General features: G+C 66.4%; 47 protein-coding genes (1 of these 47 running past the window's edge). 41 read left to right on the top strand and 6 right to left on the bottom strand.

The window, feature by feature from the left end:
* The 21 genes from DPQ65_RS00235 to DPQ65_RS00130 form a co-directional block, all read left to right on the top strand.
* Window positions 1-304 carry the end of an SAF domain-containing protein gene (locus tag DPQ65_RS00235; protein ID WP_238146585.1) on the top strand. The gene continues 410 nt to the left of window position 1, outside the view, so the window shows 304 of its 714 coding nt (coding positions 411-714); the start codon falls outside the window, past its left edge; its stop codon occupies window positions 302-304.
* A gap of 3 nt (window positions 305-307) precedes the next feature.
* Window positions 308-1,093 (top strand): CpaE/TadZ family protein, encoded by a 786-nt coding sequence (locus DPQ65_RS00230; RefSeq protein WP_114905379.1) that lies wholly within the window; start codon window positions 308-310, stop codon window positions 1,091-1,093.
* A gap of 239 nt (window positions 1,094-1,332) precedes the next feature.
* Window positions 1,333-2,661, top strand: coding sequence for a TadA family conjugal transfer-associated ATPase (locus DPQ65_RS00225; protein WP_238146584.1), 1,329 nt, complete (start codon window positions 1,333-1,335; stop codon window positions 2,659-2,661).
* Window positions 2,658-3,512 carry a type II secretion system F family protein gene (locus DPQ65_RS00220; protein WP_114905377.1) on the top strand — a complete coding sequence of 285 codons (855 nt, stop codon included), beginning with the start codon at window positions 2,658-2,660 and terminating at the stop codon, window positions 3,510-3,512. The genes DPQ65_RS00225 and DPQ65_RS00220 overlap by 4 nt, the downstream gene beginning before the upstream one ends.
* Window positions 3,509-4,417 (top strand): type II secretion system F family protein, encoded by a 909-nt coding sequence (locus tag DPQ65_RS00215; RefSeq protein ID WP_114905376.1) that lies wholly within the window; start codon window positions 3,509-3,511, stop codon window positions 4,415-4,417. Before DPQ65_RS00220 ends, DPQ65_RS00215 begins: the two co-directional genes overlap by 4 nt.
* Before the next feature lie 79 nt (window positions 4,418-4,496).
* On the top strand, window positions 4,497-4,700 hold the full coding sequence (locus DPQ65_RS00210) for a hypothetical protein (RefSeq protein WP_114905375.1): 204 nt from the start codon (window positions 4,497-4,499) through the stop codon (window positions 4,698-4,700).
* A complete protein-coding gene (locus DPQ65_RS00205) occupies window positions 4,700-5,122 on the top strand; it encodes a TadE family protein (RefSeq protein WP_114905374.1) in 423 nt (140 codons plus the stop codon). Before DPQ65_RS00210 ends, DPQ65_RS00205 begins: the two co-directional genes overlap by 1 nt.
* On the top strand, window positions 5,119-5,568 hold the full coding sequence (locus tag DPQ65_RS00200) for a TadE family protein (protein WP_238146583.1): 450 nt from the start codon (window positions 5,119-5,121) through the stop codon (window positions 5,566-5,568). Before DPQ65_RS00205 ends, DPQ65_RS00200 begins: the two co-directional genes overlap by 4 nt.
* A gap of 3 nt (window positions 5,569-5,571) precedes the next feature.
* Window positions 5,572-6,012: a TadE/TadG family type IV pilus assembly protein gene (locus DPQ65_RS00195; protein ID WP_238146582.1), complete on the top strand. Its 441-nt coding sequence runs from the start codon at window positions 5,572-5,574 to the stop codon at window positions 6,010-6,012.
* On the top strand, window positions 6,009-9,272 hold the full coding sequence (locus DPQ65_RS00190; protein ID WP_162801924.1) for a LysM peptidoglycan-binding domain-containing protein: 3,264 nt from the start codon (window positions 6,009-6,011) through the stop codon (window positions 9,270-9,272). Before DPQ65_RS00195 ends, DPQ65_RS00190 begins: the two co-directional genes overlap by 4 nt.
* 280 nt (window positions 9,273-9,552) lie before the next feature.
* On the top strand, window positions 9,553-10,362 hold the full coding sequence (locus DPQ65_RS00185) for a hypothetical protein (RefSeq protein ID WP_114905372.1): 810 nt from the start codon (window positions 9,553-9,555) through the stop codon (window positions 10,360-10,362).
* Window positions 10,359-10,601 (top strand): hypothetical protein, encoded by a 243-nt coding sequence (locus tag DPQ65_RS00180; protein ID WP_162801923.1) that lies wholly within the window; start codon window positions 10,359-10,361, stop codon window positions 10,599-10,601. The genes DPQ65_RS00185 and DPQ65_RS00180 overlap by 4 nt, the downstream gene beginning before the upstream one ends.
* Before the next feature lie 6 nt (window positions 10,602-10,607).
* Window positions 10,608-11,420 (top strand): hypothetical protein, encoded by an 813-nt coding sequence (locus DPQ65_RS00175; RefSeq protein WP_114905370.1) that lies wholly within the window; start codon window positions 10,608-10,610, stop codon window positions 11,418-11,420.
* Window positions 11,417-11,737, top strand: coding sequence for a hypothetical protein (locus tag DPQ65_RS00170; protein ID WP_114905369.1), 321 nt, complete (start codon window positions 11,417-11,419; stop codon window positions 11,735-11,737). Before DPQ65_RS00175 ends, DPQ65_RS00170 begins: the two co-directional genes overlap by 4 nt.
* Entirely contained in the window at window positions 11,737-12,561 is an 825-nt protein-coding gene (locus tag DPQ65_RS00165) for a hypothetical protein (protein WP_162801922.1), read from the top strand. Before DPQ65_RS00170 ends, DPQ65_RS00165 begins: the two co-directional genes overlap by 1 nt.
* 19 nt (window positions 12,562-12,580) lie before the next feature.
* Window positions 12,581-14,143 (top strand): hypothetical protein, encoded by a 1,563-nt coding sequence (locus tag DPQ65_RS00160; protein WP_114905367.1) that lies wholly within the window; start codon window positions 12,581-12,583, stop codon window positions 14,141-14,143.
* Between the two features lie 34 nt (window positions 14,144-14,177).
* Entirely contained in the window at window positions 14,178-15,680 is a 1,503-nt protein-coding gene (locus tag DPQ65_RS00155) for an SCO6880 family protein (protein WP_114905366.1), read from the top strand.
* A gap of 50 nt (window positions 15,681-15,730) precedes the next feature.
* Complete coding sequence (locus DPQ65_RS00150; RefSeq protein ID WP_238146581.1) at window positions 15,731-17,224, top strand: ATP-binding protein; 1,494 nt, start codon at window positions 15,731-15,733, stop codon at window positions 17,222-17,224.
* 2 nt (window positions 17,225-17,226) lie between these two features.
* On the top strand, window positions 17,227-20,835 hold the full coding sequence (locus DPQ65_RS00145) for a peptidoglycan DD-metalloendopeptidase family protein (protein ID WP_114905364.1): 3,609 nt from the start codon (window positions 17,227-17,229) through the stop codon (window positions 20,833-20,835).
* Window positions 20,832-21,503 carry a hypothetical protein gene (locus DPQ65_RS00140; RefSeq protein WP_114905363.1) on the top strand — a complete coding sequence of 224 codons (672 nt, stop codon included), beginning with the start codon at window positions 20,832-20,834 and terminating at the stop codon, window positions 21,501-21,503. The genes DPQ65_RS00145 and DPQ65_RS00140 overlap by 4 nt, the downstream gene beginning before the upstream one ends.
* Before the next feature lie 810 nt (window positions 21,504-22,313).
* The gene (locus tag DPQ65_RS00130; protein ID WP_162801921.1) at window positions 22,314-22,592 is read left to right on the top strand and encodes a hypothetical protein; all 279 of its coding nucleotides are present in this window, start codon (window positions 22,314-22,316) and stop codon (window positions 22,590-22,592) included.
* Here the strand turns inward: DPQ65_RS00130 and DPQ65_RS00125 are convergent.
* Entirely contained in the window at window positions 22,555-23,358 is an 804-nt protein-coding gene (locus tag DPQ65_RS00125) for a tyrosine-protein phosphatase (protein ID WP_114905360.1), read from the bottom strand. The genes DPQ65_RS00130 and DPQ65_RS00125 overlap by 38 nt on opposite strands.
* A gap of 369 nt (window positions 23,359-23,727) precedes the next feature.
* Here DPQ65_RS00125 and DPQ65_RS00120 point away from each other — a divergent pair, with 369 nt between their 5' ends.
* The 15 genes from DPQ65_RS00120 to DPQ65_RS00050 all read left to right on the top strand — a co-directional run bounded on the left by DPQ65_RS00120 (window position 23,728) and on the right by DPQ65_RS00050 (window position 39,891).
* On the top strand, window positions 23,728-24,369 hold the full coding sequence (locus tag DPQ65_RS00120) for a TetR/AcrR family transcriptional regulator (protein ID WP_114905359.1): 642 nt from the start codon (window positions 23,728-23,730) through the stop codon (window positions 24,367-24,369).
* A 476-nt stretch (window positions 24,370-24,845) separates the two neighbouring features.
* Window positions 24,846-25,826, top strand: a complete 981-nt coding sequence (locus DPQ65_RS00115) for an IS5 family transposase (protein ID WP_114905358.1) — start codon at window positions 24,846-24,848, stop codon at window positions 25,824-25,826.
* Between the two features lie 354 nt (window positions 25,827-26,180).
* The gene (gene dctP, locus DPQ65_RS00110; protein WP_114905357.1) at window positions 26,181-27,311 is read left to right on the top strand and encodes a TRAP transporter substrate-binding protein DctP; all 1,131 of its coding nucleotides are present in this window, start codon (window positions 26,181-26,183) and stop codon (window positions 27,309-27,311) included.
* 26 nt (window positions 27,312-27,337) lie between these two features.
* Window positions 27,338-28,927, top strand: coding sequence for an AMP-binding protein (locus DPQ65_RS00105; protein WP_162801920.1), 1,590 nt, complete (start codon window positions 27,338-27,340; stop codon window positions 28,925-28,927).
* A gap of 4 nt (window positions 28,928-28,931) precedes the next feature.
* A complete protein-coding gene (locus DPQ65_RS00100) occupies window positions 28,932-29,762 on the top strand; it encodes an enoyl-CoA hydratase-related protein (RefSeq protein ID WP_114905355.1) in 831 nt (276 codons plus the stop codon).
* Window positions 29,759-31,315 carry a class I adenylate-forming enzyme family protein gene (locus DPQ65_RS00095; protein ID WP_114905354.1) on the top strand — a complete coding sequence of 519 codons (1,557 nt, stop codon included), beginning with the start codon at window positions 29,759-29,761 and terminating at the stop codon, window positions 31,313-31,315. The genes DPQ65_RS00100 and DPQ65_RS00095 overlap by 4 nt, the downstream gene beginning before the upstream one ends.
* Before the next feature lie 32 nt (window positions 31,316-31,347).
* Complete coding sequence (locus tag DPQ65_RS00090; RefSeq protein WP_114905353.1) at window positions 31,348-32,271, top strand: LLM class flavin-dependent oxidoreductase; 924 nt, start codon at window positions 31,348-31,350, stop codon at window positions 32,269-32,271.
* Window positions 32,264-32,830, top strand: coding sequence for a TRAP transporter small permease subunit (locus DPQ65_RS00085; protein ID WP_114905352.1), 567 nt, complete (start codon window positions 32,264-32,266; stop codon window positions 32,828-32,830). The genes DPQ65_RS00090 and DPQ65_RS00085 overlap by 8 nt, the downstream gene beginning before the upstream one ends.
* Entirely contained in the window at window positions 32,827-34,209 is a 1,383-nt protein-coding gene (locus DPQ65_RS00080; protein WP_114905351.1) for a TRAP transporter large permease, read from the top strand. The genes DPQ65_RS00085 and DPQ65_RS00080 overlap by 4 nt, the downstream gene beginning before the upstream one ends.
* Before the next feature lie 22 nt (window positions 34,210-34,231).
* Entirely contained in the window at window positions 34,232-35,011 is a 780-nt protein-coding gene (locus DPQ65_RS00075; RefSeq protein WP_114905350.1) for an enoyl-CoA hydratase/isomerase family protein, read from the top strand.
* Window positions 35,012-35,028: 17 nt separating this feature from the next.
* Window positions 35,029-36,324, top strand: coding sequence for an FAD-dependent oxidoreductase (locus DPQ65_RS00070; protein ID WP_162801918.1), 1,296 nt, complete (start codon window positions 35,029-35,031; stop codon window positions 36,322-36,324).
* A 97-nt stretch (window positions 36,325-36,421) separates the two neighbouring features.
* Window positions 36,422-37,174, top strand: coding sequence for an SDR family oxidoreductase (locus DPQ65_RS00065; RefSeq protein ID WP_238146580.1), 753 nt, complete (start codon window positions 36,422-36,424; stop codon window positions 37,172-37,174).
* 1 nt (window position 37,175) lies between these two features.
* On the top strand, window positions 37,176-37,586 hold the full coding sequence (locus DPQ65_RS15415) for a hypothetical protein (RefSeq protein ID WP_162801917.1): 411 nt from the start codon (window positions 37,176-37,178) through the stop codon (window positions 37,584-37,586).
* Window positions 37,583-38,623, top strand: coding sequence for a phosphotransferase family protein (locus DPQ65_RS00055; protein WP_114905347.1), 1,041 nt, complete (start codon window positions 37,583-37,585; stop codon window positions 38,621-38,623). Before DPQ65_RS15415 ends, DPQ65_RS00055 begins: the two co-directional genes overlap by 4 nt.
* A 29-nt stretch (window positions 38,624-38,652) precedes the next feature.
* Window positions 38,653-39,891 carry an acyl-CoA dehydrogenase family protein gene (locus DPQ65_RS00050; RefSeq protein ID WP_114905490.1) on the top strand — a complete coding sequence of 413 codons (1,239 nt, stop codon included), beginning with the start codon at window positions 38,653-38,655 and terminating at the stop codon, window positions 39,889-39,891.
* 319 nt (window positions 39,892-40,210) lie between these two features.
* Here DPQ65_RS00050 and DPQ65_RS16415 read toward each other — a convergent pair whose 3' ends face one another.
* Window positions 40,211-40,459, bottom strand: a complete 249-nt coding sequence (locus DPQ65_RS16415; protein WP_114905346.1) for a helix-turn-helix domain-containing protein — start codon at window positions 40,457-40,459, stop codon at window positions 40,211-40,213.
* 168 nt (window positions 40,460-40,627) lie between these two features.
* Complete coding sequence (gene mobF, locus DPQ65_RS00040) at window positions 40,628-46,450, bottom strand: MobF family relaxase (RefSeq protein WP_114905345.1); 5,823 nt, start codon at window positions 46,448-46,450, stop codon at window positions 40,628-40,630.
* A 329-nt stretch (window positions 46,451-46,779) separates the two neighbouring features.
* Here mobF and DPQ65_RS00035 point away from each other — a divergent pair, with 329 nt between their 5' ends.
* Window positions 46,780-47,151, top strand: coding sequence for a hypothetical protein (locus tag DPQ65_RS00035; protein ID WP_162801916.1), 372 nt, complete (start codon window positions 46,780-46,782; stop codon window positions 47,149-47,151).
* A 451-nt stretch (window positions 47,152-47,602) separates the two neighbouring features.
* Here DPQ65_RS00035 and DPQ65_RS15410 read toward each other — a convergent pair whose 3' ends face one another.
* The 3 genes from DPQ65_RS15410 to DPQ65_RS15405 form a co-directional block, all read right to left on the bottom strand.
* The gene (locus DPQ65_RS15410; RefSeq protein WP_162801915.1) at window positions 47,603-47,935 is read right to left on the bottom strand and encodes a hypothetical protein; all 333 of its coding nucleotides are present in this window, start codon (window positions 47,933-47,935) and stop codon (window positions 47,603-47,605) included.
* Window positions 47,936-48,016: 81 nt separating this feature from the next.
* On the bottom strand, window positions 48,017-49,027 hold the full coding sequence (locus DPQ65_RS00025) for a DUF932 domain-containing protein (RefSeq protein WP_114905342.1): 1,011 nt from the start codon (window positions 49,025-49,027) through the stop codon (window positions 48,017-48,019).
* A 555-nt stretch (window positions 49,028-49,582) separates the two neighbouring features.
* Window positions 49,583-49,738: a hypothetical protein gene (locus DPQ65_RS15405; RefSeq protein ID WP_162801914.1), complete on the bottom strand. Its 156-nt coding sequence runs from the start codon at window positions 49,736-49,738 to the stop codon at window positions 49,583-49,585.
* Window positions 49,739-50,114: 376 nt separating this feature from the next.
* Between DPQ65_RS15405 and DPQ65_RS16410 the strand changes: the two genes are divergently transcribed.
* From DPQ65_RS16410 to DPQ65_RS00005, 4 genes are all read left to right on the top strand, one after another.
* Window positions 50,115-50,360 (top strand): helix-turn-helix domain-containing protein, encoded by a 246-nt coding sequence (locus tag DPQ65_RS16410; protein WP_114905341.1) that lies wholly within the window; start codon window positions 50,115-50,117, stop codon window positions 50,358-50,360.
* 773 nt (window positions 50,361-51,133) lie between these two features.
* On the top strand, window positions 51,134-52,684 hold the full coding sequence (locus DPQ65_RS00015) for a class I SAM-dependent DNA methyltransferase (protein WP_114905340.1): 1,551 nt from the start codon (window positions 51,134-51,136) through the stop codon (window positions 52,682-52,684).
* Window positions 52,681-53,931, top strand: a complete 1,251-nt coding sequence (locus DPQ65_RS00010; protein ID WP_114905339.1) for a restriction endonuclease subunit S — start codon at window positions 52,681-52,683, stop codon at window positions 53,929-53,931. The genes DPQ65_RS00015 and DPQ65_RS00010 overlap by 4 nt, the downstream gene beginning before the upstream one ends.
* The gene (locus DPQ65_RS00005) at window positions 53,931-57,254 is read left to right on the top strand and encodes a type I restriction endonuclease subunit R (RefSeq protein ID WP_114905338.1); all 3,324 of its coding nucleotides are present in this window, start codon (window positions 53,931-53,933) and stop codon (window positions 57,252-57,254) included. The genes DPQ65_RS00010 and DPQ65_RS00005 overlap by 1 nt, the downstream gene beginning before the upstream one ends.
* The last annotated feature ends 417 nt before the right edge of the window (window positions 57,255-57,671 follow it).

Below are 57,671 nucleotides of genomic sequence, written 5' to 3'. Positions count from 1 at the left end.
TGTGCCCGCGGCGGGGCAGTCTGTTGTCGGGTTGGCGCTGGGGCCGGCCACGATGCCGGGGGAGCCGTTGCAGGTGGGGGATGCCGTACGGGTTGTTGGGACCTCCGGGGGGCAGAACAGCCCCGATGAGGCCGCTGAAGCAGTCATGTTCGAGGCGGACATTGTCGGCGTGGTCTTGCCCGGTGACGCGGTGGCGGGTCAGACCGTGGTGTCGGTCCTGGTCGAGGAGGACGATGCCCCGACTATCGCACGGTGGGCGGCTGCTGGGCGGGTGGCCCTCATCCTGGACAGCCGGGAGGGCTGAGCGGTGGCTCTGATCACGCTGACGTCGGCCTCTGGGTCGCCGGGGGTCACCACCACCGCGGTGGGTCTGGCGTTGACCCGGGGGCGGCCCACCATCGTGCTGGATGCTGACCCGACAGGGGGGTCGGCGATCCTCGCTGGTTATCTGCGGGGCCAGATCGTCCCTCCGGACGCTCTGGTGGAGTTGGTCATGGCCCAGCAGCACGGCAGGTTGCGCAGCACGATCCCCACCGTGACGATGCCTGTCCCGGACTCCAAGGTGTCGCTGATTCCCGGGCCTCGCTCCCATACCCAGACCGGGGCGTTGACCGGCCTGTGGGAGCCGCTGCTGGCCGCGCTCAAAGGTCTGACTGAGACTGGTCAGGACACCATCGTGGACTTGGGCCGGCTAGGTCTGGCGGGCTCTGCCACGCCCTTGCTGTACGGCGCGGATCTGGCGCTGGTGGTGTGCCGCTCTGACCTGGTCTCCCTCTCGGGCGCGAGGTCGTGGGTGGGCAGCCTGCGTACCGAGTTTGAGCAGATGGGTGCTGGGACAGAGCTGGGGGTGCTGCTGGTCGGTCCCGGGCATCCCTACGGTGCCAGGGAGGTCAGGGACGCCCTCGGTGCTCCCGTCCTGGCGTCGGTGGACTGGGACCCCAAGGCGGCCGCGGCCTTCTCTGCGGGGGCGACTGTCCGAAAGTTGCCGAGTACGGCCCTGGTGCGGTCGCTGCGGGCGGTCGACGCTGCGCTGACCCGAACCTTGGCGGCGGCACGCTCAGAGTTGCTGGACGTCGAGGAGGAAGCCGTATGAGCTTCGAGGCTGAGAATCTGGACACCCCGGGGGCCAGTTCGGACCCGACCGCGCTGCCTCTTTTCGCGGCAGCGCCGACGAATGGTGTCCCAGCTGTCAGCAGGTCCCGCAGGGGCAGGCGGCGCGGGTCGTTCGTCCTGGGTGGTGATGCAGCACCCGACGCTGAACCGTTGACGGTGACGCCGAGACCGCCGGCGCCCCTGGGGGGAGATCCCGGTCACCGTGATCACGGTGATGGATTGGATTGGGCAGTTGTCGCCGTGTTGCGGCAGCAGACCGCGGACCGGCTCAGTCAGGAGACGACCGGCAGCGGTGAGAGCACCGAGGCGCAGCAGGAGCGCGGCCGCGCCATCATCTACGAACTGTTGGCTCAGGAGTCGGCTGAGCGGGCCCGGGCCGGGACCGACCCATGGAATGAGCTGGAGCAGCACCGGCTGGCCAAGGCGGTCTTCGACGCGGTCTTCGGGCTGGGTCGGCTGCAGCCGCTGGTGGATGACCCCGAGGTCGAGAACATCATGATCTTCGGCCACGACCGGGTCGTCCTCGAGTTGACCGGCGGCCGCCAGGTGCAGGCTGCCCCGGTCGCGGACTCCGACGAGGAGCTGCTGGAGTTCCTCGCGTTTGTTGCCACCCGCTCCGAGGTCAACGCCCGGTCGTTTTCGCCGTCCCAGCCCAGGCTGCACCTGCGACTGGATGGCGGGGCGCGACTGGCAGCTCAGGCATGGGTTGCGCCGCGGCCGCAGGCCGTGATCCGCCGGCACCGCATGAGGGACACCAGCCTGGAGGGCATGGTCGCGTTGGGTGCCTTGAGCCCGCTAGCGGCCTCCTTTCTTGGTGCTGTCGTGCGCAGCGGCCGGTCCGTGGTGGTATCCGGCGCCCAGGGGGCGGGCAAGACCACGATGGTGCGGGCCCTGTGCCACGAGATCCCGACCTATGAGGTCATCGGCACCTTCGAGACCGAGTACGAGCTGCACCTGCACGAGATGACGCAGCGGCACCCGTACTGCTTTGCCTACGAGGCCCGTCCTGGCTCCGGTGAGGTCGGCCCCGACGGTCAACGGGCCGGTGAGGTGACCCTCGAGCAACTGTTGTTCGACTCCTTCCGGATGAACCTGAACCGGCAGATCGTCGGTGAGGTCCGCGGCCCCGAGGCGATGGCGATGCTGAAGGCGATGCAGTCTGGGGCCGGGTCCATCTCGACCACGCACGCCGCCCACGCGAGCGGCGCGGTCGAGAAGCTGGTGACGTGCGTGATGGAGGCTGGCCAGCACGCCACTCACGCCTTCGCTGTTCGTGCGGTCTCCGCCGGCATCGACGTCGTCGTGCACGTCAACAAACAGACTGACCTGGATGCCGACGGCAATGCCCGGGTGCGCAGGTACGTCTCCGAGATCATGGTGGTCCATCCCGGTGAGGAGCAGCGTGGCTACGCCACGACCCACGTGTTCCGGGCCGGGCCGGGGGAGTCCGTGGCGGTCCCTGCCGTGCTACCGGAGGACTATCGCGAACTGGTCGCTCTGGGCTTTGACCTGGGCAGTTACGTCCAGCAGGGGAGTGAGCTGGGATGATCCCTCTCATCGCGCTGGCCGGTGCGCTGATCGCCGGTGGTCTCCTGCTGGCCAGCCTCGGGCTGGTCAAACGGCCCGTCACCCCTCGTCCACGCAGACGCCCCCAACGTAGGGGCATCCCGTTCGGTACCCGCACCCGCGCCCTGGTGCTGGTGGGTCTGGCGGTCGGGGTCCTAGTCGCCATCCTGACCGGTTGGGTCATTGCGGTGCTGGTTGCGCCGGTGGCCATCGCCGGGCTGCCTGCGTTGCTGTCTGCGCCACCGGCCCAGAAGGAACTCAAGCGCCTCGACGCGATGCAGGAATGGGTGCGGTCCGTGGCTGGGGTGCTGACCGCCGGGGTCGGTCTGGAGCAGGCGCTGACTACCTCCCTGCGGTCCACACCAGAACCGATCCGGCCGGAGGTTTCCCGGCTGGTTGGGCGTCTGCGGGCCAGGTGGGACACACAGAGTGCGCTGCGCCGGTTCGCCGATGACCTGGATGACCCGACCGGGGACCTGATCGCCAGCAACTTGCTGCTCGGCGCCAAACACCGCGGCGCGGGCCTGGCGAACGTCCTGGGCGCCTTGGCCGAGTCGGTCGCCGAGGACGTCAAGGCACGGCAGGAGATCGAGGCAGACCGGGCCAAGCCCCGCGGTAACGCCCGACTCATCACGCTCATCTCGGTGGTGGTGATGGGGATGCTCGCGCTGTCCGGCAACTACATCCAGCCCTATGGCACCCCGCTAGGGCAGATGCTGCTGGTGGTACTCCTGTCGGCCTATGCGGGCACCCTGCTCTGGTTGAAGGCCATGTCCCGTTCCAAGCCGCTGCCCCGGTTCATCGGGGCCGAGCTGGCGGAGGCGAACCGATGACCGGCCTGCAGCTGATACTGGCTGCCGGTGCGATGGTCGGCCTGGGACTGGCCATGATCATGTGGCGCCTGGTGCCTGGGGATCCGGACCTGGGGGAGACTCTGACCCGACTTTCACCGGCCGGTGCCCGGGCCGCGCAGGCCAAGCGGCAACAGATCAGCCGCACCGACGACGTGCGCGACGTCCTCGGCGCGTTCGGGGAGAGGTACCTCCCCGCGCGGGTGTGGGGGAGCGTCTCATCCCAGGATCTGGCGATCCTGCGGATGACGCCCGCCCGGTTCTACGGGGAGAAACTCCTGTTCGAGCTGGTCGGTCTCCTAGCCGGACCGCTCATGACCTGGGTGGTGATGTTCGCCGGTGTCAGCCTGCCGTTCTACGTCCCCGTTGGCGCGAGCCTGACTCTGGCCCTGGGGTTCTCGTTCATCCCGAACTGGAACGTCCGGGATGACGCCAGGAAGGCGAGGGGAGAGTTCACGCGCGCACTGGGGGCCTACATCGACCTGGTCGCCCTCGAGCGGGCGGCCGGCGCCGGGCCACGGCAGGCCATGGAAGCGGCCGCGGCCGCCGGGGACAGCTGGGTGTTCGCCCGGATCAGGGAGGAACTGGCGCGCACCCGATGGTCCGGGACAACCCCCTGGGAAGCCATGAGACTCCTCGGGGAGGAGTTCGGTGTCACCGACCTGCACGAACTGGCCGACATCATGCGACTCTCCGGCGACGAGGGCACCCAAGTGTACGCCCAGCTCAGGGCCCGAGCCGCCAGCATGCGCGCAGCCATGCTCGCGGCCCAGAAGGCCGAGGCAAACCAGACCAGCGAACGGATGGTTCTGCCCGTCTCACTGCTGTGCATGGTCTTCCTGACCATCCTGTTGGCTCCCCAAATGCTCAGGCTCATCGGGGGGTGAGCCACAACGGAACTGTTCAGACACCCCAATCGCCACCACTCAACCGGACCAGAAACCACGGCACACGAAAGGCACTCCCATGAAGCAGTCCACCCTCATCAACCTGCACACCCGGATCACTCACCACGCGACCACCCTGCGCACGGAACTCGCAGCCCAGCGGGAGCGTGGCGGGATCTCCGTGGAATACGTCGTGATCGCCGTGGGCGTTTTCGTCCTGGCAGGCATTGTCATCGCCACGATGACCGGCTGGGCACAGGATCGGCTCGCCGAGCTGACCTGATGCCTAACCCGCGGGAAGGAACCTCTGAGGGCCGCCGAAGGATCTGGTTCGGGCGGCGGGATGCAGGCGCGGCCAGCGTCGAGATGGTGGTCCTCGCCTCGTTCCTGTTCATGTTCACCTTCGCGGTCGTCCAAGGAGGCCTGTGGTTTCATGCCCGCAGCGTCGCCCTGGGCGCCGCCCAGGAAGGCGCACGGGTCGCCGCCGCCGAGAGTTCCTCGGGCGGTGCCGGTGCGGCCGCCGCCGCAGATTTTGTAGCCGATGCCGGCGGTGGCGGCGTGCTGCTGGGCGCCGCGACCTCAGGGACCCGCACGGCTACGACCGCCACCGTTGTGGTGACCGGCCAGTCCCAGAGCATCGTGTTCTTCTGGGATCCCACGATCGTGCAGACGGCCTCGGTCCCGGTGGAGAGGATCACCGGGTGATCACCGTCGCGCGATCACGTCAGGGCCACGCAGACAGGGGCGCGGTCTCGGTCGAGCTCGTGATCCTGGCCCCGGTGCTCCTGGTGTTCGTGCTGATGGTCATTTTCGCCGGACGCTGGGCCATCGCCCAACAGGCGGTCGCCTCGGCCGCCGCCGACGCGGCGAGGTCGGCCTCGCTCGCGCGATCTGCCGGCGATGCCGCAGGATCGGCGTCCTCGGCGGGGTACGCCTCACTGGATAACCAGGACCTTCGGTGCCAGAACCAGGAGGTCGCGGTGGACACCAGCCAGTTCAACCTGCCACCGGGCATCCCCGCCCAGGTGAGCGTCACCGTGACGTGTGTGGTCGATATGAGTGACTTGGTGATACCCGGAACCCCGGGGTCACGGACCCTCACCGCGACGATGACCTCGCCCCTGGACACCTACCGCAGCAGGCAGGGGTAGGCCATGCCAGGGGTGCACCAGTTGACCCACCCAGAGCCGGAGCGCGGCGCGGTGAGCGTCTTCGTCATCATGATGGCCACCATCGTCCTGATCGTGATGGGTGTCGCCGTCGATACCGCGGGGCACATCCACGCCATGCAGGAAGCCCGCAGTGTGGCCCGTGAGGCCGCTCGGGCCGGCGGTCAGCACCTGCAGATCCCCACCGCAGTGCGAGGCGAGGGTGCGGTCGTCGACCCGTCCGTGGCGTCAGCTGCTGCCAATGCCTACCTGGAGTCGGCAGGCATCGGCGGGTCCGCGTCGGTGACCGGACCCGAAAGTATCCACGTCACGGTCACCTCGACCTACGACACCACGTTCCTGAGCATCATCGGCATTGGCGGCCTGAGTGCCACCGGAGAGGCCGACGCGCGGGTAGCCCGATCCCACGGAGGTGTGGAGCAATGATGAAACAGCGACTGATGGGGGTCCTGGCCTGGCTGGTCCTGGCCGGCATCGTGGTCGGGCTTCCAGCCCTGTTGATCGCCCTCGGCGGCAGCCCGATCCCCACGAACCTGCCGACCGTAGATGGCCTACGACAGGCGCTGACCACACCCGATGACGGCACGCTCGTCCTGGCCGCCGTCAAGGTCCTCGGGTGGCTCGTGTGGGCCGCCCTGGCCGCCACCATCCTGGTCGAGCTCATTGCCCAGGTCCGGGGCCTGCCAGCCCCGTCCGTGCCTGCCCTCGGGGTGCCGCAAGCCACCGCCCGCGGCCTGGTCACGGCGGCTCTTGCGTTGTTCATCGCGACCCCCACCCTGGCCGCACCGGCCTTCGCCGGCGGCCCCGCCCAGGCGCTGCCCGCGGTGACCGCCCCCGCGGCCGTGGCCCAGAACGGGGATGAACCGCAGCAGACCGCCGACCAGGTGGCCGCCGACCAGACCCCGACCGAGCAGCAGGTCGTGCCCTACACCGTGCAAACCGGTGACACCCTCTGGTCGATCGCTGATAAGCATCTCGGAAGCGGGCAGGACTTCAACCGCATCGTCGAGCTGAACCGCACTGTGCTGACCGACGGGGCCGACTGGCTGGCACCAGGTATGCGGCTGCACCTGCCGGAAGGCTCGACCGCGGCCGCCGGCGAGGTCGACGAGCAGGGCCAGTACGTGGTGGCCGAGGGAGACACCCTCAGCGAGATCGCCGCCGAGCACCTCGGCGACGCCAACCGCTGGCCCGACATCTTCGAGGCATCCGCGGGGATCGAGCAGCCCGACGGGCAGCACCTCACCGACCCCGACCTGATCCTGCCCGGGTGGCGCTTGACCATTCCGGGAATGCCCGCAGCAACGCCTCCCGCGCCTGATCCGATCCGGGAGGACCCCGCCCCGGCCCCGGTGGAGGATCCACCGGAGGATTCTGTCGAGGAGCTCTCCCAGATCGCGCAGGACGCCGGGCAGCAGGGAGCCGGCGTCGGGGTGATGAGCGCGGCAATGGCCGGTGAGCAGACACCCGCACCGGCCGAGGATGGTGGTGAGGGCCAGATGGTTTCGGACACCGTCACAGAGGAGCAGGAAGACGCCGAACTGGGCTGGATGCTGCCCGGCCTGATCGGCAGCGGTGCCCTCCTCAGTGGCGGCATGCTCGTCGTCCTGTCCGCCCGTCGCCGCGGCCAGTTCCGCAACCGTCGACCCGGCCGCACGATCACTACCCCCGAGCCGGCCGTGGCGCCGGTCGAGATGACTGTGCAGACCATCGGCAGGGAGGCCGCGGTCACCCTGCAGGACCTCGACGACATCCTGCGGCGCCTGGGCGGTCTGTGCGCCCGCGAGGGCACACCCGTGCCGGTACTGGCCGCGGTCCAACTGACGCAGGCGGACCTGAGGCTGCACCTGGCTGAACCCGCTGACCTCGCCGCCCCCTGGGTCGGCACCGAGGACCACCTGCAGTGGACGTTGACCGTCGACACTCCGCGTGAAGAAGTCGGCCCGCTCGTGCCCGGTCACCGGGCGCCATACCCACTGCTGGCCTCCATCGGGTCCGACGACGCCGGGGGACGGTGGCTGCTGAATCTGGAGGACCTGCAGACCGCCATCAGTGGGGCCGATGAGTACGTGCTGGACCTGGCCCGCTACCTGGCCGCGGACATCGCGGTCAACCCCTGGGCGACCGGTGTGCGCCTCGATTGCATCGGGGTCGCTGAAGAGGTCGCGGCGATGAACCCGGCGCGGGTCCGCGCCGCCACCACCGAGGTCCTGGCGGACACCGTCGCCGGTGTCGTCGGGGTCATCGACCGGCTCGAGGAGGGAACCGACGTGCCCACGGCACGGGCCGCGCAGGCAGCCGACGACACATGGCCAGCTCGAATGGTCATGGTCACCGCCGAGGCAGCGGCCGCCAGCGCACACTATGACCAACTGACTGAACTGCTCGAGTCCCACGAGGGCCGTACCGCGGCCGCGGTCGTCGTCATCGGCGACCACCAGAGCACTCACGCAGCGCGGCTCATCGCCAACGAGCAGGGGAGGGTGCTGCTGCCCGACTTCGGGCTCGACCTGGTCGGAGTGGGACTCACCGGCGAAGAAGCCAAAGGATGCGCCGCCTTGCTGGCCCAGGGCGAGGACGTGCTGGACGCGCCGATGCCCGTGCGCGAGGTCGTCGACCACGCCAGCCAGGGATGGCGGTCCTGGAGTGATGAGGCTGGGGCCCTGCGCCCAGAGCACACCGTGCCCCGCGCCCCGCGCACGGAGACGACCGACACCGAGGAGCCGGCACCGGCCCACACCCTGCTGCCCGAGCCGGACGAGGACTACCTGGACGCGGCCGCCACCACAGCCGCTGATATCGACACCCTCGCGCCACACGTGCCCCCCACAGTGTCCCAGCAAGTGGTCGACACCGACCCCCGGCTTGACGCGGACCTGGAAGCCTGGTGGGCCAAGGACAGTGCGCTGCCCAGGCTGACGCTGATGGGTCCGGTCGGGGCGCGAACCCGCGGCAAGCCCCTGGTGGACCGTAGGCCCTACTTCACCGAGCTGCTGGCCTACCTGGCGCTGCGCCCCAACGGCGCCACGGTGGAAGAGACCGCCGACGCCTTTGGTCTCAACGCCGGCAAGATCCGCGAGTACGCCCGACGCTGCCGGGAATGGTTGGGCACCAACCCACGCACCGACGAGCCGCACCTACCTCACGCCTCCAGGGCCCCGGCAGCCAAGAACCGCGGCGTCAACGTCTACCAGGTCATCGACGTCCTGGTAGACCTCGACCTGTTCCGCCGACTCCGGGTCCGCGGGGAGGCCCGCGGCGGGCCCGAGGGCATCGCAGACCTTCGCCAGGCACTGCGGCTGGTGCAGGGCCGACCGTTCAGCCAGTTGCGCACGGGCGGGTGGGGATGGCTGTTCGAAGGGGACCGGCTGGACCACCACATCGTCTGCGCGATCGTGGACGTGGCGCACTTGGTGGCCGTTCACGATCTGCAGGCCGGCGAGACGACCAGTGCCCGCCAGGCCGCCGAGGTGGCCGCCCTGGCGGCACCAGACGAGGAGATCCCGACCCTCGATCTGGCGGCCGTCGCTCACGCTGAGGGGCACTTCGCCGAGGCAGTGAAACTGCTCCGCGGCGAGGTCTGCAACCGGGTTGAGGACGAGGACTCAGTACCTGGTGAACTCCCCGAACGGACTCAGGAGATCCTGGACCGGCGCGGCTGGCTGAACCAGCGCGAGGCCGGCTAGACCCGCCCTGGTCCGGGGTCCTCGCAGCCCCGACCCCCAGAACGAGTAGCCCTCACGCTCTTTCCCCCGAACGGCGTGGGGGCTACTCCATGCCACCGGTGCCCACCGGCGCAAGGTGCTTCCCGAAAGTTTCTCAGGGACGTTCGGGGACGTGCCCTGACCTGCGTAAATGCGAACGTCCCCCTTCGCGTGGGTCCGGTGATGAGCCGGGGTAGGGACGTTCTCGGGGATGCCTGATCGAGACCTTCTTGTCGTGTCCGCACGACGAAGGGAGCTCGAGATGAGCGTCGCCACGCAACTAGGTCTGCACGACCCCGACAGCGACCTGCTGCACCTGGCACGGTGCAGCTGGCCCCACTGGCAACAGGCGCACCCGTCCCTGCGAGTGGTTGAGGACCTGCTCGACCTTCCCGTCTGGGTGGTGGCCCACAAGGGCACCGCGAACGAGGTCCTCTTGAGTCTGGCCGAGCTGTCTGCGGTAGATGGCTCGGACGACCCGGCAGCGTCAGCGGCCCTGGTGTGGCTCCTGCTGCCCGGAGCGTGCCTGGCCGCGCACCGGTTGCGGCGGTGGAGCGACCGGATTGACGAGGTGGTCGCCGCACAACTGTGGATCGAGGCTCGCACTACCAACTGGCGCAGCGGCTACAACGTGGCCGCCAACGTCCTGATGAACACCCGCAAAGGGGTGCTGCGCGACCTGGGGGTGCCCTCACCAGACCGAGACCGACACGACCGCTCCTGGTCCATGACCGACCTCACCGAGGACCCTGATGGTGCCGCGGCCCACCGGGGCGAAGGGGAGCCCAGCATCACCTCGGACTTCTGTTATGACCTGCTGGCCGAGGCGGTCGAGACCGGTGTGCTGAGCGGAGACGACTGCCGGTGCCTGCTGGAACTGGCGGACGCGGTCGAGGTCATCGGGGAGACCCGGGTCAACCGTGGCTCGGCGGGGCTGCTGGGAAAACGACCCACGACGGCCGTGGCAACCCAATGGGGCGTCTCCCGCGAGACCATCGCCCGCCGAGCCCGACGTGCGGTGCGCGCCCTGCGGGACGAATACGCCGGGGCCGAGAAAGTCCTGAGCGCATGAGTCTCTGGGCGCCGCGGGCCCGGCTTGAGGACCTCATGATGGCCACACCAACAGACCCCGACGAGGTCGACCACGTCCTTGCGCTAAGCCGTGCCGAGCCCGAGGTGCTCGCACAACTGGAGGCAGCCGTCGGCCGACTTCGTGCGTCCCGGGAGGCCAAGGCCGCCCTTGCCGGGCTGGACCCCGCCACCCTGCCGGGGGGTGCTGGCCCGGCGCCGGCCCCGTCACCCCGGGAGTGAACCGTCATGACGGTCGTGAGTGTGCAGGAACTGCGACGAGCGTGGCAGGCGGTGGAGGCCGGAGAGTTCCGCGCTCACCCCCGCCCCTCGCCGCAGAGCGTCAGCTCGGTGCAGCCCTGGGTCCCGTCCCACCAGGTGCTGCCAGTCCTGGGATGCCACGGCCACGCGGGCGCCACCACGGCCGCGACCGCCCTGGCCACGGCCAGCGACCAGCGGGCGCGGGTCCTGGAAACGAGCAACCGCTCGGCGACCGGCCTGGCGGCCGCGGCGAATGCCGAACTGGGACTGAGCGAGAGCGGCTGGGTCCGGAGCACGCGAGGCACCGTGGTCCTGGAACGGACCAACACCGTGGTCGCAACACCGAACGCCACACCCCACCCCGATGACAGCGGCGGCCCGTTCGAGCTGACCGTTCTCGATACCGGGTGGGAGGCCGGTGCGTTACTGGCCGCCGATTCCTGGGTGTCCGCAACGGTCCTGGAGGCGCCCGCCCTGGTGCTGGTCACCACCGCCACCGTCCCGGGGATGCGCCGACTGGAGGCGGTACTACACATGGTGGGCGACACCTCGGCCCGGGTGGTGTTGGTCACCGGACCGCGGCGTCGCCGGTGGCCGCGGGAAGTCACCCACTCAAGGGGGCCGCTGTCGCAGGCCGTCGATACCGCCGGAGCACTTCTGGAACTTCCGCACGACCCCGCCCTGGCCACCAACGGCCTCGATGACTGCCCGCTTCCCGCCGGGGTGCTGGCAACGGCCAGTCAGGTTCTCCAGCTGCTCGGGCTGGACGCAGGTTCACACCCAACGAAAGGAACAACATGAACACCCTCACCCTGATTTCCTCACAGGTTGTCTCCATGGTGCCTGCCGCAGCTGTGTGCCCTGCGGCACCCCCCGGTGCACAGACGCACGTCGACTCAATCCTCGGCTACGTCCTCTGGGGCGTCGCGATTCTCATGTTCCTCGGCGTCGTTGTCGGCATCGGTGGGCTGGTCGCCGGACGCGTGATCGGTATGCCCCACGCATCCAAGGCCGCGATCGGCGGTCTGGTCATGGTGTTCATCGCCGTCATCGCCTACTTCGTCCTGCCCAGCATCCTCGACACCATGATGGGCTCGGGATGCGTGGTGACCCCGTGATGACCAACGCGACCACCCAGGAGGGTTGGAGCCGGCGCCGCCTGCTCGCGATCCTGGCCGTGGTTGCCCTCGTGGCTGTCATGTTGCTGGTCGGGCTGGGTCTGGCGGTATGGCAAGCCTTCACGGGGGGCACCGCGGTCGCCGGACGGCCGGCCGATGATGCTGTGGCCACCCTGGGCGAGGACATATCTGATGAGGGGCAGTCGCGGGCCGCGCTTGCTGCTGCCCCGATGAGGGAGGTACCGCAGGAGGCCGCCATTAAGCCGGGTACTCCGGCTACCATCCCGGCTCAGACCATCCAGATTCCAGCGGCAACAACTGCCGGCGAAGCCGGGGTGCCGACCGGCTTTCCACACACCCCGGAGGGTGCGGTCGCTCAGCTGGCCGCGATCGACACCACGGTGCTGCCGGCCATGTCGGTCCCGTTCGCTCACGACGTGTACGAGGCGTGGTCACAGGACGGTGCCCGCCCGGCGCAGGAGTGGGCGATGACGCAGAACATCGCGGTCTTCCTGGGGTCGGCCAGGCAGATGGGCCAGGAGGCAGGAGAGGGAGTACGGGTCAGCGCCGTCCCGGTTGGGGCCCAGGTGAAAGGCACTGACGGGCAGGACTGGGTCGTGGCGTGCGTCCTGCTCGATGTGCAGGCCGTCATTGAGGACCGTGCGCAGATCGCCTACGGCCACTGCGAGGCCATGACCTGGCAGGAAGAGCGGTGGGTCATCGCCGCCGGCCCGGCCGCGGCACCAGCGCCCTCGACCTGGCCAGGAACAGAGACCGCGGTCAAGGCCGGGTGGAAGACCTGGGCCTCCGGCGAGAACCGCTAAACCACCCGAGGAGCCGACCATGATGCCGACATTCTGGATTCCCCCGTTCAACCCGTTCTCCTTCCTCGGCTCGGGCGCGGCGAAGATCGTCGCCGAGGGGTGGACCTCTCTCATGGTTGCCCTCTGGAACGCTGGCTTGTGGGTCCTGAAACTGACCCTGACCCTGAGTGACTACTTCACCCTCCCGGACTTGGCTGCAGAGGGACCGGCCGCCCAGGCCTACGCGGTCATGACGTGGATTGGGCTCAGCCTGCTGCTTATCCTGGCCATGGTCCAGTTGGGGATTTCGGTGTTGCGTCGGGACGGCAAATCACTGGCCCAGGTCCTGATCGGGGTGGGCCAGTACGTCGTGGTCTGGTCCTGCTACATCAGCCTGGCCGTGGCGATCCTGGTGGCGGTGAAAGGGATCACCAAAGCGCTGATGAACTCGATGCTCCACATCGACGCGTGGGCCCACTGGGACCCGGTCGGGGTGGTCATCCCCGAGGACCTCAGCGACGGGACGTTGGCTACCGTGCTCGGCGTCATGGGCCTGTTTCTGTGGGTCGCGGGGGTCGGCCACTTCCTGATCATGCTGGCCCGCGGTGTGGCGTTGATCGTCCTGGCCGTGACAGCACCGGTCTCGGCGGCGGGACTGTCCACCGGGTTCGGCCGCAGCTGGTTCTGGAAGGGCGTGCGCTGGTTCCTGGCCGCGGCGTTCACCCCGATCGTGGTCGTGATGGTCCTGGGCACCGGGGTGATGCTCACCGGAGGGATCCTCTGGGAGGACATGACCGATTTCCAGGCCGTCCTGGGAACGGCCTTCCCCTCGGTCATCCTCATCTGTGTTTCCTGCTTCTCGCCGCTGGTCCTGTTCAAGCTGCTGGCGTTCGTCGACCCGGGGACGAGTTCGGGTGCGGCGATGCGGGTGGGTCTGGCTGCCTCCGGTGGTGTGCAGGGTGTGCTGGGCGGAAAGGCTGAGGGCGGCACCTCAAGCGCCGCCTCGACCACCGATGCCGCGGGCCGGTCCCAGGCCGAGAAGTCGGCCGCCAGCGACACCAGCGAGCGGGCCTCCCAGGGCTTGGGCAGCCTCGTCGGCGCTGCCGGTGCCGCCCTCGGCCCGGTGGGTGCCGCTGTCGGGACAGGCCTCGGCCTGGGCCTGAGCGCCATGACGAAGGCGGGCACGGCCGGAGCTGTTGTTGGGGCCGACCTGACCAACCAGATGGGCGTCGGCCACGGCACCTACATCCCCGAGGTCGGTCACGCGCGCCGCGGGTTTGTCGACGACCCCGACGGCGGTGCTCCCGCCGGCGGCGAGGCGAACAACGCGGGCGCTCCGCCAGAAGGCGACGACGATGACGGGCGCCCGGTAGGCCCCCGTCGCGACAACACAATCCCGCGGCCCCCACCCATCTCCCCTCCGGCCCAGGCCACCCCAACCGGGCCCGTGCCACCGGCCGGCGCGGCAGGAACCGGGGGTCCCGGTGGGGGCAGTCCAACACCCCCCGCGCCCGGGGGAAGCGGCGCGGCAGCGACCGGTGCAGGAGCGGGAACGGCCGGTGCCGGGGCGGGAACGGCCGCGGCCGTCCCGCCTGTGGTGTGACGACGAACCCAACGAGACGAAAAGGAACCGGAAAATGACGATCTATTCTGACTACTCTCGCGCACGGATCGGGTGGTTCTTCGGGCTGTCCGGCTGGCAACTCGGTGCAGTGGCGCTGACCATCCTGCCGGTTTTCCTGGCGGTATCCCGGCAGTGGTGGGCCTCGGCAGGGATGCTCCTGGTGGTGTGGGCTGTGGTGACCGTCGTGACCGTCGTTCCTGTTGGTGGGCGGTCGGCCACCGGGTGGCTGATCGCGGCCGTCAAGTTCGCATTCGGCGGCCTGGCCGGCTGGACCCGGTTCCGGTCCAAGGCCGCCACCGGTCGTGCCATCGACCTCGGCGCGCCCGACCTGCCCGGTGCCCTGGAGAGCATCGAGGTCATCGAGGGACAACCGGCCGGGGCAACCTACAAACGGATTGCCCTGATCCAGAACCACGGCGCCCGGACCTGGGCAATGACCGCGAGCATCGTGCATCCTGGGCTGGGATTGACAGAAGCCGACGAACGCCAGCGTCTCGGCACCGGCCTGTCTGAGTTGCTCGACGTCGCGGTGCGCACCGAACTGGTCTCCGAGGTGATCCTGCTGGTTCGTACCGTCCCGGAGGACGGCGCCGAACGGGCCGAATGGGTGCGCCGCCACCGCACGACTGAGGGTCCCCAGGTGGCCCGTCAGATCAACGACGACCTGCAGCGTTCCCTGACCTCCGCCGCGGTCCGCACCGAGGCCTTCTTCACCTTCGTCGTCCCCGAGGGGAGGCTGGCCAAGGTCGCCAAGGAAGCCGGCGGCGGCCGCAACGGGCGAGCCCGTGCCCTGTACGGGATCAGCACCGAACTGGAGGGCCACCTGCGCGGCGGCATGGGCGTCGACACCGTCGACTGGCTCACCAGTCCGGAACTAGCCGCGGCCTGCCGCACCGGGTTCGCCCCGGCGGATCGGGCCTCGATCATCGAGGCGCTGGGCGCGCGCGACTCCGATCCGGCCGTCAACGCTGAGATCCCCTGGGCGATGGCCGGGCCATCCGGTGCCGACGTCGCACCCCGCCACTACTCCCACGACGCCTGGAACTCGGTGAGCGCCACCCTGAAACTGCCGGTCAAAGGGGCGGCGATGGGTGCCCTGGCGCCCGTGCTCTCCACCCGTGAGGAGGGCGAACGGCGCAGCTTCGCCGTCGTCTACCCAGTCGTCCCGGCCGCCCGGGCCGGGCGGCAGTCTGGCACCGCCGAGTGGTCAGCCGATATCGGGGAGGAGCTGCGGGCCAAGGCCAAGATGAAGCAGCGCACCAGGTCTCGAGACGAGGCGGAGATGGTGCGCCGCCTTGAGGAGAAGATGGCGCGAGGAAACTCGCTGGCCCAGCCCTACGCGGTGGCCACCGTCACGGTTCCGAAGACGGTTCGCGCTGCCGAGGCGGGGAGACGACTGGATGCCGCGATCCGGCGGGCCGGTTTCGCACCGCTGCGGCTGGACCTGTCCCATGACGTCGCTTTCGCTGCCTCGACCATCCCGATGGGGATCAGCCTGACCGGGGGGAAACGCTGATGGGCAGGGCAGCCACCACGCGTCCCAGCCGGCGAGGTGGGGGCCGGGATGTGTCCACGCTGCTGGCCGATTTCGGCCATGACCTGCCCTCTGTTCCCGTTTCCGCGCCCCGGGCCCGGGAGGGACGGCTGTTCCGAAACGCCTCCCCGGCCGGGGCACGGCGCCGCGGCGGCGGGTGGGCCCCGGCCCGGGCTGCCGTCGCGGCTTGGCGGATGACCAGCGACCAGGCTCCGGCTCTGTGGCCGTTGATCGCGGCTCCTGCCCTACCGTCCACGGGCGCGCAGATCGGCATCGACATGCTGGCCGGGTCGGCGTTCCACTGTGACCCGCTCGGATGGGTACTGCGCGATGAGATCCCGGTGACCAACGCGAACGTCATGTGCTTCGGCAAACCCGGCACGGGCAAGTCCGGAACCACCAAGGCGTTCTGTCTACGGATGATGGATTTCGGGTACCGGACCCTGATTCTGGGAGACACCAAGGACGAGTACGAGGCCCTGGCCCGTTACCTCGGAGTCGAGCCCATCGCCCTGGGCCCGGGGCTGGTCGCCCGAGTCAACCCGTTGGCGATCGGCCCGTTGGCGATCGGCTGGGAGAACCTGAGCCGCACTGAGGCCCAGGCCCGCGCAGCAGTCGTGTTCGGTCGTTGGCTCACCCTAGTGCGTGGCCTCGTCGGGTCCCAGCGCATCGGGGAGGCGCGGGTGCCGTTCGGCCCGAGTGATGAGGTCGTGGTCAAGACGGCCCTAGCCGCTCTCACCGGTTACGCCAGCGGTGCGACCACCCTGGTCGAGACCACCATCCCCGCCCTGTGGCACGCACTGGACAACCCCACCGACCAGCTGGTCGCTGACTGCCGCTTTGCCACGGCACGGCACTTCCTGGACCACACCCGGCTGCTGCGCGACGCCCTGGGGCAGCTGGTCGATGGTGCGTTGGCCGGGCTGTTCGATGACCACACCAACATTGACATCGACTGGACCGCGCCGATGCAGTCCCTGTCCCTGTCGAGGTTGCGGCCGTTGGGTGATGAGGCGGTGGGGATCGCCCTGACGTGCCTGAATTCTTGGGGCCGAGGCATTCGGGAGATGGCCAAACCCGGGGATCTACGCATCGTCGTGCGTGACGAGTCCTGGCTCCAGCTGCGACTAGGACCGGAAGCAGTCAAGTCCTTTGACGCTGACCTGCGACTGTCCCGTGGCGTGGCCGGGCGCGGCGGTGATATCCAGTACGCGGTTGCGCACAAACCCTCTGATTTGCTCTCGGCTGGTGACCAGGGTTCTCAGGCGCAGACCATCGCCAAGGACCTGCTGCATCTGGCGGATATCAAGATCCTGCACGGGCAGAAGGCCGGGGTGGCCGCCGAGTTGGACGCCATGCTCGGGTTGGGACCGCTGGCCCGTGAGGTCATCACCGGGTGGGCCATGCAGGGCAAGGGGCGGGCTCTGTGGCAGGTGGGGGAACGGTCCTACCAGGTGCAGACCGTCCTACATCCGGTGGAGCAGCGACTGACGTTCACCAACGAAGCCATTGAAGGCGCCCGGTAGACGTGAGCAAGACAGCCGGTCTGGCAACCGTCGTGGTCGCGGTGTTGTTCGGCGTGCCGCTGGGGTTGATCCTGGTGCTTTCAACCGTGGTGGCCCCGGCATCCGGTGAGGAATGGCGTACCCAGTATTGCGAGGGTGTGGTGCCGCCCACCGGTGGTTGGCGCCCACCCTTCCAACAGGCGTACACCGTCACCTCCGGCTTCGGGAAGCGTTACCACCCGGTCTATGAGGAATGGCGCCTGCACGCCGGGATCGACCTGGTCTCCCAGCCAGGCCCTGGGCCGGTCGTGGCGGCAGCGGCCGGACGGGTCAGCGACGTGAGCTGGTCCGACTCCGGGGGGAACCGGGTTGCCATCGAGCACGCCGGTGGCATCACCACCCGGTACCTGCACCTGGCCCAGCCCAGCGAGCTGGCCGTGGGGGCGCAGGTCCATTCCGGTCAACTGGTCGGCACCGAGGGCTCAACCGGTGCCAGCACGGGCAACCACCTGCACTTCGAGGTCAGGATCGACGGGGAGGCGGTTGACCCGGCACCGTTCATGCTCTCGCGGGGGGCACCACTGAACGGCGCCGAGGTACCACCCACCCCACCGCCTGGTGAACTCCCGGCCCCCCAGCTACCGGCGGACGGGGAAGGGGGCGTCGGGTTCGAACTGCCGCCACCGGGGGAGCCGCGCCAGGACTCCCTGGTCAACCCCCCGACCCCCATGCCGTTGGAGATTGAGGAGCTGTACCGGGCCGCGGCCGCCGAGTACAACCTGCCGTGGGCGCTGCTGGCGGGGGTCGGGATGGAAGAGACCAACCACGGTCGCAACACGGCTGAGTCCGAGGCTGGGGCCCAGGGGCTGATGCAGTTCATGCCGGCCACCTTCGCGGACTACGGCGTTGATGGCGATGGTGATGGCAAGGCCGATATCGGTAACGACGCCGACAGCATCTACTCGGCCGCGAACTATCTGGTGGCGTCCGGGGTAACGAACGGTCCCGAAGGCGTGCGGGAGGCACTGTTCGCCTACAACCACGCTCACTGGTATGTCAACGATGTCCTCTACTACGCCGCGGCGTACGGCGGCGGCATGGTCATTGCCGAGCCCATCGACTGTGGGCCGGGTGGCATCGGCAACCCCGGGATGCCGCCGATCGACGACGAACGGGTCCAGGCCATGCTCGAGTTCGCCGCGGCCCAGGTCGGCGACGACTACATTCTCGGAGCCACCGGGCCGCACGCCTGGGACTGCTCCTCCCTGGTGATGACCTCTCTGGCACAGATCGGCATCACTTCACCACGGACCGCTCAAGCCCAACGGGACTGGCTGGCCCTGGGCAATGGTTTCCAGGTGACGGCCAAGGAGGCCCAACCCGGCGACCTGATCTTCTACGACTCCTATCTGGGGCCGAACACCGTCGGTCACGTCGCTTTCGTCTGGGACCCCGAGACGATGACGACCCTGGAAGCTGCCAACCCGGCCCTGGGCGTCGGGCACTTCTCCTACGCCGAGTACCTCGACAACAACATCTTCGAGATCTGGCGCATCGGGTCGATCAAAGACGTCCCCGGAGAACCCGCACCCGGAGAACTTCTCGGCGTGAGTCTGTCCGCGGACGCCGCGGGGGCTTTAGGCCACCAACAGGACAAGCCGCCCAAGGAGAGACACCGTGCAGAGAGAGCGCAGACGCAACCCCTACCCCCTCACCTGGGAGATCCCCCTCGGCGTCCTGTGCGCCGTCGCACTGGCCTTGGTCCTCGGCGCCCACGGCGGCCGCGCGATCGCCAACCTGTTCGCCGGTGCCGGACCGACCCTGCCGCCCAGCGAAGCGCTATTCGGCAGTCTCGGCGGGCTGCTCACCGGGGACGCCGGCGCCGGACTGAACCCGCGACCGACTACCCTCGCCAGCCCCCGCGCCCTCCTCACGTGGGTGGTCCTTGCCGAGGTCTTCATGCTGACCCTATCGAGCGTGATCATCGGTCTTGCGCTGCAACGGTGGGGACCGTGGCGACTGCGGGGAATGGCGTCCAAGGCCGAAGCGATCGAGCTGCTTGGGGAGCGACGCTTGCGCAAGGGCAGAGCCATCGTCCGGCCCGACCTGTACGGCCGAGACCGACACACCACCGAGGCAACCTCATGAGGAAACCCAGTCTGGACAGCGTCACCCGTCGCGCACGGCCCTTCGATCCCCGCGACGTCGGGTGGCACCTGGGGCGCGCCCGCGAGCCACGCGGCACACAGCTGTGGGTGCCGTGGGACCGGACTGCCGGCGTCATCGGACCCCAAGGATCCGGTAAGACCCTTGACCTGCTCACCCCCGCCCTGCTCGACGCCCCAGGCGCAGCGCTGGTCACCCTCACCAAACCCGACGACCTGCTGCTGACGTTCACCGCCCGCTCACAGCAGGACCGGCCATGTGCGGTGCTGGACCCGTTCGGGCTTGTCCCCGGCCTGCCCGAACTGCTGTGGGACCCCATCGACGGGTGCGTTGATCCGATGGTCGCCGAACGCCGAGCCAAAGCCTTCACCGCCGGCACCATCAAAGGAGCGGTAGACGTCGGCACCGGGGACCAGGCCGCCCGGTTCTACGCGGCCGAGGCCGCGAAAGTCATTCAGGCCTACTTCCACGCGGCCGCCCTCACCGGTCGCGACCTCGACGACCTCCTGGCCTGGGTCGCCAACCCGTTGAACACGGCCGAGCCGGAGGAGATTCTGCGCGAGCATCCACACGCCGCGCAGTTCTGGCACGGGCTGCTCCACGGCGCCCTGCACGGCGACCACCGCACAGCCGGGAACACCATCACGACCGTGCAACAGGCCATGTCCCTGTTCTTCCAGGAGCACATCCGTCGCCGCTGCGTCCCCGGCCCCGACCGGCAACCCACCGACATCGCGCAGGTCATTGCCCAGGGCGGGACCATCTACCTCCTCGGCCGCGAAGACCCCTACGCCTCCGCCTCCCCGTTGATGACGGCGCTGGCCGAGCATGTCCTGGACACCGCCCTGGCCTCAGCCCAACACTCTCGGTGGGGTCGGCTCTGCCCACCCATGCTGGCCTGCCTCGATGAGCTGCCCTCCACCGCGCCGCTACCGACCCTGCGTACCCGCATGGCCAACGAGCGAGCCCTCGGGCTCTCCTTCATCTGGGCCGCGCAGACCCGAGCACAACTCGACGCCATCTTTGGCCAGCAGGAAGCCCGCGCAGTTCTCGGCCTGACCAACAACCTCGTCCTGTTCGGCGGTTCCAAAGACGTCCAGTTCAACCAGGAAATGAGCGATCTGGTCGGCAAGGTCCGGATCAGCCGCACCCAGTGGCACACCGGGGCACGCGGCGGCCGCAACGTCTCCGCAGAAGACATACCGATCCTCACCGGCCCAGAGATCCGACAACTCACCGAACGGCACGCCCTCGTGGTCGCCGAGAACGGTAAGCCCATCATCGCCCGACTGAACCGGTGCATCGACGGAAAAGAGGGCAAACGGCTCCTCGCCGACCAGGCCCGACTGCGCGACCAGCTGACACACCACCAGGGCATGACCATCACCGCCGAAGCCCGTACCACCGCGGCCCTGGCCGAGGCACGGCGACACAACCTGGCCCGCGACACTCTGGAGCAACGATGACAACCCATGACACCCAACCGTTAGACGTCAAGGCCGCGAAGCGGCTGCCCCTGCCCCTGGCCCTGCCCTTCCCGAGCCCCGGCAGGGGCCTGCTCACGGTCTACCGCGAACTCGACAAAGCGATAAACGGCGACGACTCCGACCGCAAAGCGTTGGGCAACCTCGACGAACTCCCGCGGCCCTGGATACCCGCCACAGTGACCACCCCGAGGCTGCGAACAGAACTATGGAAGTGGCTCGAGCAGGTCGTGGACTGGATCAACACCGAGCACGTCTGGGAGACCAGCACCACCATCCCGCCGTGCTGGGTACTGCACCCCCACCTCGTACACGAGATTCCGGTCCTGGCCGACCTGAGATACCGGGCCGGCACCGCGCTGACCAGCGATCCCCTCGAGGAGTGGCAACACTTCACCCTTCCGGCCTTCACCGACCGGTTCAAGGCACGGGTACGCACCATGTGCGAGGAGGACCACAAGGTATGGCCCGCCCGCAGCCGCTACAATCGGTACGCCAAAGACCACGCCAAACGTGTGGACGCTTTCGAGCGTGACGCCGCCCTCCTGCGCACACAGCCCACCGAGCCCGACGGAGAGACCCAGCCGCAACTGCGCCTCATCGACGGACACACCGTGGACACCACCACAGGCGAAATCCACGAGCCATAGCAGGAAGTGAGAGTCTGGTCTTCGTGCCACACGGCGTTTCAACCTGGCCAATCCATGGGCACTGGTGATCCGGCTGAAATTTTCCGCGACCCAGTTGCAAGATGCCCATGACCTGTGTGGTAATGCTGCACCGTGAAACGACTCATTGTCACCGCATTGACCGCCCCCTTTTTTCTCGCCAACTGCGGTGCAGGCGGCCTTCTGAACTTGATTCACACGGCAGCGCCCGCAAAATATTGGCCAACTGGCCGGTGTGGTGTACCCAGAGGGCGAAATTGGTAGAAGGGTTTTCGCCTGGTGGAACTTGATCCCGATTCAAGCACCGGCGCCACCTTGGCCGAACTCATGGCCCGGATCGGCCACTCCACCCCCCAGGCTGCTCTGCGTTACCAGCACGCAGCCCAAGGCCGCGACGCGCACATAGCCACTCAACTCTCTCAACTGGCGCAGAGCGAGTCGCAACCCGGGTCCGCGGCCAAACCGTGAAGCGTCGACCCGGCGCGGCGTCGCACGAGATTCCCTGGGCGGCCCGCCTGGGGCCCAGACGTACCTCATACGTCACGGTCGACGCAGGTGGACCTGAAGGTCATGAGTGGCATGGGATGGAGTTCAATCAAGGTATAGGTACGCACTTCAACAGCCAACAGGTGCCCGGAGTCGGCCGCACCCTTGATCTGGTTTGAACTATCACCAGGGCCTACTCCCACGATCTGGGCCTTCAGGACCTAGATTGAGGTGCTGAGAACCGTTGCGGCGAGAGCGGACTGCCGAAGTGACGAGGACTTCCTCGGGCTGAGGGCGCATCTCATAATGAGTTCGGGACCTTCGCGATTCTCACCCAGCGGCGCGTCGTGCGAGCGGACCGAGATCGACGGGCGAGGTCGGCACTTTGGCGTCTTTATCGCCATCATGGAGGACGCAAGGACGCTGCATGGTGGCTGCTCAGACCTGACGCGGCTCAGGGCGTCAGGCATGGTCGGCGACAACTTCTTCGCTGTGCTCGTGGACGCAGCAGTGGTCTTTTTACTCGGTCAGATCACCGAGGCCTTCTTCAAGATCGGCTGGCGGCAACACCGGCGCAACGTCTGAGGGCCGAGGATTCGCGAGTCCCGATGGTGGTCAGAGCTACGCGGAGGGTCTCGAGTTCGTCCTGGCGCATGCCGTGGGCCAGGAAGTAGGTGCGCGCACCGCCATACTGCTCGTCGAGGTGGCCGAGCAGCCCGGCCATGACCGGCGCTGGGCTTGTGGTGACGATGGCTCGGATGTCCTCCTCGCCGATGGTCCAGTCGCTGACTCCTGCCAACATGCGCGTGCTCCACTCACCGGCCAGGTTATGCTCGGTCGCGGCGTAGTCCTCGACAACCGCATCCCGTTCCACGCCGACCGCCTCCAGGGCGAGGGCTACCAAGACGCCCGTGCGGTCCTTCCCCGCCGTGCAATGCACTAAGACTGGGCCCTCAGCGCCGGCCATGGCGCGCAGCGCGGCGGTCAGGTGCTTGCCTCGCCGCTCGATCATCAGGCGGTAGAGCGTTTCCAGCGAATGGCTCCGGTGGGTCTCCGTCTGGGGAGCGGCTGCCTTGAGGATCGGGTGGTGCTGTACGTCCATCCCCAGGCCATCTACCGCACTCGCGTTCACCGCGCGTTCAGGGCTGCTGCGGAGGTCCAGGATCCGACGCAGGCCCAGGGCAGCGAGGGCCTTCCGTCCGGCCTCAGTCAGTCCGGCAAGTGCGTCTGAGCGATAGAGCGCGCCAGCCCGGGTCATTCCACCTCCGGTCACGGGGTAGCCACCGACCTCGCGGAAGTTGTAGGTGCCCTCGATCGGCAGCGGCGCGGAGGGGATTGGGTGGGCGATCATAGTCCGTGCGACTCCTTCGCGATGAGGACATTGGCGGCAGGGTCGTTGGTGGCGACACCCATCATGGTGAGGGCCAACTCGGCATAGCGGCGGGCAACTGAGCGACCGTTCCCGCGGTCAGAACCAGCTCGGCGTCGGGGTGCGCATGGTCGGAGATCGCCCGTCCGACCGTGTGCGGGTCCGAGCAACTGAGCCCGGCGCCCAGACACCAGTCTGCCTGCTTGACCACTATCTTAGGCCAGGGCAAGCACCACTGCGATCGAGGACGGGTGCGCGTCGTCCCCGACAGCCGATGGCGCTGACCGCATTTGACTCGGCTATCGGTCACCGCCATACTTACGGACGATCGTTCGTCGGAAAGGGGGATCAGTGACCACCACGAACAACGCCCGCGGCCGCCGCGAGAGCGGCACCCAGAACATGATCGTGGAAACCGCCTGCCGTCTGTTTGGTGAAGTCGGCTATGAGGGCACCTCCATGCGCGACTTGGCACGCGCGGTCGGGATCCAGCCTGCGAGTATCTACAGTCATTATAAGTCGAAGGAAGAACTCCTATGGGAGATCTACCAGGAGGCGATGGGCACGCTAGACCGTATGCAGACCGATGGTAACGACGATAACCAGGCACTTGAAGAACGAATCCTCAAGTATGTGCAAATTCACGCCGAATTCCATGCCGAGCATCATCGGCATGCCCACATCTCGAACACGCAGATGGCGAGTCTTTCTCCCATTCACTACAACGTAGCTAACGAGTGGCGGAACGATTATGAGTTGCGGTTCCGTCGACTCCTCGAGCAGGCCCTTGACGAGGGTCTCACTGACATCGATAACCCCCGGTTGTATTCGTACGCCATTCTCCAAATGGGAATGTCGATCGCTTCCTGGTTTAGGCCGGAAGGGCCCATTAGCGTCGCTGAGATCGGTGCCGCCTACGCCAGCATGGCTGCACGTCTGCTGGGCTTGAAACCTCTGGAGGCAGCTCCTCGTGAGCAATTGAGGAATCTTTGAGTGGCGGTCGACCGCCCCTCGATCTGAGGTTCACCCCGGCCAGCTGCGCGGCCGAGTGCAGACTCTCGGTGGCGGCAACGACTCAAGGATTTCGATGATCTTCCATGTTCGACTTCTTCATACGTCCTCCGGTGGAACCTGCTCGGCGGTGGTCGAAGACCTCGAGCGCATCCCCGGGGGCGGCTCAGGTTGGGACCGACACACCGGTCCCATGGCCACGGACAGGGAGGTCACCTGCACCTCAGCAGGTAGGACGTGTTCGCCTACCGGAGGTTGGGCTGGGCGCTAGCATTCACGGCCTACGGCCGCCGGTCTACAGCGCCGCGACCAATTTCTAGGGGCGCCAGGCGGGATCCATCGAGGGACGCTCAGGTTCGTTCCGCTCGTGGAATGCGCTAGGGAATCATTGATTTTCTAGCTCGGTCGGGGACCATGTGGCGTCGTGAGGGAGGGTGACTGGTTGGAGAGGATGGGGCATGCGTAGCGAGCAGCCTTCGTTCACTGACATTGAGTACGGCAACCGTCGGCGGGTCTTGCGCCGGGAGAAGTTCTTGGAGTCGATGGACGCGGTCATCCCGTGGGCACGGTGGGTGGCGTTGATCGAGCCGCACTATTACGCCGACCGGCCGGGGAAGAAGGGGCGCAAGGCCAAGCCGGTGGAGACGATGCTGCGGATGTACCTGCTGCAGGCGTGGTTCTCGCTGTCGGATGAGGGCGTGGAGGAGGCGATCTACGACTCGTACGCGATGCGGAAGTTCATGGCTTTGGACTTCGCCTTCGAGCAGGTCCCGGACGCGACCACGTTGCTGCACTTCCGGCACCTGCTGGAGGAGCACGACCTGGGCGCGAAGCTGTTTGCCGATCAGAACGAGATCTTCGACGCTCAGGGGTGGGTCATGCGGGGCGGGTCGATCGTGGATGCCACGATCATCGCCGCACCGTCTTCGACGAAGAACGCGACCGGTACGCGGGACCCGCAGATGCACCAGACGAAGAAAGGCAACCAGTGGTACTTCGGCATGAAGGCCCACATCGGTGTCGACGCCGGCACCGGGTACGTCCACTCGGTCACTGCGACGGCCGCGAACGTGCATGACCTGGACGAGACGGTGCGCCTGCTACGGCCCGATGACCAGGTGGTGTACACCGATGCTGGCTACCAGGGCATCGCGAACCGTCCGGAGATCACCGAGGACGAGCGCTTGTCGAAGGTCGAGTTCCGGGTCGCGGCACGCAAAGGGGTGCTCAAGGCGATGCCCGAACCGGACCGGGCGCCCCAGTCAGTTCAGGCCGGGGTGCGGGCCAAGGTCGAGCACCCGTTCCTGGTCATCAAACGAGACTTCGGGTTCACCAAGACCCGATACCGCGGCATCGCCAAGAACCTCAACCACCTGAACGTGCTGTTCGCCTCAGCGAATTGGCTGATGCGCGCCCGTGCTGTCGCCCTGACCGGGTGAAGGCCCAGGCGCCAGCCTGCCGGGAATCCGCCCACCAGCCCCGAAACCGGGGCCAGAGGGCAGGAAAACAGGCCCCTCCCCAGCCCGCTGAGCAACTCCCAGACCACGACAGGCCCTTCACGGCCAGAATCGCGACTTGATCAGCGCTTCCCTAGGACCTTCCTTCCTTCGCCGCACTGCGCAGTCCGCAACACCCACTGCCGACATGTCGGGCCCCACTGTTCGTGGCACACCAAGCTGGTCATCGCTCGCGGCCCTGAGCTCGCGGTTTCACTTTCAGCAGTGGTTTGACTTGACACAGCCGGTGCGAGGTGGTGTCCTCTACATACGAACGCCCGTTAGGAGATTGGTGAGATGAGTAGACAACACCATGGCAAGTGGGCCCTGGCCACGACGTGCGCCGCATCCGTCCTGCTGACAGCATGCGGCTCGGGAGGCGAGACGAGCAGTGGCAACGGAGATAGTGAGGAGGCCTCCGAGCCAGTTTCGCTGCAGTACGCCAGCGGCATCGCCGCGCAGTCCTCGATTGGGCAAGGACTCCAGTTCTGGGTGGATGAGGCGGTGAGCGACAGTGACGGGTCTGTGGAGATCGAAATGTTTGAAGGGGGATCCTTGCTGTCCATACAAGACACCCTTGATGGGGTCAAGGACGGCCGCGCAGACCTGGGGTACATCACCGACGGTTACGTGGCAGACCAACTACCACTTTGGACAGTGGCTGACATCCCGTTCGTGAGTGACGATCCAGGCGCGGCCATCCGTGCCTTCGACGACCTTTACGAGTCGAACGAGGACTTCCGCGCCGAGTTTGAGGCCCAAGGCGTGCACGTCCTCCACTTCATCCCTGTCGGTCCCGCCTCAACCGGTACGGCGGACCCGCTAGATGAGCCTCAGGACTACGAGGGCCTCACGATCCGCGGTGTCGGACGCGTGGCTGAGGCCGAGCAGTTGCTTGGTGCCGAACTTGTTTTCCTGCCATTGGACCAAGTCCACGACGCGCTGCAGCGGAACCTAGTCGACGGCTGGTCGGGAATTCTCTTCGACCTCACCATCGACCTCGGTTTTCATGAACTACGCAACAACATCACAGATACGGGTGTGGGACTTTATGCATCCTCAGCCACGGTGATTAACCTCGACCGCTGGAATTCGTTGTCTGCGGTGCAGCAAACCGCTCTGGAGGAGCAGGCGGACGCCTATTACGAAGAGGCCATGTCATTACTAACAATGAATGAAGCGTCCGCTTGTGAACGCGCACAAGAATCGGGAGTCAATGTCACGGCCTTCTCGGACGACGAAGTGAGCGAATGGAAGGACATCGCTCAGCAGAAGGTGATCGATGGCTGGAAGGCCGACGTGGAGGCTGCCGGGACAACCGCTGAAACTGCCCAAGCGTTCTACGACGAGTACGTTGCGGCAGTTGAGCAGTACGCAGCAGACAGCGATTACGTCAGCGGCATGCAGCAGTGTGCGTCAGGGTCATGACTCAAAACAGTGACACCCACGACGGCGTGACGCCGAACTCAGGAACAGTGCTGTCCGGCTTACTGCGTGAGCAGGCCAGGAAGCGCACAAACGCCGAGTACGTACGGTTCCTGGGCGGGCGTGCCGCCACCTTCGGTGAAACCGACTCCGAGGTGGACGCCCTGGCTGCCTGGTTGACAAAACGAGAAGTTCGTAGCGGTGATCGAGTGGCTATTCTGTTGCCCAATCGCTTTGAATTCCTTGTCACGTGGTTCGCTACCAATAGGCTAGGCGCAATCGAGGTGCCCCTCAACGTCTACCTGCGCGGAGCTGCCCTAGCCCATCAACTGACTCTCACCACGCCCCGGGTGCTAGTAACTGACTTGGCGGGCTGGCAAGCTGTCCTCGCGGCTGGTACAGAATTTCCGCCGACAGACGTCTTGCTAGTGGACGAGGGCGGCCCAAGTAACACGATGGCATACGCTGAGGCGGTGGCCTGGGGTCGTAACCAGGGCCAGCGTCAAGAACAGTCTTCATTTAGCGAAACAGCCGCGATCCTTTTCACTTCGGGCACCACCGGGCGGCCCAAGGGTGTGATGGCCAGCCACCAGTACATCCGTACCACTGCCGAGAACTGGGTCCGCCATACCGAGTGCACGTCAACGGACACCCTGTTCAACCCTCTGCCACTGTTCCATGTGAACGCACAGTTTCTGACCGCGATACCACCCTTGATCACGGGATGTCGAGCCGTCCTTGCATCCACGTTCAGCGCCAGCGCGTTCTGGTCGCAAGTAAGCGACAACGACGTCACCATTTTCAATTATCACTCCTCCGTGCTGGCGATTCTGCTGCGGACCTGGCCAAGTACGGTGCCGCAACACTCTTTACGGCTGGGCATGGGCGCCGGCGCTGCCGAACGCGACTGGTTGGAGTTTGAAGAAAGGACCGGGGTCCCGCTGGTTGAGGCCTACGGACTCACGGAATGCGCCACGGTTACCGCGATGGATCTTCGGACCCGACGGCCTGGTTCGTGTGGACTCCCAGTTAACGGTTACGACGTCCGTGTCGTCGACGAGAACGACGCCGAACTTCCGGCGGGCGAAGTGGGACAGATCGTTGTCAGGCCCAGATCCGCGTTCCTCGGATTCTCCGGCTACTGGGGGGACCCTTCCGCGACCGTCAAAGCCTGCCGCAACTTCTGGTTCCACACCGGTGATCTGGGTTCGATGGACGGAGACGATTACCTCAGATTCGTGGACCGACGCTCTGACGCCATCCGTCGGCGTGGAGAGAATATCTCCAGCACCGAAGTCGAGGCCGCGGTCCGCGAGTACCCAGGAGTCGTGGACTGTGCAGTCGTCGCGGTGCCTTCGGAGTTGGGTGAGGACGAGGTAATGGTAGTCGTCGAGCACCATAGGGGTGGTGCGCCTCGGCCAGCCGAACTCCTGAGGTATCTGTATCCGCGGCTCCCCTACTTCGCAGTGCCGCGGTATATCTTGACCACCGAGGATTTGCCCCGCAACGCCTCACGACGCGTGCTCAAAGCGGGCCTCCGTAGCGCGAAGGTCCGAGCCGCCGCGTGGGACGGCGGCGCAGTCCTTGCCGAGATGGAGCAAACAGTCGGTCGTCGGTGACCCGATGCCAGAGAAAGAGAGAGTCTTGGTGCTTAAGCCGTCTGAGTTCAGTTTCCTTGATATCGAGATCCAGGGTTCGGTCGCTGTTGCCTCCTTTAATCGACCAGACAAGCTCAATGCTTGCGCCGAGGCTGACCACGAGGAGCTTGCGCGCTTTCTGCGTAACCTACAACTCGACCCGAATTTGAATGTCGCTGTTGTCACGGGCAAGGGACGAGCGTTCTCCGTGGGGGGTGACATCGACCTTATCGAGCGGATGAACACTGGACCCGAGGAGGACCTCACGCAACTACTCGACGAGGCGAGCGACATGATCCACGCCCATATCCAACTGACCAAGCCAGTGGTAGCGGCGGTAAACGGTGTCGCGATGGGCGCTGGGGCGGCATTCGGTTTGATGTGTGACTTCATTATCATGGAGGAGCACGCCCGCATCGCGGACGGCCACATTCGCGCAGCGCTAGCTGCCGGTGACGGTGGAGTGATCGCATGGCCGCTATCAGTCGGCCTGATCCGCGCGAAGAGGTTCCTGTTGACCGGCGACTGGATTGCAGCTGAGGATGCGTTGGCCGCGGGCTTGGTCACTGAGGTAGTGCCGACCGGGAGATCTCTGGAGTGCGCGCTGGAGATCGCGCACAGGCTGGCGGACGGCCCCCAACTCGCGATTCGCACGACCAAGAAGGCGCTCAACCAGTGGATGCATGTCGGTGTGACCGCATTCGAACAGTCTGTGATGGCCGAGGGCCTCACGATGCGGTCGGAGGCCACGCTAGCTGCCGTACATCGGTTGCGGGCTGAGGGACGCGGTGCTATCGCTCCCGAGGAACAGCGATGACACGCAGTTCCGGGGCGCCGAAGCCCTCGCCCTCCGAGAGCGAAATTGTGCAGCTTTTGCTCCGACGCGCCACAGAAAACCCGCTCGGCTCGGCTGTGCTGTCCCAAGCCGGAAGGCTCACTTGGGGTGAACTGCACCAACGCGCCGAGCAGGTATCCAAGGCCATCGACGTGGCCGCAGCACGTTCAGGCCCAGTTCTGTTGGTGGGTTCCAATAGTGTCGGCTATCTAGTCGCCTTCTATGGAATCCGAATGTCCGGCCGGCTCGTGGTGCCAGCCGCAGCAGCCACGCCCACGGCCCAGCTCAACCGCATGGCTGACTTTGTCGGCGTTGACCTCGCCGTCGTCGTGCTGGATGAGGACGGGGCAATGCAACGGGCCAGCGAATGCGAGACCGTTGTCGCTGCAGTGCTGCACCTGACGCGCGAAGGTCAGGTCGCTCATGTCTGCCGGGCCGGTTCCCAGACGCGGACGCAGGTCCCAGTCCCCGCTCAGGCCGCATTGGTCGGCTTCACTTCGGGCAGCACGGGGCAACCCAAGGCCGTGGTACACGCAGAAGCCTCACTGATGCACGGCGCCAGGTGCTATTACCGTGACGTGATGCACGGTCGGCCCGACCCGATCATGGCAACCCTCCCGTTGAGTCACGCAGGCGCGGTCACGGTCACCATGCTGACGGCCTTGGTAGCGGGTTCCCCCCTGGTCGCACTGGACCGCTTCTCCGCCGAGTCCTTCGAGGCCTCGGCAGCACTCGCGCCGGCGCAGGTCGTTATGCTCGTGCCAACCATGGTCGAGTTGATCGATCGTGCCAACCTCCGACTTCAGTCGGAAAGTCGGCCACGCGTCGTAGTGATATCAGGGGCGCCGATACACGCCGGAGTCGTCGAGCGCGCTCACGAAGTTACTGGCGCCGAGGTCCGTGCCGGCCTGGGAATGTCGGAATGCCCAGGCACGGTTCTGCTTTCGCCTGAAGGAATGGATCTTCCGAGTCTCACTCAAATTTTGGGTGCCGCCTCGAAGGGCTACGCGGCGACTACACGCCCATTAAGTTCGAAAGATAGGGACTCGCCGTTAGAACTGCTAGTCCAGGCTGATGTCCCTGCGCTTGGCTACCTCCTAGAGAACGGAGAAATGTCGTCCATCGGCGACAATGAGGGCTGGATTTCGAGTGGCGACCTAGTGTATCCGACAAGAGACGGCGTCTACAGGTTGCGCGGACGCATCAAAGACGTCTACATCCGGGGTGGATTCAACGTGTTTCCTGCTGAGGTCGAGGCTGTCTTGCTGCGCTATCCAGGGGTAACGCAGGGAGTCGTGGTCGGGGTTCCAGATCCGGTGCTTGGCGAGCGTGGTCATGCCTGGCTGCGTGCCGATGACCCCGCGACCTTCGATGTCGAGTCGTTGCGCCGCTTCTTAACCGAACAGTTGCCGATGTACAAGAACCCCGACGAAATCTCAGTGGTCAAAGAACTCCCGACGAACTCAACAGGGAAGATCGACAGGCGGGTCCTCGCGGAAGCGGCGGTCTCGAGGGCCTTAGGGGTGACGTTGTGACTGCTCGGCGCGCCCGGCGAGTCTCATGGACGATGGCTTTACCGACAATCGACCCACTTGAATCGGGGATTCCTCCAGTCCGACGGAGTGCCCAGGAGGCGGAAGCATTGGGCTTCGATGGACTGTGGGTCGGCGACCACTTGTTCTTCCACGTTCCACTCCTGGAGTGTCTGACCACCGTCGGCTATGCCCTCGGTGCGACCGAAACTCTAAGTGTTGGCACGGGGGTCCTGCTGCCAGCGCTCCGAGAGCCGGTCTCGCTGGCACGGCAGCTCGCCACCCTCGATGTGCTCAGCTCCGGCAGATTGGTGATAGGTGTAGGGGTGGGCGGCGAGTTCCAGCCTGAGTGGGAAGCCGTGAACGTCGACATGCGCGAGCGGGGTGGGCGAACTGATGAGTTCCTATCCTTGTGGAAGCGGTGGTGCACGGGCGAGCCACTCACCCATGACGGCCGCTATTGGCGGCTTGACACACCTCCGATGCGACCTTTGGCCCCGCGAGAGAATCAAGCGCCCGTCTGGATCGGAGGTCGCAGCGACGCGTCGCTCGCGAGAACAGTGCGGATGCGAGCGGGCTGGCTGGGGATGTTAGCCAGTCCGCGTAGGGTCACCGAGGTGGGGGAGCAGTTGCATGCGCTTTGTGCCGCCGAGCAGGTTGAGCCCTCGCCCTTGGGTCTCATCGTCTTTGTCAACGTTGGCGAGCCGAAGAAAGCCCGAGCTGAGTTGGCGGCCTACGTCTCAGCGAATTTTCGGACGCCGTTCGAGAAGTTGGAGCGTTGGATGGTTTATGGGACTTCGCAACAGGTCGCCGAGCAATTGACCGCTTATGTCAAAGCGGGACTAGACACAGTCGTTATCCACGCTGCCGCCGCTGAGCCCCGGAGTCAGATGGGCGCGATTCGAGAGGCCGTCGAACTTGCGGAGCGCGCAGTCGCACAGGGTGCTGAGCATGCGTAGTCCAACCGTCGATGCGCCCTCCCATCGTCCAGCCGCCTGGGCCAGCCGCGCATTCGACCTGATCACCGAGATCGCCGGATCCGTAGCGGGACTCTGCTTGGTCGTGATCATGCTGCTGACCACTGCAGACGTTGTCCTGCGTCGAATCTTCGACACCCGTTTGCCGGGCACCATTGAGTACTCAGAACTTTTCCTCGGTCTCGGGGTCTTCTTGGGTCTCGGACTCGCACACCGGATGGGAAGCCACGTGTCCACCTCCGCGGTCACCGATCGGCTGGGCAACAGGCCCGCTCAGGTCGCGATCGTACTTGGACTGTTGTGCGGTGCCGCGTTGCTAGTGCTTGCTGTCGGCGCCACAGCGGACAAAGCGATGACGGCGATGGAGTTCGGTGAAACGCGCATCGGCCTTGTCCGAGTTCCCATCTGGCCGGCCCGGATAGCGCTGGCGATCGGCCTAGCAGTCTTTCTCCTAGAGGTTGTCCGAGAGCTCGTGCGCACTTTGAGGAGGTCATCCGGTGATTCCGGTTTCCCCTCTCAGGGCCGAAAGGCGCAATCATGACCGACACGACCATTGTCGCCGTGGGTCTCCTGGTGCTGTTTGCCCTGCTGGCGCTGCGCGTCCCCGTAGCACTGTGCCTGGCAGCGGCCGGCACGCTCGGCATTATCTTGGTCTCCGGCCTGGACGTGGCTATCAGCACCCTCGCGTCGATCCCTTTTAGCTCCACTGTTGTGTACTCGCTCACGGTCGTACCGATGTTCGTGTTAATGGGACTGCTCGTGAGCAACTCCGGAATGCTGGACGGGCTATTCGACGTGGCGGAACGGGCCACCCGACGACTACCCGGAGGCCTGGGTGTCGGGACCGTCGGCGCGGCCGCCTTCCTCGGCGGCATCAGCGGTTCCAGCGCGGCGGATGCTGCTGCCATCGGCCGAGTAGCGATCGGCGAGATGAGCAAGCGTGGCTATGACCGTGCTAGCGCGGCTGCGATCGTGGCCGCCGCCAACACTGTGGCCGTACTCATCCCACCAAGCGTTGTTATCGTGATCTTCGGGATCACCACGGCTCAACCAATCGGTCCCCTGTTACTTGCCGGGATCGTGCCCGGCATCCTCACCGCCGTCGCCTACGCCTTGCTGATTATGTACATGGCTCGGCGCAAGAGCCGGAGGGCTCGGGTTGAACCGCCAGAGCCCATGTCGATTGAGCTGCGAAGCCAGCAACCAGTCTTGGCCGGTCAAAGCACGCCCTTGCAGCGAATCTATGCCGTGCTTGGGGGGGGGCTGCTCTTCACGGTCGTCGTCGGGGGTCTCTACATCGGACTATTCACCGCTACTGAGGCTGCTGCGGTAGGGGCGTTCGCCGGCTTGCTGATCGGCTCGATTTACATGGGTATCACCACCGCTAGCGAGGGCCGGTTGTCCTCCATGCTGAGGGCTGGACGGTTATCGGTGCGCGAGGGCGTTGCCCTTACCAGTATGGTCTTCGCCCTGATAATCGGTGCTTCAATCTTCACCCAGTTTCTGGTCCTCACTGGCGTACCTCGTGCCGTCGGTGCTTGGGTGCTGAGCTGGGACGTCGCACCGGCAGTGGTCGTGGCCGCGTTCTTGCTCCTCCTGATCCCGATGGGCATGTTCATCGACGGTCTCTCGATGATGTTGGTGGTAGCGCCCATCGCCTACCCGATCGTGACGGAGTTGGGCTTCAGCGGCATCTGGTTCGCCATCCTATTCGTCAAGATGATCGAGATAGGCCTGCTGACGCCTCCAGTCGGACTCAACATCTACGTCGTCGCCAGCCTATTCCCTGATCTTAAGGCGGAGGCGATATTTGCGCGCATCTTGCCCTTTATTCTCATCGAGCTGATAGTAACCGCCCTGCTCTTCACTTTTCCCGAGATTGTGACTTTTCTTCCTGATATTTCGAAGGCCACTGGCTAATCCCGAACCGAACGGAGTACGTATGTCCATACAACTCGAGCTCGACGGCCCTATCGCGCGTATCACACTGGCGCGCCCGGAGGCTTTGAACGCATTTACATATCAAGCTTACGGGGAATTGGCCGACGCGGTCATCCAGGCCAACGCGGCACCCAGGGTGAGCGTGATTGTGATCAAGGGTACCGGACGCGCATTTAGTACGGGAGGGGACCTCAAGCAAATCAACGATGCGTTCTTGGCCAACGACCGTCAGCGGATAGCTGAGGTCACCCAACTCTTCGCCACGAACTCACTCCGAGCCTTCACGAGCCTCGAGAGTTCGCCGAAGACTATCGTTGGCGCGATCAACGGCACTTGCGAGGCAGGGGGTGTGGGGCTCCTTCTGTGTACGGACCTATCTGTGGCCGTCAGGTCGGCCGTCTTTCGTGTGCCCGAGGGCCTAGTGGGACTTGCCGACCCGTTCATACCCGCCCGTTTGCCGGCGCGTGTCGGGATAGCAGCGGCGAAGCGCTTGCTACTGACAGCCGAGCGCATCGACGCCGATTCGGCGCTTGAGATGGGCCTAGTCAACGAGGTGTGCGAGGCAGAGGATTTTGATAGGCGGGTCGAGGAGCTGGTCGCTGACCTTCTCGAAATCTCCCCGGCCACGAGGCACCTCTACAAGCGCGTGGTGAATGTCGCGCAGCTCCCCTTCGACGCCGACATCATGCTGCGTGGAAACATGGGAGCCGACGCGCAGGAGGGCGTGGCGGCCTTCGCCGCCCGGAAGAAGCCCGACTGGCCCTCGGCCAGGTCCTCGTGAAGTTTCCCACTAGCGTGATGACGTCCAGTGATACGGCGACGTACGCCGCCGACGTGCTCGTCATCGGCGGCGGAATGGCCGGGATGACTGCAGCCTTGGCCGCTACACGTGCGGGAAAGCGCGTGGTAGTCGTTGACAAAGCCTCTGCGTTCGGTGGGTCAGCCGCGATCTCGGGAGGATTTGTATGGACGGTCAGGTCCGTGGAGGAGTTCGCGTCCCAGTGTCCGCTCGGTGATCTCGAGCTGGGGCACGTTCTCGTAGAGGGCTATCCCGCACTCATAGCGCGCCTCGCAGACACCGGGGTGGAACTCGGTGACGAGCAGCCGGTGCTCTACGGCCGAGGGCGGCGACTCGACGTGCTCGGCTACATTCGGCGGGTGTGTCGAAAGGTCGCGGCTCACGACGGGATACTGGCGCCGATAACGCAGGTTTGCAGCCTAGTGCAGGAGGGAAGGAAGGTGACCGGCGCGCAGGTCCGGGACGCCGGTGGCCTCACCACCATCCTTGCAGAGCGGACAGTCCTGGCGACTGGCGGCTTTCAAGGAAACCGAGCTCTACTGCACCGGCATCTTAAGGGTAGTGCGGCGCGTCTGCTTCACCGAGCCGGACCACAGAGCACGGGCGACGGGCTCACTCTTGGAATTTCTGCGGGCGCCGGGACCAGCCGTGGCATGGACGCTTTCTACGGACACTTGGTCGCGTCAGGCATTCCCGAGTTTACCGAACGCCAGTTTGTTAGGTTCGCACAGTTCTGCAGCGATCAAGGGTTGCTCCTCAATACAGACGGCCGCCGTTTCACTGATGAGTCGCTGGGGGATCACATGAACGCTCAGCAAGTCGCACGCCAGACCGAGGGTCGAGCTTTGCTGGTGTTCGACCATGCGACCCGACGTCGGGCTGCCGCGTCGTTTGTCCCCGGACTCGAGTCCTATGATCCTGTGGTCGAGTGCAGCACGGCCGGAGCGCGGCTCACGTCCGGAGAAGACCTGTCCGCCGTTGCTGCCGGAGCTGCAGTCTGGGGCTACCCGGCGGAGAGCGTGGCGGGTCTCCCGGCGGGTGCCGATTCCTCCGCAGTTGCGAAGAGCCGGCTGGGCGCGCCACCCTATTACGCGGTGGAGGTGCGCCCTGCCATCACGTTCACCGAAGGAGGGCTTCGGATCGACCCGGGGGGGCGTGTGCTTGACCCAGCTGGAACCGTGATTCCAGGTCTGTACTCGGCAGGTGCGGACGCCGGGGGGTTGTTTGCCGGCGGATACGCTGGCGGGCTTGCCAGCGCTGGGGTCTTCGGGATGGTGGCAGTCGAAGATGGGTGATGTTCAGGCTGATATGTCGTCGTCGACCCGTCCGCAGCCACCTTCACCTGACACCAGACAACCAGCTTCACCTCACACCAGACAATTAGGAGTAGCCGTGCGTCGATTTGAGAACGCCGTCGCCGTCATAACCGGCGCTAGCCGAGGCATCGGCATGGGGATCGCTGAGCGTCTAGTGGCCGAGGGCGCACGCGTCGTGATCACCGCTCGCGGCGAGGGGACCCTGGCTGAGTCCATCGCCCACCTTGGAGGTCCTTCGGTCGCGATCGGTGTGTCTGGCAAAAGCGATGACCCCGAGCACAGACGACAGGTCATCCAGACAGCTGTTGAGCAGTTCGGCTCGGTGGACCTGCTGGTCAACAACGTGGGGATCAACCCTGTCTACGGACCCCTGATGGAGTTGGATCTGGACGCAGCCCGCAAAACCGTTGAGGTGAATTGCCTCTCCGCGATTTCGTGGGTCAAGCTGGCCGTCGAGCACGGCCTCAGCGCCCCGCACGCAGCCGTCCTGAACGTCGCCTCCGTCGCTGGCGTCCGGGCTGCTCCAGGCATCGCCTTTTACGGTGCCACCAAAGCCATGCTTATCCACCTGACTACAGAGCTCGCTGTGGAACTGGCACCGAGGATCCGGGTCAACGCTCTGGCTCCGGCCCTGGTCAAGACCCGCTTCGCCAGCGCGCTCCTCGAAGGTAGAGAGGAGCACGTGGTCCGCGACTACCCGATGGGCCGTATCGCCGAGCCCTCGGACATCGCTGGTCCTGCCGCTTTTCTACTCTCGTCGGATGCTGCCTGGGTCACCGGCCAAACCCTCGTCGTCGACGGGGGCCTGATGCTCAGTAGTGGGATTTGACATGGCAGTCGGGATAGCGGCCACTGGTGCCGTTTACGGCATCGGGAGGGCGCTGGCCCGTCGCCTGGCGAGCAAGGGCGACCTATTGTGCCTGCATGCCCCGGACGAACCGGCCATGGTGAGCCTTCGCGACGATCTTGGGCAAGCCGTGTGCCCACAAGGAGTGCGGAGCCGGAGCCAGATGCTGCAGCAGTCCGGCACGAGTGCCTCCCTGCTGGAGGAGGAACAACCACTGGAGCCGGAGCAGGTCGCACAGGTCGTCTTGGAGGCCCTGCAGGACGACCGTCTCCTGATCCTCTCCCACCCTGAGGTCCTCGACTACTACCGCCGCGCGGAGACCACGGATCGCTGGCTGAGCGCGATGAACCGCCTCCGTCAGCGGCTGGTGCCGAGCACGGAAGGACGGTCATGAACACCGCTGCCGCCCCGGCCGGAGACCTGCCCGGCCTGGATCTGGACCGGCTGCGTGAGCACCTCGACCGACAGGCGCCGCACCTGCTGACAGGTGAGCTCACCGCCACCGCACTACCGGGGGGCAAGTCCAACCTGACCTTCAGACTGGACACCCCCACTGCCTCGGCGGTGTTGCGGCGACCTCCGCTGGGGCATGTACTGGCCACCGCCCACGACATGGGCCGCGAGGCCCGGGTGCTGCGGGCCGTGGCTGACAGTCCCGTCCCCGCCCCCAGCGTTCTGCACGAGTGCCACGATCCGGGCGTCATCGGCGCTCCGTTCTACCTCATGGGCTACGTCCCTGGTCAGGTGTACCGCACTCGCGAGCAGTTGCTGGTCATCGGCCCGGAGCGGACGTCGACGATCAGTCATGCGTGCCTGGATACGCTGCTGGACCTGCACCGGATCGATATCACCGGATCCGCGGTTGCCGGTCTCGGTCACCCGGACGGCTTCGTGGAGCGCCAGGTGCGCCGCTGGTCCCGACAGCTGGAAAGCTCACGCTCGCGCGAGCTGCCCGGGGTCGAGAGGCTCATCGAGTGGCTGAGCACCCACCTACCCAGGCCTCAGGAACCGACGATCGTGCACGGTGACTACCGCCTGGACAACCTCATCGTCGACGATGAGGACCAGGTCGCCGCGGTGCTCGACTGGGAGATGACGACGCTAGGCGATCCGCTCATGGACGTGGGCCTATTTCAGGTCTACGAGCAGCTCTCCGAGATCAGCCCTGGCATCATCGACATCGGCACGGCGCCGGGATCCCTGACCCCTGAGCAGTGGCTGCAGCACTATGCGGAGTCCAGCGGCCGGGACCTGTCCGATATCGACTTCTATGTCGCCTTCAGCGCCTTCAAGCTAGCGGTCATCCTGGAGGGAATCCACTACCGCCATCAACGCGGCATGACGTCAGGGCCGGGCTTCGCGCACATCGCCGAGGCCGTCCAACCATTGATCACCTGGTCAATCGACCTCTGTGACAGGAGCATACGATGAACAGCGCCTCCCACCCGGCCACCTCGGGCATGCACTTCGCCTACGACGACCTGACGCACGACCTGATCGCCCGGACCCGCCAGTTCCTGGACGACGAAGTTGCGCCGCGCGTTCCGGACTTCGCCTCCGGCGTGGCGCAGCTCGATAACCACTGGGCATGGAGCCGGGTTGCGGCACTTCAGGAGCTGCGCACCATCGCCCGCGAGCGGGGACTGTGGAATCTCTTCCTCCCGGGCGCGGACGGGGCAGGCCTGACCAATCTGCAGTATGCGCCGCTGGCGGAGATGTCCGGCCGCATCGGCCACCTTGCGCCGGCCGCGATGAACTGTGCGGCACCCGACACCGGGAACATGGAACTGCTCTCATTGTTCGCCTCCCCGGACCAGCGGACGCAGTGGCTGAAGCCGCTACTGGAGGGCCGGATTCGTTCGGCCTTCCTGATGACCGAACCGGAAGTCGCCTCTTCGGATGCGACCAACATCAGCACCCGTATCGAGACCAAGGACGGCGGGTATCTCATCAATGGTCGCAAGTGGTGGGCGACCGGCGCTATGAACCCCGATGCCGCCGTCTTCATCCTCCTCGGGCGGAGTGACCCCGAGGCAGCACGGCACGAACAGCACAGCATGCTGCTCGTGCCCCGAGACACCCCTGGAGTGCAGATCGTCCGGCCGCTCACTGTGTTCGGCTATGACGATCGCGAGCACGGTGGTCACGCCGAGATCAGCCTGACGGACGTTTGGGTCCCACGAGAGGCACTCCTCGGAGAGGAGGGCGCCGGGTTCGCCATGGCGCAGGCCAGACTCGGGCCTGGCCGGATCCACCACTGCATGCGCTCTATCGGCGTGGCCGAAGTCGCCCTGGAGCTCATGTGCGAACGCGCCGATCAGCGGCGTCCGTTCGGTGGGCCCCTCTCCGACCGCGGCGTCGTGCGCGAGTGGATCGCCCAGTCCCGGATCCAGATCGAGCAACTGCGTCTCTTGGTCCTGAAGACCGCCTGGATGATTGATACCGTCGGCGTGAAGGCAGCGGCCACCGAGGTTGCGGCGATCAAGGTCGCGACCCCGGCCACCGTGCAGTCCATCGTCGACACGGCCATCCAGGCCCACGGTGCCGCCGGGGTCTCCGGTGACTTTACCTTGGCCAAGGCCGCAGCGGACATTCGCACGCTGCGCCTTGCCGACGGTCCCGACGAAGTCCACCGCCGCGCCCTAGGCCGCACGGAGTTGCGCAGGCAGCGCGACCGGCGTGCGCTGCTGACGGACTGAACGCCCCGCCCACAGGTTGAGACCGCTCGCCAATTTCGGGCAGTAGTTCTACCGGTGCAGGAAGCCCTTCCGTCGGCCGCGTGTGTGGTCGGCGCGGGAGGCAGCCCCAGCCACAACTCGCAGGGCATGCGTTCAAACGGGGCGTGGAGTACCCAAAGCGCTTGCTCAGGGCCGCACTTGCACAGGCGTCCACTCTCGCGTTCATCCACCTCCTTCTAGAGCCCCATTCACTTGGATAAGGCTGCGGCAGGAACGCCGGGTGAAGCTTCTTGGTCCTGGGCATTCTGAGCATCCTGCTCTTCGCGCGCTCGTACCCGGTTCAGTTCTTCCTCAATGGCGGCGCCCCTGGACCGCGGGTCTGAACCTGCGCCCGTGCCAGCGCTCTGCGCACCGCGGTCTGCGTGCGATCCGTCAACCCTGCTAGTTCACGCAGCGATCGCCCGGCTTGGTACTCCCTGGACACAAATTCGATCAACCTCGCGCGTTGCTCCGGCGTCTGCCTTATTGTGGCTGAGCCGACGAACTCTGGTAACGGGCCTGGGTAAGACGCTCGGCCGGGGTACGCCATGCACTACAGCATGCCAGCGCCCGGGCCGCCGTGGTGATCGACTGTGAGAACGCCCGCCCTCGACGGCTTGCTCCTCAAGGCAACTGCCGCAGCAATCACGATCCAGTTCCGACTCGGCCCGTTCCACCTGCCCAGTCTGCGTCGACCACTCGTGCGTGTGGTTGTGCCCTACCGGGAGGGACCTGTGTGGTCGCGTCGCTGGTTTGTCGTTGTGGTGCTGTTCTTGCGTTCGTACTGCCGGCCGAGGGGCACCTCGGTGGTGGGTGTGGAGACGCTGCCGTGGTCATCGGGGAGCACGGTCATCAGTCGGGAGCGTAGGTCATGGGCGGGGCGGTCCGTCAGGGGCTCCTGGGCCACGGACTCCCATAGGAGTGCGGCGACGTCATGCCCTTCCTGGTGCAGCTGCTGCATAACGCGGGCCAGGGCAGGCCAGTCTGTCTGTAGGGGCAGTCGGGTGTCGATCTGCGTGGCGAGAGGCGCCCAGCGGGTCTCGGGTGTTTGAGGTTCGCTGGACGGCTGCTTGGTGCGGGAGTCGTCGCCGGAAGTGGCTTTCTTGTAGTGCTGTGGGCGACGACTGGTGGCCGCAGGGGTGTCGACCCCAGCAGTCGGCCTGGCCTCGTCCTGGCGCTCCAGCCGTTCCTTTAGGCTGCTGACTCCCTCGAGCTGGGCGGTCACTACTCTCCTGGGGTCCTCGTGCCAGGACTGCACGGCGCGAAGGAGCGCCCGGCGGCTTTCATCCTGGGTGATGCCGAGGCTCTTGGCGATGGTGTCTATGCCGGATTCCCACTCTGTGGGGGAGTGCGTGGCCAACACCGTTGCCGCCGCGGGGAGCGCCTGGTCAGCGGTCAAGTTGGTGAGGCACTTATCTATCAGTATCTGCGTGAGCGGCTTGGTGTTGCCCATGGCCTCGCGCAGCCTCTCAGGACCGCGGTATTCCAACAGGTCTGCAGGGTCGGACCCGGCCGGCAGGGTTGGTACACGGGGGGTGAGGTTGTGTTGGGACAGGAGCCAGTGGTCACGTTCTGCGGCCAGTCGCCCTGCCAGGTCGGCGTCGGTGGCGACCAACGGGGTGTCTGAGAAGGTGGCCAACTGGCGGGCCTGTGTCTGGGTCAGGGCCGTGCCCAGTGGTGCGACGCCGACGTACTTGCCCGCACCGGCGAGAGTGACAGCGTGCGCGTCCATCGGTCCCTCGACGAGCACTGGTGTTGCACCGGCGGCCAGGAGGTCGGGGACAAGGCCGTACAGCTGGTCGCATTTGGCGAATAGTGGGGTGCCGGGGGTGTTGAGGTACTTTGGGCCGGCGTGCGGGGTGTCGTCGGTGTGCGCTGGGTTGCGGCGTCCGATAAATCCGAGGACCTGCCCGCGCGAGTCCTGGATCGGGAAGAGTGCACGGTCGCGGAAGCGGTCGATCAGCCGCCCATCGCGAGTTGTCGAGGCCAGACCAGACTCGGTGAGCTCGAGGGTAGTCACACCACGGGCGCGCAGGTGGTCGACCAGATGGGTCCAGCCCGCGGGGGCATACCCGGGACGGACGTGTGCGTGCCCGGCCACGTCCTGCCCGAACCGGTCCGTGAGGTAGTCGCGGGCCCACCCCCCGGTAGCGAACCGGCCCTCGTAGAAGGCTAGTGCCATTGCGTTGACGTGGGCGAGACGCTCCAAGGGGACGGCGGACTCACGGGCGGCCGCCTCACGCTCGAAGATCTGACCGAGCTCGGCGTCACTGAGTTCGAGCGGGTCCATCGTCTCCCGGACCAGGGCGGCCAGGACCAGGCCGCGCTCCACCTCGCCCTCGTCGAGTGGCGCGGGGGAGGTGTCGGTCACCTCGGCCGGGACCGGGCCGTCGCTGAGGCTGACCAGGTAGGCGGCCCACTCCGCATCGCTGGCGACATTCGAGGGGGCATCGAGGTCGCCGGGCAGGTCGTCCTCTGGGGGAGCGGTCTGCGGGTCGGGCTCGTGGCTGGTCGGCGGTTCGGTGAGCATCGTGATCCGCCAGACCATCGCCTGGGCGTCGTCGACGTCGGTGCCAGGTTCGGGGGCAGTCGTGGCCAGGTCCGAAAGATCCCAGCCGCGTTGCAGCGCGTGGTCCACGCTGGTCACCAGGACCGGCCACCAGGGACTGTCCTGCATGGCCTGCACCCGTGAGGTGCCCAACTGATCGCCCAGGACAGGCACCCAGGTGGTGGTGAGGGGGTGTGGTTCGTCGACCTGCGCGGTGACGGCCGGGGAGAGGTGCTCGGCCACCCGCCACCACAGGGCGGAGGCGGCGTGGTCATCGGGCAACGGACCAGTGTGCGCGGCCGAACTGACCAGACCGGCGGCATTCAGCCCGGCGCGCGAGACCGCGGCCAGTCGCTCGGCCAGGACAGGAGCGAACTGGTCGGCGCGGGCCTGCGGGGAGATCCGCCCGATCAGGTCCCCCCACTCGTCCAGGGCCGGGGTGCGATGACCGGCCAGCTGCTGGGTCAACTCGCGCTGGTAGAGGGTGGGGGCCTTGTCCATCTGGGGCGGCCCGGTGGGGCGCAGGTCCGCGGGGTCGACGCTCATAGCGGCCCGCCAGACCGCGACCTTGCCGAGGACCTCGTCGCTGGGGCGGGCGTGGCCCTGCGTGGCCCAGTCAGGCAGCGCGGAGGAGACGGCCTGGTCGGTGACCTCACTGGCCAGGTTGGTCACGAGGCCGGCGCGGCGGGTGAGGTAGTCACCCCAGGTGGGGTGCTCGGCCAGGGGCTGGGGGACGGCGGGCACCCACGGCAGGGGGCCGGCCCCGGCGTTGCGGAGCCCGGAATCGTCCAGGCGCCATCCCAGGACGGCAGCCGGGTCGCTGGCACTGTCCAGCTCGCGGGATGCCACGGCCGCCCCCAACGCCGCGGCCGGGTCGATATCGTGCGCGGCCAGCAGGGTGAGGTGGGCTCGCAGTGTCGGCCAGGCCGCGGCTTTGGTGAGGTCGGGGACCATCGCGTCGGCAGCCTCGTCCAGCCGGGTGAGGCCTTCCTGGCCGAGCCGGTCGGCCGCCGCCATGTAGAGCGCGTCAAGGTACCGGTCGGTGGACTGACCCAGCAGGTGCGCCGGGTCGGACAGTGTGCGGCGCATCGTGGTGGCCGAGACCGGGGACTCGTCGCGGGCCAGGATCTGCTCGAGGAGGTCGGTGGCGGTTCGCGGGTGGACCGTGCCTGGCTTGACCAGGTTGTGTTCGTCGCCGTCGCCGACGACCTCGAGGTAGAGGTGGTTGGCGTGAGCACCGCGGGTCATCATCGTGTATAGCTGCTGGCGGGACTCCGCGCCGGTGGCCAGGGCGTGGGTGGTGTCCACCGACACCCCTTGGGCTGCGTGAACGGTGGTGGCGTAGCCCAGTTCGGTGGAATCCTGCACGTAGGCGGGCGGGAGGTTGACCGTGCGGCCGGCGCGGGTGTGCTGGACCTGCAGGGACCCGTCTGCGGGGAGATCCACGATCGTCCACCGGTCGCCGTTCTTCACGAAGTCGGTTGCGGTCATGGTCAGGCGCCGGTCGTTGGTGCGGGTGATGATCACGTCACCGACCGAGGCTTCGTTGCCGTCGGAGAGGATGCGGGCCGGGCAGGGGTCGTTGGTGCCCTCCATCCGGTGTGCCCGAGCCTTCTGGTTCAGTTCGGCGACGAGCTCACGGGTCGGAGCGAGCATGATCGCGTCCCGACCTTGCCCGCGGTCGGCCTGCCAGGACTGGAACACTTCTTCGGTCATGGTGGCCATGTCCCCGACATGCACCCGCTGGGCGTCCAGGTAGAACCCGAGGGCTTCTGGCTTCCCGTCGCGCAACGCCAGGGACGCCGCTCCCTCGGCTATACCCTCGAACCGCATCAGCTCGGTCAGGTGCAGGGCGCCGTGCGTGGCGCGGATATCGCGCAGTACACCGCCGGCGCCGATCGCGGCGAGCTGCTGGTCGTCCCCGATGAGCCGGACCGCACCGCCCCGGGTGGTGATGAAATCGACCGCCGTGTCCAGGGAGAGGGTGTCGGCCATCCCCGCCTCGTCGATCAGGACCAGGGTGTCCGGGCCGATGGAGTGTGCCCACTGCGGCAGCCCGTCCTGGTCGCGCTGCAGTGTCCAGACCAACTTGGCGAGGGTGTCTGTGTGGGTCTGTGCCTGGTCGCGCAGCGCCGCGGCCGCGGCCGCCGACGGGGCCAGGCCCAGGACCGTTCCGCCGGACTCCTCCCACGCCTTGGTCAGCGACCTCATTGCCGTGGTCTTGCCCGCGCCGGCGGGCGCGATCGCCAGTTGGAGTCGTGCACCGGAGGTTGCCATCTCACGCACCAGCTCGGCCTGGCCAGCGTTGAGGGTGACGCCGTTAGCGACCGATTCCAGGAGCGCAACTTCGACGGCCTCGGGGCTGGCACGGCGGGCGTCGGTGCGGCCAGCGGTCGCCACGAGGCGTTGTTCGGCGGCGACGACGGTGTGGGAGGTGAACAGGTCCGACCCGGCCACCTGGTAGACGCTGCTGCCGTCGCTGCGCCGTAGCGGTGCGGGTTCCACTAAGGGGTCTTTCCGCTCCTGCAGCTGCTGACTCAGCCGCAAGGCCTGCGTGCTGAGCCGGTCCACCAGGGTCTCGACCTGCTCGTGGGATACGTCCATCCGGCGCACTCGTCGCTGTGCTTCGGCCCGCACGTGCCAGACCTGCCAGGTCGAGCGGGAGGACTCGACCGTGCTCACGATCCGCCTCGCTGTCTCCCGCACCCAGGCGTCGGTCACCGCCTGCCCGCGGCCCTCGGTGACCGCGCCGCGGCGGGCCTGGTTGACCATCGCCCGGATCGCCTCGGGACCGCCCAGCACCTGCACCGCCTCGGCGTGCCAGGTCGCGCGCTGCTGCGCCAGACTCCGCGGCTCGTGCTTGGCCTCACGGGTCTCCAGCGTGGCCTGCTGGGCGAGCTGGATCGACTCGATCGGGGTCGGCGGGCGGCCGTGCCTTCCCTGAAACTCCTGGGCCAGAATGCTGCGCCTGGCCTCGATGCTGGCCCGCCTCGAGGACCACCGTTCGTTCAGCGCGGGGTCGACCCCCACGACCTCCCGGACCGAGCGCTTCTGGGTGTCCGTGCCCTGGCGTTCCTCAAAGGCGATGCCCAGTGGCCGCAGCTGCTTCTCCAACGCGGTGTTGTACGTCTCCGACGCAGTGACGGTGGCCTTGAACAGCAACCGACCGTCGATGGAGAGCCAGTTGCCGTCCAGGGTCTGCACCTTGTTCGCCACCGCGACGTGGGTGTGCAGGTCGGGGTCGCCGGCCCGCGAGTCGCGATGCGTGAACGCCGTGGCGACCAGGCCGCGCACGTCCACCTGCTGCACCCCGTTCTTCCCGGTGCGGGTGAACAGGGCGTGTTGCTCAAGGAAGGACAGCGCTTCCCGGACCGCGTTCTGGTGAGCCCGTTCGATCTGTGCAGCGGTGGACAAGTCCGCGACCGCCCACAGTGTCGATACCGATTTCACGGGGGAGAAAGTCAGGTCATAGCCGGCGACAGCCGTGGTCTTCGGGCGGGACTGACGTGCGATGAACCCTGCCAGTTCCCTCTCGCTCAGCGGTGCCCGGCGATGCTCCGTGACGAACATCGCGGCGGCGACTTCGGTGCGGATACGGGCCCGCTCCTGCACCTCGATCGGATGATCCGCCGGCAGCCCCAGGGACCGGTTGTGCTTCTCGAAACGGCGGGCGACCTGGATCCGGAACGGTGAGAGGTCATCCCGCCCGGTGTAGACCCGAAAGCGTGCCCCCAGCGGGCCGCCGACCTGCTCCCCCAAGGGGTGCTCACCGGTGCCGAACAACCTGGCCATCTGCTCGGCGGTGACCTCATCACCGGCCGCGAGACCCTCGATGCCGACCATGCCCGAGCCGACCCACACCCCCGGGGACTCGCCCTTGGCGGTGTAGTAGCTCGTCAGCCCGGCGTGCCCGGTCTCGGTGGCGTCTTGACGCGCGACCTGCCGGGTGAGGTAGTCATACCCTGACCCCGCGGTCAACTTGTGAATCGTCATCGCCACACCTCCCTAAAGCCCCAAAACCGCCCCTCAGAGACTCACCTTTCGACGCCGAACCCGCGGCGAAAACACCCATCATGACCAGTCCCGCCAGACGGGACTGGTCACGGTTTGACCGTGGATGCAAGAGGTGTGTCGGACTTGGGTGCTGGTGTTGCGTGGTGGGGACGTTGGCGGTGAAGGTGAGCAATGGGTCTGTTCGGTTCTGTGGATGGGGACGGGGCCTGTTGGGGTCCTGTGGATCGTGAGGTGGGGATGGTGAGTCTGTGTCGGTGCTTACTGGGGCTTTAGGGGGTGAGATGGTGTCGAGTTGGAAGGTGTTGAGCGTGGCTAATCAGAGGGTGCGGCAGTTGGCGCGGCGTCGAGTGCGGGAGGCGCAGGCTCAGGCGTTGAGTGATCGGCGGGCGCGGGAGAGGCGGTGGAGTGATCTGGGGGTGGCGGTCGTGGTGGCGCTAGCTGAGCGGGATCAGGCGGTGCTAGCGCATGAGCGGGCGGCGGGGGAGGCGCTGCGGGAGTTGACCGAGGATGAGGGGGTGACGTTGCGGGAGGCGGTGACCTGGTGTGGGGAAGGGTTGAGCGTGCGGGAGGCTGGCCGGTTGCGGGGCCTGTCGTGCGGGGATGACAGCAGCGGGGACGACGGCGGCGCGGCTGAAACCAATCAGGGTGAAACCGGGGGCGGTGGGACCCTGGAGGGGTGAAGGTGGCTGGCCGGTTGGACGGTGCGGGGCTCGACGCTCTCGGGGTGGCCCTGGCCGATGCTGGGGCGCTTGGCCGCTACCTGTCAAAGATTGTGGCGGTGCCGGGTTCTGGCTGCGCGTGGTGGACGGGGGCGATCAGCGGGCGCGGGCACGGGCGCTTTACTACAGCCAGGGGCGGGTGGTGATCGCGCACCGGTTCGGCTTCGGCCTGGTGTACGGGGCGGCGGTTCTGGATTCGGTGCGGGTGCTTGGTCATCGGTGTGACAACCCGCTGTGTCAGCGGGTCCACCCTGATCACGTGGTGGCCTCCTCATTTGAGGCGAACCGGCGTGAGTTCCTGATCCGGCGTGATCTGATCGGGTCCCCGTTGGGCGACCCGCGAGGGGCGCGGCGGCGGGCGCGTGAGTTGCGCGACCTGGCGCGGGTTGATCCTGGGCTGGTGGCGGTCGACCTAGCGCGGCTGCGGGACCGCTACGGGGAGCAGATGCCCGTTGTGGTGACGTCCTGCGCGGGTCTGGTCGGCATAGAGGCGGCGGGACAGCAGCACGGCGGCGCGGCGGTTGACCTCGGCAGCGACGGCGGGGACCTCGGCGGGGACGGCCAGGTGCTCGACTAGTTCGGCCCATGGTTGGGGGCGGTTTTCGGCGAGCAGCTGCAGGCGGTAGTGCAACGTGGCCAGGCGGCGAGCCAGCAGCGCGGCCGCGAAGTGTGGTGAGGTGGTGCGGTCGGCGGCGGCTCTGACGGCGCGGCCGGTGTCCCGGTTCACGAGGGCGACAATCTGCACGGCGGGGTGTCCTTTCTGAAAACGTGTGCAGGCCGGCCCGTGGGAAGGGGTCACGGGCCGGCCTGCAGTTCTGGGGGTGGGTCAGATGGTGGCCACCGCTGAGCGCCAGGCGGCCTCCTTGGCCCGGTTGGGCTCCTCGGAGGTCAGCAGCCGCCGAGCGCGGGCCGTTGCGCGGTCCTCCTTGGTGCGGACGGGGGCGTAATGGTCGATGTACTCCACGACCGACTGATAGCCCGCCCACGCTGTGCCGCGCACCCGGGCGTGGGTGTCGGCGTCGGCCCACAGGCTCATCAGCGCGTTGTCACGTTCGGCGGCGGTGCGCTTGGTGCGGCCGGTGGCGTCCTGAGCGGTGGTGCCGAACACGCTCCGCGTGAGGTCCACGAAGGCGGCTTCGGTCATCGTGATGTTGATCAACTTCTCTGCCTCGGCCTCGAACTCGGCTGCGTAGTCGAACGTCAACCCCAGGGCCTCGCGGGCCTGCTGCACGGCGGCCTTGGCGTTGGCGGTGTGCCGGATCGACACGCTCCCGGCGTTGTGGCGCAGCGCGGCCCGCTGGGTGTTGGCGCAGACCACGCGAACCGGGGTGAGTAGCAGCCGGAACGCGCTCGTTCCGTCGTGACTGTTCAGGGCGGCGATGTTCAGGTCTATCCGGTCCACTCCGCCGACGTGGATCGACTTGGGCAGGGCCATGGTGACGAAGACCTGACGGCCACTCCGCAATGATCCGGCGGTGTCGAAGATCGCGCCGCCCTCGTCGGCCAGCAGGTTCAGGAACTCGGCGTGCTCCTCGTTCTGCAGCGGGTGGTAGCCAGCACCGACGACGCCCAGCGCCTCGGGCTGGTTGGTCCAGGGGTTGGTGCGGATGGTGGCGAACTTGTCCGGGACCTCGATCGTGGTCACGCCCTCCTCTGTGACCTCGCTAGCGGTCAGGGGGGCCTTGCGGACGTTCCACCCGCCGAGGCGGCCCAGGTGCATGGCCTCCTCGGCGGTGAAGGCAACGCCGCGCACGGTGGTGCCCAACTGGTGCCAGGCGCTCTTACGGGCGAAGATCGCTGCGGCCTGTCCCTCGTGGGTCTCGACTTCGTGTGACATGTCGTGTCCCCTTCCTGGGGTGTTCGGGTTGGTGTGGTCTTGCACTTCTCAGTCTTGGGAATGGGGGCCGGGAGCGGGGGGCGTCCTGCCGAATCTGTGGAAGGGAGCACCGCCTGCCCTCGGCCCTGTGGATGAACGGGTCGGGCGGCGTCGGTGCTTCTCGCTTCGTCCTGGTCCTCGTCGCACCTGGGGAGCGTCAAGAAATCGCGGTCAATCGACGGGGTCCGGCGACGTCTCGAGCTGAACGTGCCGACCCCCGTCAATGCACTGACTGGGTGTTAGGAGAGTGAAATCGGGGCGTAATCAGCTGCTCGAAGGGTGGCGACCTCGCACACGGTCAGCGTGCGGCATGGCCTCTCCCGTCGTTCTGTTCGCCCGGTTGCTCCTGGTGGTCCACGCCGGCAACTTCGATAGTTGGTGGGATCGGTTTGTGTTGGCAGACGCAATGCCGGTACGGGAACATCCGCGGGGGACTTGGCCTGCTCGTCGACGCAGTCCTCGGGTCGGTGCGGCACTTGGCACGGGGTGCAGATCATGCATCCTCCCAGGGGGTGATCACTCGACCGTGAGAGTCACCGGTTGGTCCTCGAGGAGCTCGGCCCGCGTGGCCGTCGCCTCCTCGGCGTGACACCCCGGACGGCCGGTCTCCGGTGCTTTGGCGCCGAGGACACGGACCCGCCCAAGGTCGCGGCCATCGAGGGAGTGGACCACTACGGTGTCTCCGTCGGTAACATGCACGATCCCGGCCCGCATCTGATGGCCATGACTGGACACCGAGGCAGGAGGCGAACTGAGATCCGGGACTCCGTCCGGCGCCTCGATAATCGGGCTGCGACAGCCCCTGCCACCACCGTCACGACGCCGATCACTCTGCAACACATACCTCCATAAGCCACAGGGTCGACGTCCGGAGGCACAGCTGGGTTGAAATTTTCTAGGCCTCCAGTTGTCGGGGTCCCGCCGCTTCGGTGGCTGTCGAGGAGAGGTAGCAGTGGTGGCTCAACGGGGACAAGGCACGGGCCAAGACTCAGTCAGGACTCGGCAAACGATCTGGTGGTTGGCGGCCGTTGGTCCGTAGCCTCCTGCTATGGCCTATCCCGGGCGTGGCTACCCGCAGCCGCTTCCGCAGTTCCGCGGGACCGGCACAGTGCGCCAGACGCGTGCCCAGCGGCAAGTGTTCCTCCAGTTCGTGGCTGCGGAATACCAGGCTGGTCGGTCGCTGCGAGAAGTAGCCGCGCTGACGGACCGAACCCAGACGGCCGTGCGTCGTGCCTTGGCTGAAGCCGAGGTTCAACTTCGTAGACCCGGTGCCCCACGGATCAGGATGGACTGAGGGGACGGGTCTCGCTGACGTAACCCGTCAAGTGCGTGCCCAACGATGGGCTTGCTCGACCTCGGACGGTGCAGGTGATCCGGCTGAGCAGGTCCGGGCCGACCTCAGCAGCAGCCGCGACCTGGCGACCGGGGACCCCTGCTCGGACCGCGGTACCAACGGCCTGGTCGCGGATCTCGAGCACGCTGAATCTGAGACTCGGCACGCCTGAGCTCTCCGGCGGCAGCTTCTACCCTGCCTAGCAGTTCACGTTGGCGAGCAGTGGCGGATGGACTCCGCGACCAGATCAGGTTGCTCATCTCCGAAGTCGTGCACGAGCAGGGGACGCACAAGCAGGCGTGTCGGTCGTGACGGACGAGGAGGTCGCGCGATACCACTCGGATCCTGTCGGGCCAGACTTTGTCGCCGAGAAGAGGCAAGCTCCAGAGCGGCCCCTCCTTGACCGAAGCTACCGCACGCGACATGTGACGACGCCAGACCCTGTGCGAGACGCACGTGAGACCGGGATTCGTTGGTCCAGGCCAGCGGCGTGACGAGCGGAGGCGGTATCCGATCTGCCAGCGGGCCCAGCCTGTCGCTTGCCAGCCCACAGGGACGCCCTGGCCACCTGACGGTGGGTGGTTCTCTCTCCCCCGACGTACTCCTCTGGTGGTCTCACCAGAGCGGTCCGACCGGTGGCGTTCGGTGTCCACCCGAGGCAGTCGCGGGTCTTACGAGGCTGCGGCGTAGTCCCTCCCGATCGCTGTGTCGTGACCCGTCGATAGCCTGTCACCGTGAAGACCACTGATCTCGCCAAGGTACGAGCCACCCTTTGGGCCGCCGCCGATGAGCTGCGCGCCAACTCGAAGCTCACTCCCGTCCAGTATCGCGACCCCGTCCTGGGACTGGTGTTCCTCGCCTACGCCGAGAACCGATTCGAAGCCGTCCAAGGTGAGATCGAAGCCAAAGCCAGTGCCCGCAACCCAGCGACGATCGCCGACTACAAGGCCAAGTCGGTGCTATATGTCCCCGACAAGTCGCGCCTGTCGAGCCTGGTCGACCTTCCCGAGGGCGAAGACGTCGGCAAGGCCACCGACGAGGCGATCAAGGCCATCGAGGCAGCTAATCCCGAGCTGAAGGACATCCTGCCGCGCGGTTACCAGAAGCTCGAGCGTTCGACCCTGATCGAGCTGCTGCGTCTCTTCGCACCGCTGCCCACCCAGCTCGAAGGCGACGCCTTCGGCTTCATCTACGAAGACTTCCTGTCCAACTTCGCCGCCCAGGAAGGCAAGGGCGGTGGTGAGTACTTCACGCCGTACTCCATCGTCCGGCTCATCGTCGAGATCCTCGAGCCCTTCCAAGGGCGCGTCTTCGACCCAGCCTGCGGGTCGGGCGGCATGTTCGTCCAGTGCGCAAAGTTCGTCGAGCGCCACCACGAATCCGCCAGCCGCAAGCTGTCCGTGTTCGGCGCGGAGAAGACAGAGGACACCGTCCCGCTGGCCAAGATGAACCTGGCTCTGCACGGGCTCTCCGGCGACATCCGCCAGGCCAACAGCTACTACGAGGACCCCCACGACGCAGTCGGCGCCTTCGACTACGTGATGGCCAACCCGCCCTTCAACGTCGATAAGATCAAGAAGGAGCAGCTGGCCGGCGACAAGCGGTTCCCCTTCGGCCTGCCAAAGGCCGACAACGGCAACTTCGTGTGGATCCAGCAGTTCTACGCGGCACTGTCCCCGAAGGGCCGTGCTGGCTTCGTCATGGCCAACTCCGCCGGCGACGCTGGCCACTCGGAGAAGGAGATCCGCAAGCAGCTAGTCGAGTCCGGCACCGTCGACGTGATGGTCGCGATCAGCTCCAACTTCTTCTACACCGTCACCCTCCCGGTGACGCTGTGGTTCCTCGACAAGGCCAAGCTTGGAACGCCGCGTGAGGACACCGTGCTGTTCCTGGACGCCCGGCACATCTTCCGCCAGATCGACCGCGCCCATCGCGACTTCCTGTCGGACCAGATCGAGTTCCTGGCCAACATCGTGCGGCTCTACCGCGGCGAGGACGTCGAGACCAGCGAGGGGAGCGGGGCGCTGCTGACGGAGAACTTCCCTGACGGGAAGTACGTCGACGTCGGCGGACTGTGCAAGGTCGCCACCCGCGCCGAGATCGAGGCGCAAGGCTGGAGCCTCAACCCCGGCAGATATACCGGCACGGCTGCCGTCGACGAAAATGACGTCGACTTCGTTGGTGATTTGGAACGAATGTATGAGGAATTCACGCAACTGAGCGACGGGGCCGATGTGCTGCGCTCGAAGGTCGACGCCGCTGTTCAAGGGATCCTCGACGCATGAGCGAGTGGCGTGAGTTGGCGGTCGAGGATCTGTGTGTTCGGGTAACCAGTGGTGGTACGCCTAGCCGTAAACGGGCCGACTTCTACGCCGACGACGGCATCCCCTGGGTCAAGTCGCAGGAGCTCGTTGAGGCAAAGATCGCCGTGACGGAGGAGCACATCTCCGAAGCTGGCCTGAAGGGTTCGTCCGCGAAACTGCTTCCGCCCAACACAGTCCTGTTGGCCATGTATGGGGCAAACGTCGGACAGCTGGGCTGGCTCGGCGTTGAAGCGACCGTCAACCAGGCAATCTGTGCGATGGTGACGGACCCCGAAGTGACGGACTCGCGATTCCTGTACTACGCACTGGCTGGTGCCCGCGTGAACCTAATCGGGAAGGCGCATGGTGCGGCTCAGCAGAACCTCAGTCAGCAACTGATCAGGCCCTTCAAACTGGCCGTCCCAGATCTGGCGACCCAGCGAGGCATTGGTGAGATCCTTCGTTCCATCGACGACCTGATTGAGAACAACCGGCGGCGGGTCGAGGTGCTGGAGGAGATGGCGCGGGCCATCTACCGCGAGTGGTTCGTGAAGTTCCGCTACCCCGGCCACGGAGACGTGCCCATGGTCGACTCCGACCTCGGCCCGATTCCTGAGGGGTGGAATGTACAGGCCCTCACGACCATCGCGACGGTGAACCGTTCCTCGCGGAAGCCTGGCGCCGACGAAACGTTCAAGTACCTCGATATCACGGCACTCTCGGAGCGTTACATCGGCGAACTGGACTCCATCGCTGGTTCGCAGGCCCCGGGGCGAGCGAGACGTGTGGTCGGCCCCGGCGACACTGTCTGGGCAACGGTGCGGCCCAACCGCAGGGCACATGCGCTTGTCGTGACACCTGGGGACGATTGGATCGCCTCGACGGGCTTGGCTGTCCTGACGCCTTCGGGGGTGTCGCCCGCCTTCCTGTTCGAGACAACCTCAACGACAGCGTTCTCAGACTGGCTCGTCGGAAGGGCAACTGGGTCGGCTTACCCCGCGGTTCGGGCGAAGGATTTCGAAGTGGCGCTGGTCATCGTTCCCGACGTCGCGGTGGACGCCGCTTTCGCCGAGAAGGTGTCCCCCATGCATGAGCTGAGCTGGAACCTACGTGTTGAGTGCTCAGCCTTAACCAAACTCCGTGACCTCCTGTTGCCGAAGCTCGTTACTGGTCAGATCGACGTCTCCACGCTCGACCTGGATGCACTGATCGCAGAGCAGGTGGCCTGATGACTCCTACGGGTCCGGAGTACTGGTATGTGGAGAAGCCGAGTATCGAGCTTCTGGCAACGCTGGGCTGGACCCCCGTGGACGCCTTCCAAGAGGCGCTAGGGGCCCAGGGAACCCTCGGGCGTGATTCCCAGCGCGACGTGGTGCTCACGCACCGACTGCGCGGAGCCATGCGCCGGCTCAACCCCGAGGCTGTGCCTGCCACGTCGATCGACGAGGCCATCGAGGTGCTCACGAAGGACCGTTCAGCTATGGACCGGGTACGCGCCAACCGCGAGGTCCACGACTTGCTGTGTGACGGCTACGGGGCGGAGTGGACCGACGAGGACGGTGAGAAGCAGGTCGAGACCCTGCGCTACCTCGACCTGGGCGCACCCTTGAACAATGACCTGCTGGCCGTGCAGCAGATGTGGGTCAAGGGCAACCTGCATAGTCGTCGACTGGATCTAGCACTGTTCGTTAACGGTGTGCCGTTGGTGCTGATGGAGTTCAAGGAGCCCAACGAGTCGGTCAAGTCGGCGTACGACAACAACCTGACCGACTACCGCGACACAATCCCGCAACTATTCGTCCCGAACTGCCTCGTGCTGCTGTCCAACGGCAGTCACGCGAAAGTCGGGTCGACGTACGCGCCGTGGGAGTTCTTCAACGACTGGAAGGTCATCGACGCCCACGGCACCCGCGGCGCGGTCGCTCTGGAGACGGCCCTGCGGGGCACCTGCGACCCGGCAGTGCTGCTGGACCTCCTGGAGAATTTCGTCGCGTACATGGAACGCCCCGGCGGGCTGATCAAGGTCCTGGCGCGGTCGCACCAGTACCTCGGCGTGAACGCAGCGATCGAGAACCTGCACCGGGCGCGGGCCGAGCAGGACAAGCGCCTGGGTGTCTTCTGGCACACGCAGGGCTCGGGCAAGTCGCTGTCGATGTTGTGGTTCACGCAGAAGGTGCTGCGACAAGTGCCCGGTAAGTGGACCTTCGTCATGGTCACCGACCGCACCGAACTCGACACCCAACTGCACGGCGAGTTCGCAGATGCTGGGGCGATCGCGCCCGAGGCTCGTGTGCATGCACGGTCTGTCGCGCACCTGCGTGACCTGCTGGATGCTGATCACCGCTATGTGTTCACGCTGATCCAGAAGTTCCAACCTTCCATAGCGCTGGGGGAACGGCAGATGCCGGTCCTCTCCACCCGGTCCGATGTCGTCGTCATCACCGACGAGGCCCACCGCAGCCAGTACGACACCCTCGCCCTCAACATGCGCACCGCACTGCCGAACGCCTCGATGATGGGCTTCACCGGCACCCCGCTGATCGCAGGCGAGGAGCAGGCCACACGCGAGCAGTTCGGTGACTACGTCAGCGTCTACAACTTCCGCGACGCTATCGAGGACGGCGCGACCGTGCCGCTCTACTACGAGAACCGCATCCCTGAGCTCCAGTTGGTCAACGAGAACTTCTCCGACGACCTTAACGACCTGCTCGAGGAAGCTGAGCTCGACGAGGACGCCGAGGGCCAGCTCGCCCGGGCTTTCGGCACGCAATACACGGTCCTGACGCGCCCTGAGCGGCTGAATACCATCGCCAAGGACCTTGTCACGCACTTCGTCGGGCGTGGCTTCACCGGCAAGGCGATGTACGTCGGACTCGACAAGGCCGCAGCCGTGCGGATGTACAACCTCGTGCAGGAAGCTTGGGCCAACCACCTGGACGAACTACGGGCTGAACACGATGCTTTGCCCGAGCTGGAGCGGCCGTGGTTGGCCTCGCGGATCGAGCTGATGGAGACCACCGACATGGCGGTCGTGGTCTCGCAGAGCCAGAACGAACTGAAGATGCTCGACGACCTCGGCCTCGACATCCGACCGCACCGCGAGCGGATGAACCGCGAGGATCTGGCTGAGAAGTTCAAGGACGCCAAGGACCCACTCCGGCTGGTGTTCGTCTGTGCGATGTGGATGACCGGCTTCGACGCGCCCAGCGTCTCGACGGTCTACCTTGACCGGCCGATGCGCAACCACACGCTGATGCAGACGATCGCCCGCGCCAACAGGGTCTTTCCCGAGAAGGACAACGGCCTGATCGTCGACTACGTCGGTGTCTTCCGGAACCTGGAGAAGGCCCTGGCGATCTACGGTGCCGCGAACGCTGACGAGTCGCCCATCGAGATTATCGACGCACTAGCAGGAGAGCTCGACGCCGCCGTGGCAGGCCTGTTCACGTTCTGCTCCGGTGTCGGCGTGGACCTTGCCGCGATGCGCGATGCCGAGGGGTTCGACCACGTCGCCAAGCGGGACGCCGCCGTCGAGGCGCTGCTGGTCGACGAAGAGACCCGGACCGAGTTTCAGCAGCAAGCCCGTCAGGTTCGCAAGCTCTTCAAGGCCCTCCTGCCGGACCCGACCGCGGCCGCCCAGCAGCGCAACGTCGCTGCGATCCGAGTAATCGCCGAGCGCATCGCGGAAGTCACGCGCCCGCCCGAAGCCGACCTCGGGTCGGTCACGGATGCGGTCGACGCGTTGCTCGACCGGTCGGTGGGTGCCGAGGAGTACGTCATCCGAGCAGCTGCAGAGGGGACCAAGCCTGACCCGCTGATCGACCTGTCGCAGATCGACTTCGAGGGTTTGGCAGCCAAGATCGCCGGGCGGGAACGAGCCGAGACCGACCGGATGGCACAGCTCCTACGGCAGCAGGCCATCAGGTCGGCCACCCGCAACCCGACTCGGTACGAACTCGTCGAGCGGATCGAGCAGCTCATCGACGACTACAACGCCGGCAGCGTGAACATCGACGAGTACCTGCGACGCCTCATCGAGCTGTCCCAGACCCTGACCGAGGAAGAGGAACGCTCGGCACGCGAGGGTCTGACTGAAGAGGAGCTCGCGATCTTCGACCTGTTGACACAGCCCGACCCGGTGCTGACCGCCGACGAGCGGGAGGCGGTCAAGGCGAGCGCCAAGAAGCTTTTGGAGCACCTCCACGACAAGCTCGTCCAGGACTGGCGTCGCAAGGTCGACGTCAAGAACGACGTCGACAGCACAATCCGACGCGTCCTGGACCAGGGCCTGCCGGAGACGCCCTACACCCTCGATATCTTCATCTCAAAGGTGCAGCTTGTCTTCGATCACGTGCTCACCGCCTATGGTGACGATGGCGAGAGCGCATACACCACTCAAGATGACGGCCACCGACCACTGCAGGGCAGTCAGTACGACGGTCCGCTTGACGTGAATAGGATTGCTGACGACGTCGTAGCACGTATCCACGACGATCCGGCCTTCGCCGCGCATGTTGCGGCGCAGTTGGGCGCCGCTGATGGGCTCCGCTAGGCGCCGGCCGAAGCCCCGCACCCGGGAGGCTGATGAAGCCCGGATCAGGCTTCGTCATTCCGACGAAACTCCCAGTCGCGCGGGCCATTCCGCGCGAGTCTTTGCGCGGGGATCTCAGGGTCTTGGATAAGTTCGGTGGCGGCTCGGTCGCCGAGTTGCGCCCGCCTCGGCAGGGGAGCGGACACCGACGTCCGCCGTCCACCGTCGAGGGGCTAGTTTGGGCTGTTGCCCCGATGTGGGAACTTCAAGAAGGTGTGACGACGACATGAACGACCTGCAGGCGGAGCGCCATGAATGGGTGAGGTGTTTCAGCGTTAATGTCCGCTTCGGGCGGTCGGATCAAACCACATCCGGGTCTTCTGGATTGGGTTGATTCTTCCTCTGGTCTCGGTGGTAGGCAAGTCGCTGCCGGGCGGC

The sequence above is a fragment of the Ornithinimicrobium murale genome (assembly GCF_003352835.1).
GTDB classification, from domain to species: Bacteria; Actinomycetota; Actinomycetes; order Actinomycetales; family Dermatophilaceae; genus Ornithinicoccus; species Ornithinicoccus muralis.
The sequence above is the reverse complement of the archived record's forward strand: the minus strand, read 5'-3'. Positions and strand labels throughout refer to the sequence as shown.

Excerpts from the sequence above, each read along its gene's own strand:
- DPQ65_RS00220 (WP_114905377.1), top strand. The coding sequence starts at position 2,658 with ATGATCCCTCTCATCGCGCTGGCCGGTGCGCTGATCGCCGGTGGTCTC.
- DPQ65_RS00215 (WP_114905376.1), top strand. The coding sequence starts at position 3,509 with ATGACCGGCCTGCAGCTGATACTGGCTGCCGGTGCGATGGTCGGCCTG.
- DPQ65_RS00210 (WP_114905375.1), top strand. The coding sequence starts at position 4,497 with ATGAAGCAGTCCACCCTCATCAACCTGCACACCCGGATCACTCACCAC.
- DPQ65_RS00205 (WP_114905374.1), top strand. The coding sequence starts at position 4,700 with ATGCCTAACCCGCGGGAAGGAACCTCTGAGGGCCGCCGAAGGATCTGG.
- DPQ65_RS00195 (WP_238146582.1), top strand. The coding sequence starts at position 5,572 with ATGCCAGGGGTGCACCAGTTGACCCACCCAGAGCCGGAGCGCGGCGCG.
- DPQ65_RS00190 (WP_162801924.1), top strand. The coding sequence starts at position 6,009 with ATGATGAAACAGCGACTGATGGGGGTCCTGGCCTGGCTGGTCCTGGCC.
- DPQ65_RS00185 (WP_114905372.1), top strand. The coding sequence starts at position 9,553 with ATGAGCGTCGCCACGCAACTAGGTCTGCACGACCCCGACAGCGACCTG.
- DPQ65_RS00180 (WP_162801923.1), top strand. The coding sequence starts at position 10,359 with ATGAGTCTCTGGGCGCCGCGGGCCCGGCTTGAGGACCTCATGATGGCC.
- DPQ65_RS00175 (WP_114905370.1), top strand. The coding sequence starts at position 10,608 with ATGACGGTCGTGAGTGTGCAGGAACTGCGACGAGCGTGGCAGGCGGTG.
- DPQ65_RS00170 (WP_114905369.1), top strand. The coding sequence starts at position 11,417 with ATGAACACCCTCACCCTGATTTCCTCACAGGTTGTCTCCATGGTGCCT.
- DPQ65_RS00165 (WP_162801922.1), top strand. The coding sequence starts at position 11,737 with ATGACCAACGCGACCACCCAGGAGGGTTGGAGCCGGCGCCGCCTGCTC.
- DPQ65_RS00160 (WP_114905367.1), top strand. The coding sequence starts at position 12,581 with ATGATGCCGACATTCTGGATTCCCCCGTTCAACCCGTTCTCCTTCCTC.
- DPQ65_RS00155 (WP_114905366.1), top strand. The coding sequence starts at position 14,178 with ATGACGATCTATTCTGACTACTCTCGCGCACGGATCGGGTGGTTCTTC.
- DPQ65_RS00140 (WP_114905363.1), top strand. The coding sequence starts at position 20,832 with ATGACAACCCATGACACCCAACCGTTAGACGTCAAGGCCGCGAAGCGG.
- DPQ65_RS00130 (WP_162801921.1), top strand. The coding sequence starts at position 22,314 with ATGAGTTCGGGACCTTCGCGATTCTCACCCAGCGGCGCGTCGTGCGAG.
- DPQ65_RS00125 (WP_114905360.1), bottom strand. The coding sequence starts at position 23,358 with ATGATCGCCCACCCAATCCCCTCCGCGCCGCTGCCGATCGAGGGCACC.
- DPQ65_RS00115 (WP_114905358.1), top strand. The coding sequence starts at position 24,846 with ATGCGTAGCGAGCAGCCTTCGTTCACTGACATTGAGTACGGCAACCGT.
- dctP (WP_114905357.1), top strand. The coding sequence starts at position 26,181 with ATGAGTAGACAACACCATGGCAAGTGGGCCCTGGCCACGACGTGCGCC.
- DPQ65_RS00100 (WP_114905355.1), top strand. The coding sequence starts at position 28,932 with ATGCCAGAGAAAGAGAGAGTCTTGGTGCTTAAGCCGTCTGAGTTCAGT.
- DPQ65_RS00095 (WP_114905354.1), top strand. The coding sequence starts at position 29,759 with ATGACACGCAGTTCCGGGGCGCCGAAGCCCTCGCCCTCCGAGAGCGAA.
- DPQ65_RS00090 (WP_114905353.1), top strand. The coding sequence starts at position 31,348 with ATGGCTTTACCGACAATCGACCCACTTGAATCGGGGATTCCTCCAGTC.
- DPQ65_RS00085 (WP_114905352.1), top strand. The coding sequence starts at position 32,264 with ATGCGTAGTCCAACCGTCGATGCGCCCTCCCATCGTCCAGCCGCCTGG.
- DPQ65_RS00080 (WP_114905351.1), top strand. The coding sequence starts at position 32,827 with ATGACCGACACGACCATTGTCGCCGTGGGTCTCCTGGTGCTGTTTGCC.
- DPQ65_RS00075 (WP_114905350.1), top strand. The coding sequence starts at position 34,232 with ATGTCCATACAACTCGAGCTCGACGGCCCTATCGCGCGTATCACACTG.
- DPQ65_RS00070 (WP_162801918.1), top strand. The coding sequence starts at position 35,029 with ATGACGTCCAGTGATACGGCGACGTACGCCGCCGACGTGCTCGTCATC.
- DPQ65_RS15415 (WP_162801917.1), top strand. The coding sequence starts at position 37,176 with ATGGCAGTCGGGATAGCGGCCACTGGTGCCGTTTACGGCATCGGGAGG.
- DPQ65_RS00055 (WP_114905347.1), top strand. The coding sequence starts at position 37,583 with ATGAACACCGCTGCCGCCCCGGCCGGAGACCTGCCCGGCCTGGATCTG.
- DPQ65_RS00050 (WP_114905490.1), top strand. The coding sequence starts at position 38,653 with ATGCACTTCGCCTACGACGACCTGACGCACGACCTGATCGCCCGGACC.
- DPQ65_RS16415 (WP_114905346.1), bottom strand. The coding sequence starts at position 40,459 with ATGGCGTACCCCGGCCGAGCGTCTTACCCAGGCCCGTTACCAGAGTTC.
- mobF (WP_114905345.1), bottom strand. The coding sequence starts at position 46,450 with ATGACGATTCACAAGTTGACCGCGGGGTCAGGGTATGACTACCTCACC.
- DPQ65_RS00025 (WP_114905342.1), bottom strand. The coding sequence starts at position 49,027 with ATGTCACACGAAGTCGAGACCCACGAGGGACAGGCCGCAGCGATCTTC.
- DPQ65_RS16410 (WP_114905341.1), top strand. The coding sequence starts at position 50,115 with ATGGCCTATCCCGGGCGTGGCTACCCGCAGCCGCTTCCGCAGTTCCGC.
- DPQ65_RS00010 (WP_114905339.1), top strand. The coding sequence starts at position 52,681 with ATGAGCGAGTGGCGTGAGTTGGCGGTCGAGGATCTGTGTGTTCGGGTA.
- DPQ65_RS00005 (WP_114905338.1), top strand. The coding sequence starts at position 53,931 with ATGACTCCTACGGGTCCGGAGTACTGGTATGTGGAGAAGCCGAGTATC.